Below are 45561 nucleotides of genomic sequence, written 5' to 3'. Positions count from 1 at the left end.
TGCTTGACGAACATCAGTGAAAGTACGTTTACCGTTATCCGTTAGACACTCAACGATAACCATACAGTTACCAGGACCAAAACCTTCATAACTTGCACGTTCATAATCTTCACCGCCAGCGCCAGCTGCTTTTTCGATAGCGCGGTCAATAACATGCGTTGGTACTTGGTCTTTTTTCGCTTTTTCAATGATTCGACGAAGACTTAAGTTGTTGTCAGGGTCACCACCACCCGTTTTTGCGCATACATAGATCTCTTTACCATATTTAGAGTAGATCTTAGTTTTCATGCCAGCTGTTTTAGCCATCGATAATTTACGGTTTTGGAACGCTCTGCCCATCTTAATTCACTCTCATTTTAAATTTGAAATAAATACTGGTCGATTTTAGCAGGATTAGCACCTATTTTTCCACAAAAGCGTAAATATCTTATCTTTCATCAACAAAATTAACCAAACCGACCTAGGAACTTAACCTATTATAGGCCGTCTTATAAATTGTCATTGTTATCGGTTAATAATATGTTCTACTATGTTAACTAGTTTACTTACGTTATTACCCCATAGGTCGCCAATTTTGTATCTCAAAAAAATAGTACGTTTAACCAAAACCGCATTATTTGTCGGCGCATTAGGTCTCATTAGCTCAGTTCAGGCGACCAACAAACTACCCGAGATTGGCACTGCGGGGGTTACCGCCTTATCTATCGCTCAAGAACGCCAATACGGCGAAGCATTTATTAAAGTCGCACGAGGCTCTTTTCCGATGGTCAGCGATCCGGTGCTACAAGAGTATATCGCCGAATTGGGGGCAAAACTGATTAGCCAAACCGATTCAGTCCGCTTTCCATTTCATTTTTTTCTGATTAAAAATGATGAAATTAATGCCGCTGCATTTCTGGGGGGCTATGTAAAAGTTCACACCGGGTTATTTTTATATGCAGATAGTGAATCAGAGTTTGCCTCGGTTATCGCCCATGAGATCTCACACATTACTCAGCGCCATCTTGCGCGTAGTTTAGAAGCACAGGCAGGTAATAGCCAACTTACCGTAGCGGGTTTAGTCGGGGCGGTCTTATTAGGCATTGCCAATCCAGTCGCTGGTATCGCCATGTTACAAACCACAGTAGCTATTAATGCCCAATCAGCAATTAACTATACCCGAGCCAACGAATTTGAAGCCGATCGTATTGGCATTCAAGTTATGGCGAACGCTGGTTTCGATCCAGCGGCAATGTCGACCTTCTTTGGTAAGCTATCAGAGCAATATCGTTTTAGCTCAGTCCCACCACAGATGTTGATTACTCACCCATTGCCAACAACCCGTATCACCGAAGCGCGTGACAGAGCGGCATCGTACCCAAATCGTTATTACCAACCTAGTCTCAACTACCAATTAGCCAAAGCCCGTATTCAAGTTCGCTATGGCACCTTAAAACCACAAGAAGCACTGCAATTTTTTCAACGTCAACTTAAAACTAAAAAATTCAAACTAAAAGATGCCGCGCTATACGGTCAAGCACTGGCATTAATACAATTAGACAAGAATGAACAAGCCAAGACGATTGTTGTCGAATTGGCGAAAACACAGCCTAATAACTTGTTTTACCTCGATACCCTTACCGACATCGATTTGGCACTAAAACACAATGACGAAGCGATCGCACGATTAAAAAAGGCCAACAACCGCTATTCGAATAACCCTGTTACGACAATAAATTTAACCGTGGCACTACAGCAAGCGAAAAAATATGACGAAGCCAAAAAGCTAATCCGTGATTATTTACGTGATAATGAAACCGATATGATTGCTTTGAGCATTTATATTGATTTACTTAAAAAAACCGACGATAAAGTAAAAATGTATGTGCAGCGAGCAAGCCTCGCACAGCTCATGGCAAATTATCCAAAAGCCCTGAATGAACTGCAATCGGCACGCACACTGGCAACAAGCTCGGCTGATATCGCCCGCATTGATGCACACATGGAACAAATTGAGTTAGAAAAGCAAGAAATGCAGGCATTGCAAAACTAGCCAAGGGACTGGAAAAAAGGCAAAATGGGGACTTAAGGATCCCCATTTGTTTTAATCTTTGTTTAAGATCTGTTTTAAGGAAAAGGCCGTCATGACTAGTGTCACTATTTATCACAATCCACGTTGCTCTAAAAGCCGTCAAACTCTTGCATTACTCGAAGAGCAAGGTGTAGAACCAAGCATCATAAAATACCTCGAAACACCACCATCAGCAGCACAATTACAAGAAATTCTGAACTTGCTAGCATTAGCGCCACGTCAATTAATGCGCATTAAAGAAGCTGAATATAAAGCCCTCGGTTTGGATAACGAAAACCTGTCTACTGATGAACTGATTGCCGCTATGATCGCAACACCGAAACTAATCGAACGTCCAATTGTGCTCGCAAACGGTAAAGCTGCGATTGGCCGACCACCAGAAAATGTTTTAGCCATACTATAACGAGCAAATAATGCAAACAATACAACAAACAACACAGAAGCGTATTACTCAGTATCGTTTACTGGGGCTGTTTGGCTACTTTGGTCTGATCATACTGATGTTTGTATGGCAGCTGTGGTTAACGCCAGAAAAATTACAAGAGCATACGCAATCACAAGCGCTTGCAGAACTTAACGCCATGGCTGAAGTCAATCCAGCACTTCTGCCACAGGTTGAAATTGAAAAGCAGAAATGGTTAGAGCGTCAAGCTGCACACCAGTCAAACCCATTAGCCAAAGCCTTCATTTGGATCTTGCCATTATTAATCCCAGCCTATGGATTAATCAAAGGTAAGCCTTATACCGCGGCGTGGAGTAATTTTGTGGTGATGATCTATTACATGCATTCATTAACCATCATGTATACCGATCCCGATGAACGTTACTTAGCTATATTAGAGTTTGCCTTAGCCAACTGTATGCTGTTTGGTAATGGCATTTATGCGCGTATGCAGGGCAAAGAGTTAGGCCTAGGTCTTGATAAGTTAAAAGTCGTAATGGCTGAAGAAAAAGAACGAGAAGAAGCATACAAAGCGCAACACAAAGATTAATTAACGGTTCGCTGAATAACAAAAAGGAAATAGTGTCATCAATACTATTTCCTTTTTTATGTGCGATGAAAAGGTTTTACTTTCCATTTATAGAAAGGTTGGCTTACAGAGAAAGTGTTTCTTTGACGAATGGAATAGTTAACCGACGTTGCGCACTAATTGACGCTTGATCTAATCGGTCTAAGGTAGAAATCAAGGTTTTCATATCACGTGATGAACGGTTTAACAGAAAACGGCCAACATCAACAGGTAGCTTTAATCCTCTAAACTCAGCACGTAACTGCAATGCTGCCAACTTGCCATCATCATCAAGCAACTGTAATTGATAACTTACGCCCCAATCTAATCGCGATAACAGATCCGGTAATTGAATACCTAAATGACGTGCCGCACTATTACCCGTCACAATCAATGAGCCGGGATTATCTTGATCATGGCTATCACGCCAGCGGTTATAAAAGTTGAATAAGGCCACTTCCCAGTCACGGATCCCTGCGATCATTTCAATATTATCAATGCAAACCATATCGAGATGTTCCATACCATCTAATACAGAAGGTGACATCATGGCAGACATTTCCATCGGTAAATAGGCCGCTGAACGATCGGAGTCTGTACACTCGGTACAAGTAGCGTGAAGTAAATGAGAGGTGCCCGAACTTCGGCTACCAAATAGATAAATAAATGGATCACCGTCGCCTACAGCAGCATTTTTTAATGCTGTTAGCAGCTGGACATTAGCACCGGGGTAAAAACTTGCGAAAGTTTCACCATCGGGTAATTGTACTGGTAAAGAAAGTTGTGCTGGAGTGTTCAATATCACCCTTTCATACAATCATAAGATTAGTGTGGCCATTGTAGCACCTCAATGGCCGATAGAGAACGGCTACCCAAAAAACACAATATAAAAATGCTTAATTTATCGCGTTCCACTGAAAGTTCATGTCATCAAACGCATTTTTACTACTTTTGATCCTTTGATCTAACGACAGTTCCGTTAAGAGATCTTGTTGGGTACCAAGTAATACCAATTTTAGTTGCATACGCGAACCTGCAACAGCTTCAAGCTCAACTTGTGCTACTGCCGATAATTCCGAGAACATCTCAATTAATTTTGCGTAATCAGTAATACCATTAACCGCATCAACATTTAAAAATACCACTTCATTATTGCCGGATGCTTTAACGCTATAACGCTCAGCTAAGTGATTAGCTAAGCTGTTCGTGAGTGCAGTGCCAATTTTAGCGAGTTGCCCTTGCCCTTCGCCATTTAGCCAAATCTCGAACGGTTGATTGCTATTACTACGGCCGTACATGCTCCAAGTCAGTTTGTAATCATCATTCTGCTTTATGATCTTAGCAATAATATAATTATCTGCCGCATAGCGTGTTGAAGCAAGTTCGACTGGATCGGTAAACTGACCCCACAGATCGCTGCTGCTCACTTGCAATTGATCATCGAGATCCATTACTGGAAATAAAACCGGGATCGCACGTTGATTGGCTTGTGTTTTAATAGCATCAATGAACTTAGCATAATCACCGTCAGTTTCCCCCCTGACACTGCGGTTAAAATCTTCATCAACCACTAGCCATACAATTTGCTGTGGGCGGTTTTGACCCCATACCCCAAATTCACTACTGCGTAATAAGCGGTTTATCTTTTTATCATTAAAGCTTGCTTGCAAATAACGCTCGCCATCAATACGTTCTTCCGCTTGTTTGACTAAGTATTCACGTGCATTGATTAGTGCTTTTCTAATTACCGGATCCGCCGCAATGTTGGCGTTACCAGAAACTTTAACCAGCACTTGTGCAAACGCAACTTTTTGTAGGTCACGGTTTGACTGATTACCAACCGCCATAATCGAGGCGGAATATAGCTGCTCAACCTCAACCGCGCGAGTGGTTAAAGGCAAAAGAGATAACAGTGATAATAAAATAGGGAATAGGCGCTTCATACGATCCTTTTAAGAGTAACGTGATAACTCAAATTTATGATTTGATAATAATAACCAAACCCTGCGCTATGTCCAAACATATTCCATCGCATTAACTAATTAGCGCGATAGAGAAACAGTGACCATACTAAAGTATCAAGGAGTTAGATTAAAATGAAGGGGAATATCTATGGATAACAAACAAATTAAAAATGACCACTACTTTAATATCGATAGAGAAGACATCGACGTGTTAAACATGCTGTTGCTGTGGGGCGGATATTTAGTGGGGAATCAAGTTGATTAAAGACACGAGCAAAGGCAAAAAGAAACAGACATCAACAGTAAATGTTGATGTCTGTGTTACTCAATTAAGCAAATTAATTGAGTCTATTATTACTGTACTTATTTAGTACCAAAGATCTTATCGCCTGCGTCACCAAGACCAGGAACGATATAACCTTTTTCATCTAGACGTTCGTCAATAGATGCAGTGTAAAGCTCGATATTTGGATGTGCTTCTTCTAATGCTTTTAGACCTTCAGGTGCAGCAACAAGTACCAGTACTTTAATGCGCTTACAACCTTTAGCTTTTAGCAGGTCTAACGTAGCAATCATAGAACCGCCCGTTGCTAACATAGGATCAACAACAATCGCTAAACGCTCATCAATACTGTGAACGATTTTTTCGAAGTAAGGTACCGCTTCTAGCGTTTCTTCATCACGGTAAATACCAACAACGCTTACACGTGCACTTGGCATATGCTCTAACACGCCATCCATCATACCTAAACCAGCACGTAGAATTGGCACTACAGTTACTTTTTTACCTTTGATTTGATCAACGGTAACATCGCCATTCCAACCAGCAATAGTCTTTTGTTCTAATTCTAAATCAGCCGTTGCTTCATAAGTAAGTAGGCTACCCACTTCTGTCGCTAGCTCACGAAAACGTTTAGTGCTGATATCAGCAGCGCGCATTAAACCCAATTTATGACGTACTAAAGGATGTTTAACTTCAACAACTTTCATGGAATCTCCTAATAAAATCAAAGTAACTACGATATAAAAACGCGCAATATTACCAATAATGGCACTATAATGATAGCTTATTCCAAGGAAAAGCTAGAGTTAAGAATAAAATCAATTAGCAGGTCAAACAAGCTATAATTTTGTTTCTATTATGTGGTTAAAGTTGTTAACATGGCGGCGATTTTTTAATCCAATTGATACGATTAGTTTGTGAGGGATCCAGTGAGCAACCAAAATACTTCTCTAAGTTATAAAGATGCAGGCGTTGATATCGACGCAGGTAATGCATTAGTAGAACGCATTAAAGGTGTAGCGAAAAAAACTAAACGCCCAGAAGTTATGGGTGGTCTAGGTGGCTTCGGCGCTCTTTGCCAATTACCTACTGGTTATAAAGAACCAGTGTTGGTCGCAGGAACAGACGGTGTAGGAACGAAACTACGCCTCGCTATCGATTTAGCTAAATATGATACGGTAGGTATCGATTTAGTTGCTATGTGTGTAAACGACCTTATTGTACAAGGTGCTGAACCACTATTCTTCTTAGATTACTATGCCACAGGCAAGCTAGATGTAGATGTAGCTACAGCTGTTGTTACCGGTATCGGCGAAGGTTGTTTATTATCTGGTTGTGCGTTAACAGGCGGTGAAACTGCTGAAATGCCAGGTATGTACGACGGTAAAGATTTTGACATTGCTGGCTTCTGTGTTGGCATTGTAGATAAAGAAAACATCATCGACGGCACTAAAGTTGCTGCGGGTGACAAACTGATTGCTTTAGGATCGAGTGGCCCTCACTCGAACGGCTATTCTTTAGTGCGTAAAATCCTTGAAGTTTCAAAAGAAGATCCAAGTCAAGCATTTGGTGATTCAACACTAGGTGATACCCTGCTAACGCCTACTAACATCTATGTTAAGTCTGTACTAGCAGTGCTGAAAGAGTGTGAAGTTCACGCTTTATCACACATTACCGGTGGTGGTTTCTGGGAAAATATCCCACGTGTATTACCAGCACTAACAAAAGCAGTTGTTGATGAAAGTAGCTGGCAGTGGCCTGAAATTTTCAACTGGTTACAAGAGAAAGGTAACGTTGAACGTACCGAAATGTATCGTACGTTTAACTGTGGTGTTGGTATGGTTATTGCGCTACCAGCATCTCAAGTTGAAAAAGCACTGGAAATATTCACTGAACACGGCGAAAATGCGTGGCTAATCGGTGAAATTGCAGACGCTGCAGAAAATGAAGAACAAGTAGAGATAAAATAATGTCTAAACAAGCATCTATCGTAGTATTAGTTTCTGGTAATGGCAGTAATTTACAAACCATTCTAGATCAGTGCGAACAAGGTTCTATTAACGGTAAAGTAACTGCCGTCTTTAGTAACAAAAGTACAGCTTATGGCTTAGAGCGAGCACAACAAGCAGGTGTGGATGCAATATCACTGGCTCAAGGTGATTTTGCTGATCGCGCTGCATTTGATGCCGAGCTAATGACACAAATAGATCAATATCAACCAGATCTGATTGTGTTAGCAGGCTATATGCGTATTTTGAGCGATAACGTTGTCCAGCATTATGCTGGCAAGATGCTTAATATACATCCTTCTCTATTACCTAAATATCCAGGTTTAGATACCCATCAACGTGCAATGGATAATGGTGATGAAGAACACGGAGCTTCAGTGCACTTTGTCACGCCAGAATTAGATTCAGGCCCGGTTATTTTACAAGCGAAAGTACCGGTATTTGCAGAAGATAACATCGAAGAATTAAGTTCACGAGTACATACTCAAGAACATATGATTTATCCGATGGTTGTGCAATGGTTCTGTGCTGGACGTCTTGCGATGACAAATGGCAAAGCGGTGCTTGATGGTGAAGAGTTAGCACAAAGCGGCTACGCTGCGGACTAAGTCAATTGTCTAATCCTAGATAATAAAAAGCCTTTATCGCATTACTGCATAAAGGCTTTTTTATGGCTATTTATTAATAGCATCTGCTAATAAACTACATATTTGTCAACATAACAGTACCACGACAAAATACACAGAATTCACCTGGCTGCATTTTGTGCCACACTTCGTTATCTGTCAGCGGTTGCGTGGCAATAATAGCAACAACATCAGAATCTGAAGTTTCAGTTTCAAAGTTAATTTCAATGTTTTCATCAATCAACTGGGCATGCCCAAACGGCGCCTCGCGAATAATATGATGTAAATTATTGGTACAGTAGGCAAATACAAAATCGCCATCTGTTAATAATAAATTAAACACGCCTAATGCTCTTAACTGATCGCATAAGCTAGCAATAAAACGGAATACCGCTTTCATATCATCAGGTTTGCTAGGAAATGTTTTCGCCACTTCCTGCAAAATCCAACAAAATGCTAACTCACTGTCCGTTTCACCAATCGGAGTATAAAAACCGGTAGCGAGACCTTGGTAGTCGGTCAACTGGCCATTATGCGCATAAGTCCAGTTCTTACCCCAGAACTCACGAGTAAAAGGGTGGGTATTTTCTAATGCCACACCGCCACGATTAGCTTGGCGAATATGCGAGATAACCGCTTGACTTTTAATCGGATAATTTTTTACTAATTGGGCGACTTTTGATTCACAGCTTGGCTTAGGATCACGAAAAGTTCGGCAACCCTTGCCTTCATAAAAAGTAATTCCCCAACCATCAGAATGTGGTCCAGTCTTACCCCCACGCTGCATCAGCCCAGAAAAACTAAAACAAATGTCGGTAGGTACATTTGCGCTCATACCTAATAATTCACACATATACTGATAACTTCACTTTTATGGTTTACAACAATAACCCTAAGGCTCAATTCATTTAATTATCTTTCATTCTACTTATTGCCAAGCAACTGTCTATGGTAAATAGCCATATCATACGTACAATTATGCAATATCATATAGCCAAAAACTTAGATTAATCAGCATAACCCATCATTTTCTCGACTAACTGAATCAGTAAATGGATCACTTTAATGTGGATCTCTTGAATACGATCAGCATAACCAAAATGTGGCACACGAATTTCGATATCAGCGATACCAGCCATTTTACCGCCATCTTTACCAGTTAATGCAATCGTCTTCATGCCTTTGGCTTTCGCAGCTGCAAACGCATTTAATACATTTTGTGAATTGCCACTGGTGCTTAATCCTAATAATACATCGCCTTGCTGGCCAATACCTTCAACATAACGTGAAAACACATATTCATAACCAAAGTCATTACTCACACAAGACATATGGCTCACATCAGAAATAGCAATTCCCGGCATTGCGGGACGATTTTCACGATAACGTCCTGATAACTCTTCTGCAAAATGCATCGCATCACAATGTGAACCACCATTACCACAAGATAATACTTTACCACCCGCTTTAAATGAATCCGTTAATAACGCTGCTGCCGCTTCAATATTTTCACCATTTTTCGGGTCAGCTAAAAAATCATTTAAAACTTGTGCTGCTTCGACTAATTCTTGTTGAATTAAGCCTTGATAATTTGTCATTTATTATCGCCTCTACGCCTAAAATATATTTGTATAATAGTACTATTGTTTCACAAAATAATGTACCTGTTTCACCCACATAAATAAAAGGTTAAGCACAATCAAAAATAAGCGAAAGGTATGAACAACTACTTAGTTAACACTCACTTAATACTCACTTCGGAGTAACAAAAAGGGCAAAACCTTGGCCGAACTGACCTAAAATAAAAGCAAAGCGGCAATTAAATTATCTGTTCCATTACGCTATTATTAGTGAACATTTGTAAACCAGATGGTTAAAAACAAGCGTTTAGTTACAGGTTCTACAAATACTATGTAAATTAGATGTAAAAAACTTGCTAATTTAATAATTTTCAACTAGAACTAATACTCAAACCAGTATTCTGGTCTGACCTCTGACTTTGCTATTTCGTTGCTTAATGAAAGGAGAAAATCATGGCAACCACAATCTCACTATTAGCCTTAGTGGCAATATTTGGTACGTTATCTTACCAACGAGCATCATTAGCTGCCTTTACTGGTGCATTTTTCATTGCACTTGCAGCCGTTTCATATTTCGGTGATGTGCCACTAGCTATTTGGATAATAACCGCTGTAATTGCGATACCATTAAATATCACCAGTATTCGTCAAGGCTATTTAACAGCGCCTATCTTAAAAGGCTTCCGTAAAATAATGCCGGAAATGTCTCAAACAGAGACTGAAGCATTAGAAGCTGGTACCACTTGGTGGGATGCTGACTTATTCAGCGGTAAGCCAAATTGGGAAAAATTGCACAATGTACCTGCGCCTGCACTAACTGCTGAAGAGCGTGCCTTTCTTGACGGTCCAGTAGAAGAAGCTTGTCGTATGGCTGACGAGTTTGATATCACCCACAAACGTGCTGATTTACCTCCAGAGCTATGGGAATTCCTTAAAACTAAGGGTTTCTTTGCTATGATCATCAAGAAAAAATACGGTGGTCTTGAATTCTCTGCATTAGCACAATCAATGGTACTGCAGAAATTAACTGGCTCAAGCGCAGTAATGGCAAGTACAGTTGGTGTACCTAACTCATTAGGTCCTGGTGAACTATTACAGCACTACGGCACTAAAGAACAACAAGATTACTACCTTCCTCGTTTAGCGATTGGTGACGAAATTCCATGTTTCGCACTAACTAGCCCTGAAGCTGGTTCAGATGCCGGCGCTATCCCAGATTTTGGTATCGTATGTAAAGGCGAGTTCGAAGGTAAAGAAGTTCTGGGTATGAAACTGACTTGGAACAAACGTTATATTACTTTAGCACCTGTTGCGACAGTACTTGGTCTAGCAATTAAACTGCGTGATCCAGATGGTCTATTGGGTGATAAAGAAGATATCGGTATTACTTGTGCGCTTATCCCAACAGATATCCCAGGTGTGGAAACGGGTCGTCGTCATTTCCCACTTAACTTACCATTCCAAAATGGTCCAACGATAGGTAACGAAGTATTCGTACCATTAGATTACATTATTGGTGGCCCAGAAATGGCTGGCCAGGGCTGGCGAATGCTGGTTGAATGCCTATCTGTAGGTCGTGGTATTACGCTACCTTCTTGTTCTGCTGGTGCAGTTAAACTCGCAGCCATAGGCATGGGTTCTTACACTGCTATCCGCCGTCAGTTTAAACTTGCGATTGGTAAAATGGAAGGTATCGAAGAGCCGCTTGCACGTATTGGTGGTAATGCTTACCTTATGGGTGCAGCGTCAAGCTTAACAACAAGTGCGATTGACTTAGGTGAGAAGCCATCAGTAATCACAGCTATTGTTAAAATGCATTTAACCGACCGCGCGCAGAAATGTTCGATTGATGCAATGGACATCTCAGGTGGTAAAGGTATCTGTCTTGGTCCAAACAACATGGCAGGCCGTGGCTACCAAGCCGCTCCAGTTGCGATTACGGTAGAGGGTGCAAACATTCTTACCCGTAACCTGATCATTTATGGTCAAGGTGCAATTCGTTGTCATCCGTTCGTATTACCAGAATTGACTGCTGCAGCACTTAGCGATCATAAAAAAGGCCTGCAAGATTTTGATGCCGCATTATTTGGTCATGTTGGTTTTGCAATGTCTAACTTCTTCCGTTCATTTGTAATGGGTATTACTAACGGTAAAGGTTCTGCCGCGCCGTTTAAAGATGAAACTACGCAGTATTACCAACAAATGAACCGTTTAAGCGCAAACTTAGCATTCCTATCTGATGTAGCGATGGGCGCACTAGGCGGTGATTTAAAACGTAAAGAACGTGTTTCAGCACGTCTTGGTGATATCTTAAGTCAACTGTACCTATCATCTGCAACGCTCAAACGTTTTGAAGATGAGGGTCGTCAAAAAGATGATCTACCATTGGTACATTGGGCAATGCAAGACTCGCTATATCAAGCAGAGCACGCGATTGATGAGTTACTACGTAACTTCCCTATTCGTGCAGTTGGTATCGCACTACGAGCTATGGTATTACCAGCTGGTAAGCGTCTATCACGTCCTACTGATAAGCTAGACCATGTTGTTGCCGGTTTACTACAAGTTCCTTCTGAAGCGCGTAGCCGACTAGCAACAGATATGTACCTAACCGAAGAAGAAGGTAACCCTATCGGTCTACAAGAGAAAGCCTTGAGAGACGTTATTGTTGCTGAACCGATCTTCATCCGTGTTTGTAAAGAAAATGGTGCTAAACAAGCATTTATCTATCTGGATAAATTTGCTGATACAGCACTTGCTAACAAGCAAATCACCGCTGATGAAGCGGAGCTACTGAAAGTTGCTGAAGAAGGCCGTCTACGTACGATTAACGTTGATGACTTTGATCCAATTGAGCTTGCTGCCGATAAGACATTAGTTAACCAACTAAATGCTGACTGGCGTGCACGTGCCAATGGCACTGCGAAACCAGCAAAAAAGGCAAAAGTAAAAACTGAAGCGGTTGCTTAAATAGCGCTAGCCTAACAAGTAGCGATTATTCGCTATCGACAAAAATGCCACTGTTATCATTGATGACAGTGGCATTTTTTATGCGTCACTTGTTTAAATCGTATAACTTAAACTCTATGACTTAAGCATCTAGCAACGTTTTAGCTAAAGTACGAATACCATGGCCTTTAGCGCCTGTTGCCCACAAATCATTAGCGGCTTTTTGATACGAACCAGCTAAATCTAAATGCAACCAACCTTCGCCATCCTCACGTACAAAGCGTGATAAGAATGCTGCAGCAGTTGACGCACCAGCACGGCCTTCACCAGCATGAATATTTGCCATATCGGCAAAGCTTGATGGTAATTGCTGTTGATGCCATTTTTCTAATGGTAGTTGCCAAGCAAACTCATTTTCTGCTTTGGCATTCGCCAATAATGAATTAACCAAGCCCTGATCAAAACCAAATACCGCATTATAATCACGACCCAGTGCCATCTTAGCTGCACCCGTCAGTGTCGCGGCATCAATCAAGCGTTGCGGCGAGTTCTCTTCAGCAGCAAGTAAACCGTCAGCTAATACTAAGCGGCCTTCAGCATCGGTATTAAGCACTTCGACCGTGATATCATTTTTGTATTTAATAATATCGCCAAGTTTAAAGGCATTGCTGCTGATCATGTTTTCTGCGCAGCATAAGAATAACTGTACGCGCTGGTTTAAACCTTGGCTAATTGCGAGTGCGAGTGCTCCTGTCAATGTCGCTGCGCCACCCATATCACTCTTCATGGCTGTCATTGGTTCAGATGGTTTAATACTGTAGCCGCCCGAGTCAAAGGTTATGCCCTTACCCACTAATGCAGTCGCTACTGGCGCATCGGCATCACCGCTTGGATTGAAATCGAGTTGTAACATCGCCGGAGGATGCTGACTACCACGACCGACTGTATGAATACCAGTAAAGCCATGAGTTAATAGATCTTCACCAGCAATAATTTTGTAGGTAATCGAATTAGGTGCCAGTTGTAACAGTAAATCAGCCGCACTTTGCGCTAATTTAACCGGATACATTTCTTCGGCATCAGTATTAATGGTTTTACGTACCCAATGACTGGCATGTTGAACGTCAGTGAACGCCTTTTTTTCAGTGCCGCTCACTTGGTCTAAACCGAAGCAGGCTTGTTGATTTTCTTTAGCGGTGTAATAACCTTGATCAAATGCAATGCGTAATTCTGTATTCCATAACTCACCTTGTAAGGTTACTTTTGCTATGCCTTGATTAGATAACTTACGCGCGGCACGTTGTACTTGTAATGGGTAATCAGTACTATCTTCACCAAGATGAATAGATGCAACATCAGCATTAAAACTCACTAATGCATTCTTGCCCCAAAAACTGTCAGCGGGAGCAACTGTTAGTTCAACGATCATGAAATCCTTCATTGGATATCCTTTATTTTTACGTGTAAGCAATACGTTATATATCGCCTGATTTTAGCTTTCATATTAACAAGTTAAAGCACAAAAAAAAGCCCATAGTCAACGTTATGCTAACTATGGGCTTATTCTATATTGAATATAAATAGTTAATATTCATCAATCCAGGCAAGCATGACAGCTTCGAGAACGCGTTCACCACAATGATTGGGATCATCAGTAAAATCGTCTAACTCTAAAATCATCTTGCGCAAATCGGTAAATCTGACTTGCTGCGGATCTTGATCTGGATATTGCTCGAAAAGTTCAATTGCAATATCTCTACTATCCGACCATGCTAATGCCATAAGACCTCTCTAAAAGTAACATTCAGTTATAACTAACATATTGTTACTTTCAGTTTAGTTGTCTTAAGCTATTTATGCGTTGCCTTTAAGCGCAAAATAATACAGCAAGCCAATTGCTGATTAATGGCTTTCAGAAACCATGTTCAGCGTATACTTAGGAATTTCAACAACCAGATCTTTGTCCGCGACAGCTGCTTGGCAACCTAAACGAGAATCCGGTTCTAGACCCCATGCTTTATCTAACATGTCATCTTCAAGCTCATCACTTTCTTCTAATGAATCAAAGCCTTCACGTACGATCACATGACACGTAGTACAAGCGCATGATTTCTCACACGCATGTTCAATGATAATTTTATTGCGAAGCGCAACATCAAGGATCGTTTCACCTTTCTCAACCTCTACAGAGAGACCTTCTGGGCATAATTCTTCATGAGGTAAAAATATAACTTTTGGCATTTCTTAGACCTTATCTACCGACTGACCCTGCAACGCTTTACGGATTGATGCATCCATACGACGAGCAGCAAAATCTTGTGTTAATTTATCGACTGTTTCAATTTCTTTTTCAATCGCATCTCTATCGCCACCTTGACGGATCTTATAAAGCGTTTGGATCGCGCTTTCAATGGCAGCTTGCTCAGCATCTGACAACAAGGCTTTACCATCTTGTTGTAAGGCTACAATGAGGCTCTCCATCACACGATCTGCTTCTAGCTGTTGTTCCGCTAGCATACGCGCAGTAACATCTTCTTGCGCATACTTCATTGAATCTTTGAGCATGTTAGCCACTTCGTCATCGCTTAAACCATACGATGGTTTAACCTGGATAGATGCAGATACGCCCGATGATTTTTCCATCGCAGAGACACTTAACAAACCATCAGCGTCAACTTGGAACGTCACACGAATATGTGCCGCACCAGCAGCCATTGGTGGGATGCCAGTTAGTGAAAAACGCGCTAATGAACGGCAATCAGCAACTAATTCACGTTCGCCTTGTAGCACGTGAATTGTCATTGCCGTTTGACCATCTTTAAAAGTGGTAAACTCTTGTGCACGTGCCACTGGAATTGTGGTGTTACGTGGGATCACTTTTTCAACTAAGTTACCCATGGTTTCAAGACCCAATGACAGCGGTGTTACGTCCAGTAATAACAACTCTGAATCAGGTTTGTTACCCACTAATACGTCAGCTTGAATAGCAGCACCAACCGCAACAACTTTATCAGGGTTAATGCTTGTAAGTGGTTCTTGGGAAAAAAACTCCCCCACTTTTTCACGCACAAACGGCACACGAGTAGAACCACCAACCATGACAACTTCAAGTACCTCGTCTTTGCTGATATCAGCATCTTTTAACGAACGACGGCAAGCTAATAAAGTACGTTTTACTAAAGGCTGGATAAGGTTTTCAAACATTGCTCGGCTTAATGCGCCCTGCCAATTAACACTCTCTAATGACAGCGTAATATCAACCGTATCACTATCTGTTAGTGCCTGTTTTGCTTGTTTAGCTTGGTTTAATAACAAACGTTGCATGGCTAACGATTGCTCACCGATAAGCCCCGCTTCAGCACTAATCCAGTCTGCGATCAAGTGATCAAAATCATCTCCTCCCAGTGCAGAATCACCACCCGTTGCAAGCACTTCGAACACGCCTTTATTGAGACGTAAAATAGAGATATCAAACGTACCGCCGCCAAGATCATAAACAGCAATAATGCCTTCTTGACCGGCATCTAAACCATATGCAATCGCAGCTGCAGTCGGTTCGTTTAATAAACGCAGAACTTTTAAGCCAGCAATACTCGCTGCATCTTTAGTACCTTGGCGTTGTGCATCGTCAAAATAAGCCGGTACGGTAATAACCACACCACTTAATTCGCCTGCTAACGTATCTGTCGCACGTTGCGCAAGCGTTTTTAAGATCTCAGCAGAAACTTGTACTGGGTTAATATCACCAGCGATGGTCTTAATTAACGGTTGACCGCTGGCAGAGGCAATTAAGGTATTTGGAATACGAGATGTATCAATATCTGCGAATGCTTTACCCAGCAAACGTTTTACCGACGAGATGGTATTCTCAGGATCCGTTACCGCTTGTTGTGCAGCGTCTTCGCCAACAACAATTGAATCTGTAGTATAACGAACCACTGAAGGCAAAATATCTCTACCCGTATTATCTACGAGGGGCTCTGCACTGCCGCTACGGACACTGGCCACTAATGAATTAGTCGTACCAAGATCGATACCGACTGCAAGTCTATGCTCATGAGGTGCTGCCGATTGACCCGGTTCAGCAATTTGAAGTAATGCCATGTTTTAGGTTCTTAAATTTAAATTATTTGATTAGTAATCAAGTAAACTATCTTCAAGTGTACTTAATTGTGTCTGCAGTTTATAAACAAATTTTAATTTACGCACTACATTCGCCGCGTCATTATAATGCTCAATACTGACCAATTCATTGAACTCTTGCAAATATTGCTTGATTGATAAGGTTAGCTCATCATCAAAGTCTGCAATTTGTTGTTCAGGATCGGAAGAATGGGAAATATCTTCAAGACGCTCGTGCTGTTCCATTTGCTGCATTAGAAACATGGGATCTTGCAATGTTTTTTGCTCACCACGAATATCTTCATGACAAACGGCAAGGATATATTCCGCACGTTGGATGGGCGACTTAAGAATTGAATAAGCATCATTAACTTGGGATGATTTTTGCACAGCTAACAAGCGTTCACGCTCACTGCCGTTAGCAAAATTATCGGGGTGTAGTGTGCGTTGTAAATCTCGATATGTCGTTGCTAAACCTGCACTATCTAGTTCAAAATTAACGGGTAAACCAAACAACTCAAAATGGTTCATCTGACGACCTTTAATGGATAGATTAAATAAACAAAACCCAAATAACGATGTTATTTGGGTATATCAATATTACACGCTGAAGCTTTCACCGCAGCCGCATTCGCCTTTCATGTTGGGATTATTAAATTCAAACCCTTCATTCAGACCTTCTTTAACGAAATCTAATTCGATTCCATCAAGATAAACGAGACTCTTTTTATCAATGATCACGGTAACGCCTTTCTCAACAAAAACTTCATCGTTCTCATCAATAGCGTCAACAAACTCAAGGATATAAGCCAAGCCAGAACAACCAGATGTTTTCACACCTAGACGTAGACCAGCCCCTTTACCACGTTTATCAAGGTAAGTAGCTACGCGCGTAGCAGCAGAGTCAGATAAGGTAACAGCCATGTTAACTCCTAAGACTCTTTTTTCTTTTTGTAATCGTCAATTGCCGCTTTAATTGCATCTTCAGCAAGAATTGAACAGTGAATTTTCACTGGTGGTAATTCAAGCTCTTCAGCAATTGTCGTGTTAGTAATTTCGCCCGCTTGCTCAATGCTCTTACCTTTTACCCATTCGGTAACTAAAGAGCTTGATGCGATAGCAGAACCACAACCGTAAGTTTTGAATTTAGCATCTTCAATAATGCCGTCAGCATTGATTTTAAGTTGTAACTTCATTACATCACCACAAGCTGGTGCGCCAACCATACCGGTTGCGATAGATGGATCATTTTTATCAAATGAACCTACGTTACGTGGGTTTTCATAATGGTCGATTACTTTTTCGCTATAAGCCATGATCTAACTCCTTCAAACTAAAATATAAATCTTCGTGAAATAAGGGGTACGATTAGTGGTGATCCCACTCGATTGAATTTAAATCGATACCATCTTTAAACATCTCCCATAAAGGTGACATTTCACGTAGTTTACTGATGTTTTCTTTAATGATGCTTGTTGCATAATCAACTTCTTCTTCAGTCGTAAAACGACCGAATGAGAAACGAATCGAGCTATGCGCCATTTCATCGTTTAGACCTAATGCACGTAATACATAAGAGGGTTCTAAACTTGCAGATGTACAAGCTGAGCCTGAAGAAACCGCAAGGTCTTTCAGTGCCATCATTAATGACTCACCTTCAACAAAGTTGAAGCTTACGTTCAGGTTACTGACGATACGTTGTTCTGCATGGCCATTAAGATATACTTCTTCGATATCGGCAATGCCAGCCCAGAAACGTTTACGCAATGCTTCAGCATGATCGGCATCTTGTTGCATTTCTTCTTTAGCAATACGGAATGCTTCACCCATACCCACGATTTGGTGAGTTGCTAATGTACCACTACGCATACCACGCTCATGACCGCCACCGTGCATCTGCGCTTCTAAACGGATACGTGGTTTACGTTGAACGTACAATGCACCAATACCTTTAGGGCCATAAATTTTATGTGCCGATACTGATAACATATCTACTTTTAGTTCAGAAAAGTCGATTGGTAATTTGCCCGCACTTTGCGCAGCATCTACATGGAATAAGACTTTCTTAGCACGACAAAGTTCACCCAGTGCCGCGATATCATTAATCGCACCAATTTCATTATTCACGTGCATGATACTAACAATGATTGTATCTTCACGGATTGCAGCTTCAAGGATCTCAACTGTAATTAGACCTTCTGAAGTCGGGTCTAAATACGTTACTTCATAACCTTCACGCTCAAGCTGGCGACAAGTATCAAGCACAGCTTTATGCTCAATTTTACTTGTGATTATGTGTTTGCCTTTCTTGTGATAAAAATGCGCTGCACCTTTAATCGCCAAGTTGTTTGATTCAGTTGCACCCGAGGTAATAACAACTTCACGTGGGTCTGCATTAACTAAATCTGCAATTTGATTACGAGCAATGTCTACAGCTTCTTCTGCCTGCCAGCCGAAACGGTGTGAACGAGACGCAGGGTTACCAAAGATGCCGTCCATAGTAAGACACTGCATCATTTTTTCTGCTACACGAGGGTCTACAGGCGTAGTCGCAGAATAATCCAAATAAATAGGTTTTTTCATCTAGTCATTGCTCCATACAACACGGTTAGACAACTAACGGTGTTCATATCTTATAATTATAATTTTGATTCGATTATGTTTTTTTAACCATTATCAAATGATATTTATATCAATCTTATTTAACATTTGACGGTCATTATCTTGCTCGTTAACGATCTGCTTTATCTCATTATTTGCCATCAAATCAGCAAGGGATATGTTATCAAGAAAATCACTAATCCGCTCACTTAAATCATCCCAAAGTGAATGCGTTAAGCAGCGTTTTCCATCATTACAGCCACCAGCAGAATCACACTTAGTCGCTTTTACATTTTCATCGACGGCATCAATGATCATGCCAACAGAAATAAGCCCAGGTAACATGCCTAATTTATAGCCGCCACCGGGTCCTCTTGCACTTGCAACTAGCTGCTTTCGACGTAATCGAGAGAATAGTTGTTCTAAATACGACAATGAAATACTTTGTCGCTCAGATATTTCAGCTAACGGCACAGGTTTAACGTCTGCATGCAATGCAAGATCAATCATAGCTGTAACGGCGTAACGCCCCTTCGATGTCAATCGCATAGCAACCTCTAAACTGTTATTTAAGGTTATGGTTACATACCCGACTTAAATGGTCAAGTATATACCCGACTAATTTACTCAGGTATTAAAATTAAACCAGCAACGGACGTTATTTAACAGCTATTATTTTTTCAGATTTCGCTGAATAGAAACTAATGCGCCACGTAAAATGTTGAGCTCAACCGCTTCAGGGCGAGCACGGGTGAAGAGTCGACGTAAACGATTCATCACGATGCCGGGGTGAGCTTTGTTAATAAAGCCTGTATCCCACAATGTCTCTTCGAGGTGAGTATGGAACATTTCTAGTTCCGCTTGTTTTGGATACGGGTTATCTTGTTCTGGATAAGCGTTCGTCGCAAGATAGGCCATACGTGTTTCGTACGTTAAGATCTGCACAGCCATCGCTAAGTTTAATGAACTGTATTCTGGATTTGCAGATACGCAGACATGATAAGTACATTTTTGTAGTTCATCATTAGTTAAACCGATACGCTCACGGCCAAATACTAATGCCACAGGATAATTCGGTACTTCTTCGATCAGCTTCAAGCCCGCTTCACGTGAATCAAGCATTGGCCATTGCAGCGTACGTGAGCGTGCACTCGTACCGATCACAAGACCACAATCAGCGACCGCTTCTTCTAAGGTATCGACGATGGTTGCATTTTCTAATACATCCGCAGCACCGGCAGCTAGTGCAACTGATTTCTCATCAATGTCACATAAAGGGGCAACTAACACCAATTGTGTTAAACCCATTGTTTTCATGGCGCGCGCTGCTGAACCAATATTACCAGGATGAGATGTACCGACTAATACAACTTTTACGTTTGCTAACATAATTAATACCTAAAAAGATGCATAATAGTCACACAAGCTATTTAAACCACACGTTTAAAGCAAGGATTAGACTATTATTGGAGTTGTTAATTTACTGGTCGCAAATTCTATCACAATTAACCCGTAGCAGATGCAATAAGCCGCTGCGAAAACGTAAAATATACTAAGAATTAAAACAAGGTGTAAAAAGTTATGAGAATTACTTTGGATATTTACGTTAAGTTGGGTATACTCCGCGCCCTAATTCCCGTTCTTTCAAAAATTTGGTGGTAATAGTATGCATCCGATGCTAACAATCGCGATCCGTGCTGCGCGTGACGCAGGCAGTGTAATCGTAAAAGCTTATGGTGATCCAAGCAAGACTAAGGTTGAGCAAAAAGGCACAAATGATTTTGTGACTAACGTAGAAAAAGAAGCTGAAGCAGCTATTATCGCTACAATTAAAAAAGCTTACCCAGAGCATACGATCATCGCAAAAGAAAGCGGTGCTACTACTGGTGCAGATACAGATTACCAATGGATCATTGATCCACTAAATGGTCATACTAACTTTATTAAAGGTATTCCACACTTCGCAGTATCTATCGCTTTACACGTTAAAGGTAAATCTGAAGTTGCTGTTATCTTTGATGCTATCGGCGATGAAATCTTCTCTGCTTGTCGTGGTAAAGGCGCTCAATTAAACGGTTTCCGTTTACGTGCTGGTTCTGCTAAAGATTTATCAGGTACTGTTTTAGCGACAGGCTTCCCACACAACATGAAGCATCAACAAGATACTTACATGAACATCTTTAGTTCATTATTTACTGAATGTGCTGATGTACGTGCTGCTGGTTGTCCTGCACTTAACCTTGCTTACCTAGCAGCTGGTCGTATCGACGGTTTCTGGAGCATGGGTCAAAAACCTTGGGAAACTGCAGCGGGTAACTTAATCGCAACGGAGTCAGGCGCTATCGTAACTGATTTCGCTGGCGGCCATGATTTCTTCAAATCTGGTAACTCAGTTGCTGCATCACCACGTGTACTTAAAGATATGCTTGCTAAGATCCGTCCTAACCTGACTGAATCTCTAGCTAAATAATATTAGCGTTAATACGCAGCATTATTTAATACAAAAAAATTAAAATATCGATAGCCCCGCACTTGATTCAAGTACGGGGCTTTTTTTAACTTCAATACTTCACATTATGCTCATTAGTATTATCACCAAGACAATCCCCCCTACTCTTCTGTTCACAATTTAGTGAACAATAGCTCGTAAAAATCGCTGTTTATCGCTTAATAACTTACCCCGAGCTTCACCTTGCTGTCACAATTTTGTTCAATACTAATTAGCGATAATTATTGTTATCAGCTAGGCACAGAAACATAACTACCAAATATTGGGATTTACTCTAGGCTTGTTTGTAGCACAGTTATAGCCATCACAATTAATAGGTGGTGGTTAAAACAAGCAAATATATCGAGGTTGCGATGATAAAAACAGCACTTGTTGTAGAAGGCGGTGGTATGCGTAGCGTGTTTACTGCTGGAGTGTTAGATACCTTTTTAGACCATGGTTATGATCCTTTTGATCTGTTTATTGGCAGTTCTGCGGGCACCTTAAATTTATCCGCATTTATTGCTGGGCAAAAAAAATACTCAGTACGCCTTATTAACCGTTTAGCTAAGTCAACGACCTTTGTCGATTGGACGCGTTTTATAAAGGGTGGTAATGCGATGGAGCTTACTGAGTTACATGATTTATTAGCACTGCATGATCCAATCGACCTAATTCAAGCAAAACGACGTTTAAACTCCCGTCCTTTTGTGATCACCAGTTGTGACAAATTAAAAGGCCAAGCCAGTTATCAGCATGCAGAACCGAGTCGCTGGTTTCAGCAGATAATAGCCTCATGCGCCTTGCCGATTGTATTTCGTCCTGGCATTAAGCTTGGTAATGATGTGCATATCGATGGTGGGCTAGTCGATCCGATACCAGTAAGAAAAGCAGTCGATTTAGGCGCTAATCATATTATTGTGATCAGAACGAGGAGTAGAGATTGGATAGAAAAACTGTCGGTTTTAGAGCGTGTGCTTACCTACTGGGTTAGACACGATACCGTACTCACCAAGTTGCTTGATAATTACAGCAAAGAATACAATAGTACCTGTGAATTCATGCGAAACCCACCAGCTGGTGTCAATATTATCGAAATAGCGCCTGATGAAGAACTGCAGACACCCACGTTAACACGTCAAGTTAACACTCTCGAAAGCGATTATAGTGCAGGTATTAAAGCAGCGAGGCTATTTTTACAACGTCATTAATCAGTAATAAAAATGGGCTAAACAATTTTCTAGCATGTTTAGCCCAGTAATGATTTAAATACATAGCCTTGGCGGTTAAGCCTCGTTACTATTCACCAGTAAGTAAAGGATGGTCAGCCGGTAGTTTTCTAGAGATCCAAATGGCTAATTTATGTTTAATATTTAAGGTGGTTTCTTGATCTTTAGGCAAAGGTTGCATCAGTTTATCAAACACTAACGCTTTATAAATATATTGCGCTTTAACATCTTCGGGATCTGTAATTGTAAATGTACTACCACGTTGCTGTAAGTACTGCGTACCTAATCCAATCGCAGCTTTAAATAATTTCTTTTCATTTTTCAGTTTTGCCATCATTTCCTCTTTACATCACAGACAGTTAATCTCGCTGAATACACACTGTTATAGCACGATTAAGAAAAAATAAATGTGACATTTAAATTATAAGTCAGGTTTTAATTGATTGGTATTTTTCAGAGTTGATGAGGTGATGGGCTTCCATCGCATAAATATCATTATATTCATGCTCAATGAGTAAACCAAAATTAACAGATAATAGACCTATATCTTGTAACGATAAATCTTCAAGCGACCAAACAGGCGTTGCATAGTCACAAATATAATACCCTTTTAATTGGGCATTGGGGTTCTCTACGATCATGAGGCGATCAATCGCATAGCATTCTTCAATTCCAGCAACGGATAAACAGGCTTTATCTGCGATGAGCAATACACTGAATACCACTTTAGAATCAGGTAGTTCTAATAAATAACACAGCTTTCTTGGCATCGTATCTCTCATCATAAATGTTAAATTTAAACTTAAAGACTAGAGTAAATATGCACAAAAGCACTAATATTCGCTTAAATAAGTGAAGTTTCCTTTGAGCAAAATAAGACTGCTACATACGTATTTAAATCACCAGCCTCCATAGAGAGTCTCAATATACTGTCTTCAATCAATGATCTTCAATAGACCATAGCCTTAGAGACTGGTGATTTACTTTGTTATTCGCTTACCGACTAAATCATAGCAGCTAACTCAGAGCCTTGTTTTATCGCTCTTTTGGCATCCAATTCAGCGGCCACATCAGCACCACCAATCAAATGCACTTGTTGTTCAGCCGCAATCAATTGCGCTTGCAGCTCACGTAATGGATCTTGCCCAGCACAGACAATAATATTATCAACATCCAATACCTGAGGTTTACCAGCGACCAGAAGGTGTAAACCTTGATCATCGATTTTTACATACTCAACACTGTTGATCATCGCCACGTTTTTACTTGCTAAACCAGCTCTATGTACCCAGCCTGAGGTTTTTCCAAGTCCAGCACCAACCTTGCTTGCTTTACGCTGTAATAAGTAAATCTCACGTGCAGCCGCTGATTTTTCTGCCGCGACTAAACCGCCACGATGCTGCATAGTTAAGTCAACGCCCCATTCGCGCATAAAGGTATTAATATCTTGGCTTGCAGCTGGTGCATTTGAGCAGTGATCATGAATAAGATATTCAGCCACATCAAAACCAATACCACCAGCACCAATAATCGCCACTTTAGTGCCTACCGATTTCTTATCCGCTAATACATCCAAATAAGATAATACTTTGCTATGTTCAATGCCCTCAATAGGAGGGGTACGAGGGGCGATCCCCGTTGCAAGAACCACATCATCAAAGCTATTGGCAATAAGTTCATCCGCTGAAACGCGTTTGTTCAATACGATCTCAACGCCAAGCTTTGCTGTCATCGTGGTAAAATAGCGCAAGGTTTCATAAAACTCTTCTTTGCCAGGTACTTGCTTAGCAACATTGAACTGACCTCCCACTTCTGACTTATCGTCAAAAATAGTCACCTTATGCCCACGTTGAGCAGCAACAGTCGCAAATGCTAGCCCCGCAGGACCAGCGCCAACGACAGCAATACGTTTACTCACGGGTGATTTAATATAATTGAGTTCGGTTTCATGACACGCGCGAGGGTTAACTAAACAAGAGGTTAATTTCATGCTAAATGTATGGTCTAAACAGGCTTGGTTACAACCAATACAGGTATTAATTTCATCACTTTTACCTGCCGCCGCTTTATTGACAAATTCAGGATCAGCTAAGAATGGACGTGCCATCGACACCATGTCTGCATGGCCTTGCTCTAATACAGATTCTGCGATCTCTGGGGTATTAATGCGGTTGGTGGTGACCAATGGGATCGAGACTTCACCTTTTAACTTTGCTGTTACTTTAGTAAATGCCGCTCTTGGCACTTTCGTCACAATCGTCGGCACGCGCGCTTCATGCCAACCGATACCTGTGTTAATAATGGTTGCACCGGCTTTCTCAATGGCTTTGGCTAACGTCACGACTTCTTGCCAAGTGCTGCCTTTTTCGATCAGATCCAACATCGACAAACGATAAATAATAATAAAGTCAGTGCCGACTTTCTCACGTACCTGTCTTACGATCTCAATAGGAAAACGCATACGGTTTTCGAAACTACCGCCCCATTCATCATCACGTTGATTGGTGTGCTCAACAATAAACTGGTTAATCAAATAACCTTCCGAGCCCATGATCTCAACACCATCGTAATTCGCCGATTGTGCCAGTCCCGCACACTTAACAAAGGCAGCCACTTGCTGATAGACCTCTTCTGTTGTTAACGCCCGGGGACGAGCAGGGTTGATCGGCGCTTGAATCGCGGATGGGGCAACAGGTTGTTTACTATAGGCATAACGCCCCGCATGTAAGATCTGCATGCAAATTTTCCCACCCGCTGCGTGAACTGCCGCTGTGACTTCTTTATGCGCTTCCGCTTCTGCGAGGGTATCCATTTTAGAACCACCTTGAAAAACAGCGCCTTCTGGATTTGGACCGATACCACCAGTGACAATAAGACCAACACCACCAGCAGCTCGCTCGGCGTAATAGGCAGCCATACGGGTAAAGCCATTACTGACTTCTTCCAGTCCAGTATGCATAGAGCCCATTAACACCCTATTTTTTAACTGGGTAAAGCCAAGATCAAGAGGGGTAAATAAGTTTGGATAATTATTGCTTGCTGACATAGGTCACTCCATTGCGGTGGCGATTAAAATCTTTATTATTTTTGTTAAAAGTAGCCTTAAAACACGGCACGCACAATTCCCATGATATACAATTAATTATCTTTAGTTTGCAATTGTTGGTTTGTATTTGTAATGATGGTTACAGAAATTTGATAATGCATACTCGCATTTGAGCAATAGAGACTCTTAATTACATCGTGAATAGTCTTAATTAAATAATGAATAATCTTAGTTAAATAATGGATATTAATAAGATGCCAAACGTAACGGATTCAAAAGTTAGCTTAGGTGATATTTCAGTCAACTTTTTACAGCAAATGAGCTTGACCAGCAATAAAATTGGCTATGATATTAACCCTATTTTAGCTAAATATAATGTGTCAATTGCGCAGCTGAGTGCCCATCACGGGCGTTTGTCCATCCCCAAATACATGCGCATTGGCTTTGAACTGATGCAACAGACTGGACGAGAAGATTTGGGTTTATTGATAGGTGAGAATGTTTGCTTTCAGCATTACGGCATGCTCGGATTTGCTTGTATGTCAGCGGGTGATATAAGCACGATGGCACGTGTGCTTGCACAATATGAAAGCTTATTAAGTCAAAATGTACGGGGTCATTCTCAGTTTATAAATGGAGCAGAACCAATACTTAGCTTTTATTCTATCGCGCCCTATAATCCTTATAATTATTTTGTCGTCGATTCAGTGTTAGCGAGTTGGTTCACTTTACTCACTTCACGTGCCCTGTATTTAACGCAGCCTGTCAATATTGTTAAAGCGGTACATATTGAATACCCAGAGCCAAAGAACAGGCAGCGCTATCAGGCATTTTTCCAATGCCCGGTTATTTTTAATTCCACATTTAATGGCTTAGTATTAAATAATCAGTATATCGATACGCCATTACCTGACGCCTGTATGAGCAGTTATCTACAAGCCCAACAGTTATGCCAAAATGAACTGCTACAGTTGCAACAAAATCAGGATTGGCAAAGTAAGGTTATCGAAAAAGTAAGTCATAACTTAGTCGGTAATATGCCCGATATTAACCAAGTCGCGGCATTACTGGGAACATCAGCTTGGACATTAAGACGCCGCTTGTACAAAGAAAATACCAACTACCAAGGTATCATGGACAACACGAGGAAAGGCCTAGCATTGAGTTATGTCCGCGATACCCAACTTACTTTCAGTGAAATATCGTATTTATTGGGGTTCGCTACACCTGCGGCATTTTATAAAGCCTTTCGACGTTGGACTGCGAGTACACCAAAGAATTATCGACAGGCGTTTATAAACAAGCGCGAATAAACGCTTTAAACGCTAATACCAATTGCTCAGCTTCCGATTCACGTTGCTGTAGACGTAGCAGTTCAATTGCACATTCAACGGTACTTAGGCCACCTTCGATTTGATTAGCTCGTAAAATAAATTCGGATGCTTGTCGTGCCGTTAACGTGACCTTAGGTAAGTCTTTTAAGTAATCACTTTGGCGATACATCTTACGTGCTTCTTGCCATGTACTATCAAGCAATACCACACTATCAAAATCACTGATCTCATGCTCACCATCGGCATCAGGGGCTAAAATAGCCACACGACCGGATTTGATCGCCGTTAACAATTTACTATCAGGTTCTTTGCGATGCCACGGCACGATACTGGTTTCATCAGGCAAGAACTGTTGCACTAATTTGCCGGTATTACTGCGGCGCGAGAACTCTCTCTCGTGGGTAACAAGGTATATATGCATGAATGATTAACTTCAGTCGATGAAACAAGATAAATATTTAAAAAGAGGTAAAGTAACCGTTATCATAATGCCTTACAGTAGGTCTTAACTAAGCCGTAAGTATGACGAGGATCTACTATGTTCGCATTTAGTAAACACATTTACAGTAAATTAAATTATATCTTATCATTGTTTTTTAGCCCTAACGAACCCGCTAAAACTAGTATGGTGTTTATGACGATATAATCATCAGCTAAGCTACACATTATGCTCACCGGTAAGATGCGTCTTACCAATTCATCAAGGGAATACATGTCTACGCTCCAACTTTATCAGCGTCTTGCCCAACAAGCTGACGCTTTAATGGCAGAAGAAACGCATCTAATTGCCAATTTAGCTAACCTTAGTGCGTTATTATTTATGGAACTTGAAGATGTTAACTGGGCCGGTTTTTATCTTTACGAAAATAACCAGCTAGTATTAGGCCCTTTCCAAGGTTTACCTGCGTGTATTCGCATTCCACTCGGCAGAGGCGTTTGTGGTACTGCCGCGAGTACATTACAGTCGCAACTCGTCACGAACGTACACGATTTCCCCGGACATATTGCCTGTTATGCAGCAAGTAATTCAGAGATCGTGGTACCGATCGTGGTAAATGATAAATTAATCGGAGTGCTGGATATTGATAGCCCCAGTATTGGCCGCTTTAATCAAGATGACTTAACTGGTAAAGAGTTACTGGTTAGCCAGCTGGTTAAACGTTTGCGGACTTAAGACGTTATTAATACTGCTCATCATAAAGCTTGTAAGTTAATACCACAGGCTTTAGCGATGCTCGCTACCCGACGCCCTAAGTATTTAGCGGTATCGAGATCACTGCGGTGAACCTCTCCTTCGGGGTTGTGGCCAACGGCACCTAATTGACACCCTAGGCGATTTAACCCAATACTGTTATAACCACCAGCAATATCTAATCCAACCCATAACATGCCATGCTGACTGGCTAATGTCGCCATATATTGCACTGTGTTCGCCTGATCGCCATTCAAGCAACTACCAACGGTAAAACCAGCGGCAAACTTATTACGCCATTGCTGGCTATCCCAACGCTCGCTCGAGGCATCGGCAAAGGCCTTAAATTGCGCTGATACGCCACCCATATAGGTTGGCGACCCAAAGATAATCGCATCGGTCTTATCCAGCAAGCACATTAATTCATCATTATCAAAACGACCTTCAAACATGTCCCAAGGCTGAATCTGACATTCCATGACCTTCACATCTTCAACAGTGCTAATACCACTGATCACTTCACGCGCCAGCGACTGAGTTGACCCAGACTCTGAGAAATACACAACTGCAACTATGGTCAACTAAAACCTCTCACACTATCCATATTGATTCATTCACATCCCTATTCACTGAGACACAAATAGTAGCAGTCTTTACATTAAAGTAGATACCTTAACGTAAAAAATATGCCTTAATCATCACTGAAACTATACTTTTACTAATTTATAAGTATAAAAAAAGGTCTGTAAAAACAGACCTTTCTATCAATAATAACCTAAGCTATTATTTTTTACTCTTGTAATGCGACATCATACGACGACGTTTTTTCTGTTGCGATAGTGACAAGTTATTTTTCTTATCTGCAAACGGGTTTTCGCTATCACGGAAATCAACTTTAATCGGCGTGCCCATAATTTTTAGTGAACGGCGGAAATAGTTAATCAAATAACGGCGATATGAATTCGCTAATTTTGTTACTTGGTTACCGTGTACAACGATTAATGGTGGATTGTAACCACCTGCATGCGCATAACGTAATTTAACACGACGACCAGCATGCATTGGCGGTTGGTGATCATCAACAGCCATACGTACGATTCGTGTTAGCATAGACGTTGATACACGTTTAGTCGATGAATCGAACGCTTCTGTAATCGATTCAAATAAGTTACCAACACCAGTACCGTGTAATGCTGAGATAAAGTGAATACGTGCGAAGTCAATAAAGCCTAGGCGACGATCTAATTCAGATTTAATGCGATCTTTCACATCGGTATCTAAACCATCCCACTTGTTCACTGCAATTACAATTGAACGACCAGAGTTAATCGCAAAACCTAACAATGTTAGATCCTGAGCGGTAACACCAACACGAGCATCAAATACCATCAATACTACGTTAGCATCATCAATTGCTTGTAGCGCTTTAACAATCGAGAATTTCTCAACCGCTTCATTGATATTTTTACGACGGCGTACACCGGCAGTATCGATAAGCATGTAGTTACGACCATCACGCTCCATCGGAATGTAGATACTGTCACGCGTAGTACCAGGCATGTCATAAACAACAACACGCTCTTCACCTAGGATACGGTTAACAAGCGTTGATTTACCTACGTTAGGGCAACCAATCATCGCAAGTTTAATTGGCAAACTTGAATAATCTTCGTCACGTTGCTCTTCTTCCTCTTCAGGTAATAACTCACCATCAATGAAAGGGTCAGCGTCAGAGAATTCTTCCTCTTCTTCAGGATTAACAACTTCAACGTGCGCTAATGCTTCTTCAATCAGAATATTAGTACCGCGACCTTGCGATGCAGCGATTTGGTAAATGTCACCAAGTGCAAGCGCATAGAATTCAGCAACAGCAACATCGCCATCTAGGCCATCTGTTTTATTTGCAACAAGAAATACTTTCTTTTCTTGTTTACGTAAATGTTCAGCAATTGCTTGGTCAGAAACAGTTAAGCCTGCTCGTGCATCCACTAAAAATAATACGGCATCAGCTTCTTCAATCGCAAGTAACGATTGATCAGCCATTTTTGCATCAATCCCTTCTTCATCACCGTTAATACCGCCGGTATCAACAACGATGAACTCACGACCAGCTAAGTTAGCTTGTCCATATTTACGGTCACGAGTTAACCCAGGGAAATCGGCAACAAGTGCGTCCCGGGTACGAGTTAAGCGGTTGAACAATGTTGATTTACCAACATTCGGGCGTCCAACCAATGCAATTACAGGGGTCATAGTTAACCTCAGCCTCAATACGGCTCTAGTAAAATAAACGTCACTTATTTAAAAGGACAAAATGCGCCTCTCGGCGCAATAAATTAGGTTGATGGTATTCTATCTAGCTGGTTAAATTGGTTTCTTTACAGCAACCAAGTCACCACTACGACTTTGAACATAGAGGTATTCCCCTGAGTTCAAGGCTTTAGAAAATAGTCCATCACTATCAATTAATTGTTGTGCAACCAACTTACCGGTTTTACGGTCAAGCCAGTGCAGGTAACCTTCTTTATCACCGACAACAATATTATCGCCAGAGACAATTGGTGCAGTTACACCACGTAATGCTAATCGATTCTGCGACCATAGGGTCAAGCCATTACGACGGTCGATAGCATGGATCCGACCTTCGGTATCTGTTAAAAACAGCTCAAAGCCCGCAACCGTAAGATCTTTTACCGATGCATAAGCACGTTTCCAAAGCACCTTACCAGAACGTAGTTCAATCGCCATTAATTCGCCGTTAAACGCAGAAGTATAAACCTCTGTGCCACGAGCCACTGCTTGGCCATTAACATCAACTAAACGGTCAATATCATTGGCGCCTTTTGGCTTAGCAACATTAACTTCCCAGATCAATCGACCACTAGCAAGAAAGACTGCGGCTAGTTTACCATCACTGCGGCCATAAATCGCTGCTCCATTGGTAGTGATTGGCGAATTATTACCACGTAAAGTCAAAGCAGGTAATTCTGAGCTTTGGATCCAGCGCTGTTCGCCAGTCTGAACGTCAAAACCAATCAAGCTACCACTGCCAGTCTGGACGATAACAAGACCTTCATCAACGACCGGACTTGCGATCACTTCACCATCAGTTTCAACTTGCCAAACAACGTCGCCCGTTTCATCATTTAATGCAAATAATACTGCATTTTCACTACCGACAAATACCATGCCATAACCAGCAGCTAGGCCACCAGAAAGCAGTGCATTATCACTGTCATCAAAACGGTTGAACACATCTTCTTTAGAGAGGTCTTGAGCCCAAATTTCATTACCCGAAATAGGGTCTAAGGCCTTAACTATACCAGCACGACTGGCGGCAAAAAGATGCTCATTGGCAAGTAAAGTTCGAGTCTGTGAGTAGTACTCACCAACACCAGAACCGATGCTCTTACGCCATTCAACTTCAGGAGTAAATTCAGCTTGGATGACCGGTAGTGGTGCATACACCTCCTCATCATCGCTAAATAAAGAGCAGCCTTGTAAAAAAACTGAAAGAACCGCAGCTGCTGTCAGTGTTCTCAGCTTATTGGTCATTCAACTCTCCTGCAATCGCAGCATCAAGATCATCAGCAACATCGGCAATAGCAAGATCATCAAGTTTCAGTTGTAGTAACTGAGTATTAGCACCCACACCAGCCAGTGCTGCTTGATAGGCACTACGCGCAGCGTTTACATCGCCTTGCTGTACATAGATATCACCTTTAATCTCTGCCGTTTTACTCGCAAAAGTATCTAATGTCACTTGCGCTAATGTCGCGAGTGCAGCATCAAAGTTTTGTAATTGCGCTTGTACACGTGCTAAACGAAGATTAGCAATCGGTAAAATAGCCGCTTGATTGCTGTTTTTCACAACCCAGCTAAGTTGTGTTTCAGCTTCAGCAAAATCTTGCTTTTTAACCGCTTCAGCAGCAAGCTGTAATGCTGTTAATGTTGCATACACGTTACCGCTGTTTGCATCAATAAACGTTTGAGTTGTCGCTTTCGCTGCAAGTCCATTTTCAGATAATTCAGTTACAACAGTATCATAAGCGGCTGATAGTTCTTCTTGTGCTGTTAACTGGTTATCGTTGTAATAACGAAAACCGACTAAACCAGCGAGGCCTAGTACAGTACCAAAAATAACCGCATTACCATTAGATTTCCACCATGATTTCAGCGCTTCAACTTGTTGTTCTTCAGTAGCGTAACCTTCCACGTCTCACCCTTAATTTTTTTAAACACCATTAAACAGCATTAATTCGTTGTTGCTTTTTATTATTTACTTGTTTAATAGCGTAGTTAATTGATTTACTAACTCAGTTACTGCGATAGTTTGCTGCTGTGTTTTACCAGTCAGATCTTTCACCGTAACTTGTTTGTTTTCGATTTCGTCACTACCCAGAATAAGTGCTATTTTAGCACCATTTTGGTCAGCACGTTTAAGTTGTTTCTTAAAGTTACCACCGCCGTTATGCATCATTACTTTTGCAGTTGGCATTTGGTCGCGTAACTGTTCTGCTAATAACATACCGTGTACATCAGCACCTTCGCCTAATGCCGCGATATAAACATCAACTGCGCCAGCGATATCCGCCGTCAACTCTAATGTTTCTAATAATAATACTAAGCGTTCAATGCCCAGCGCAAAACCAACCGCAGGTGTTGCCTTGCCGCCCAGTTGTTCAACTAAGCCATCATAACGACCACCACCACAAACAGTACCTTGTGCGCCTAGGCTCTCGGTTACCCATTCAAATACAGTGTAGTTATAATAATCAAGGCCGCGAACTAAACGATCATTGATTTGGTATTTAACGCCTGCAATGTCTAACATTTTACATAGACCGCTAAAGTGCGCTTTAGTTTCTTCACCGTAATAATCCGCTAAGCTTGGCGCATCAGTCAGTAATGCTTGCACGTTAGGATTTTTACTGTCGAGCACACGCAATGGATTGGTGTACATACGACGTTGGCTTTCTTCATCAAGTTCTTCTTTAAAACCTTCTAAAAAGCTAATCAGTGCTTCTTTATGGGCAATACGCTCTGCTGAAGAACCCAAAGAATTAAGTTGTAATGTAACATGTTGCTCGATACCAAGTAACTTCCACAGACGCGCCGTTAATAAAATAACTTCCGCATCCGTATCCGCGCCTTGCAGACCGAAAATTTCAACACCAAATTGGTGGAATTGACGGTAACGACCTTTTTGTGGGCGCTCGTGACGGAACATAGGTCCGATATACCACATACGACGCTCTTGGTTGTACAACAAACCATTTTGAATACCAGCACGCACCGTTGATGCAGTACCTTCAGGGCGTAGTGTAAGGCTGTCACCATTACGATCATCAAACGTGTACATTTCTTTTTCAACAACGTCAGTTACTTCACCAATCGCACGTTTAAATAAATTCGTAGACTCAACGATCGGCATACGAATTTCAGAGTAGCCATAGGCTGCAACAGTATCGCGTAATACTGATTCTACTTTTTGCCATACCGGCGTTTGTTCTGGTAAGCAATCATTCATGCCACGAATTGCTTGGATTGGTTTAGCCACGGTCACTCTCGAAAATTAAAAAAGACATATAACCCCAGATTATAAGGAGTTTCTACGTCGAGGTAAAATATTCAAAGGTGTTAGTAGGATATTTATCCTAATTCCAACACCTTTGCTGGTAAAATTATGCTTTAGCGTCAGTTACAATGATATTTTCAGGAGCCATCATCGCTGCTTTTGCACGAATTTTAGCCTCAAGCTGATCAATCATATCGTTATTATCAAAGCGTTCTTTCTGACGTTTGCCATCAAGGTAGTAACCACTCTTATTACTACCACCGGTCACACCGATTTGTGACGCTTCCGCTTCACCCGGACCGTTTACCACACAACCAATGATAGACACATCCATCGGCGTAATAATGTCTTCTAGACGCTCTTCTAATGCATTTACCGTACTGATCACATCAAACTCTTGACGTGAGCACGTAGGGCAAGCAATAAAATTAATACCTCGGCTACGGATACGTAATGATTTTAGAATATCAAAACCAACACGAATTTCTTCAACGGGATCTGCGGCCAGTGAAATACGCAATGTATCACCAATACCTTCCGCCAATAACATACCAAGGCCAACCGATGATTTAACCGCGCCACTCCTGAAACCGCCCGCTTCGGTAATACCGAGATGTAATGGTTGATCTATCTGTTTCGCCAATTGACGGTAAGATTCAACAGCCAGAAATACATCAGATGCTTTTACGCTGACTTTAAATTGATCAAAGTTCAAACGGTCGAGGATATCCACGTGACGCATTGCTGATTCAACCAGCGCAGCAGGTGTCGGTTCACCGTACTTCTCTTGAATTTCACGCTCTAACGAACCACCGTTAACACCAATTCGAATTGGAATGTTCATATCTTTGGCGCAATCAACCACAGAGCGAATACGACTTTCATTGCCAATATTGCCAGGGTTGATACGTAAACAATCCACACCGTATTCAGCGACTTTAAGGGCAATACGATAATCAAAATGAATATCAGCAACCAGCGGCACATCGACTTGCTGTTTAATCAGTTTAAATGCTTCTGCCGCATCCATTGTTGGTACGGATACACGAACAATATCAGCACCAACCGCTTCTAATGCTTGAATCTGAGCAACGGTTGCTGCCACATCCGTCGTTAAGGTATTTGTCATTGACTGTACTGTAATCGGTGCATTGCCACCAACTGGTACCTTACCAACCATGATCTGTTTTGACTGGCGGCGAATAATTGGGCTTTCCTGATGCATATATATAACTCGCTAATTAAGCTTCAAAAGGTAATTTAAATTTAGCAAGCCGACCTTGTCTAAAGGTTGATAAATCGACAGCTTCACCAGCATAACTCATGGTGACTTGCTCTGGTGCACCGAGTTTGATTGATAATGGTGCTAAACCTTGTAATTCAATTGTCTGACCCATGTGCTTAACACCCGTCGACAGTGTTTTGCCATTACGGTCTTTAATCTGTACCCAACAATCTCCCGCAAACGTTAATACTAACGACTGAGAGGCTATCGCGGGTTTATTATCAACGACATTGGTGACAGTTGGCGTGCTAACAGCTGGTTGCCCTACGGCTACCGGCAATGTCAAGGTCGCCGTCGGAACGACAGCTGATGGCGCTAGTGTATTATCAAACTCACCACGTTCAGCAACAATCGAAGGGCTATCAGGCTCAATCAGCGTCTCCGCGTCTGGTGATTCAAGCGGATCGCTAGCTTGTGTTGTGATAGCTTCAGGCACAGGCACAACAACGTCCACGTCATCGCCGCGTAAACCCCAAATTAAAAATGCGATAAGCATAAAGCCAATAATACCGTAGCTAACCAGCATTAAACGGTTATCGTGTGCTTCTAATTTGGTTCGACGGGAAAAACTCTGTAATTCAGCTTGTTGCTCACATGCCACATTTTGACAATCGTAAGCAGTAATCACTTCATCTTCAGATATTTTAAGATAACGAGCATAGCAGCGAATATAACCACGCATGAATGTAGGTGAGATACCCTTATCACACACACTTTGTTCAATATTGTTGATAACGGATAGCTTAAGGTGAATATTATTACTAACCTCTTGTATGCTGATACCTGATGCAATTCGCGCATCTTGTAATATTTGGCCAGCAGTCACCACTTCGATATTGTCCTGCAACTCAGCAGGGTGATCGGGATCTTTTAAGGTTTCTAAATCAATAGTCATTTGTAATATATTTTTGTGTTTGGAACGCTAAGGGAAATTGAGCTAATAATTGGCGACTATACACTTCGGCAACAGCCGATTCTTTCTGCTTGTCAGCAATATTAAAACCCAACCAAAGACTACGAGCGGTTACCTTACTTAGAGACTCATATTTATTTAGTTGCTGTTTAGCTACCGTGTATTCAGCCAATTTAAAGTGTAATTCAGCAATAGATAACCGTACGTCTAGATTTTGTGGTGCATATGCGAGAGATGACTGTAAATATGCGAGTGCTTGCAATTCATCGCCTTGCTCTAACGCACAGTGACCCGCATTTTCATAACTATTCGCAATTTCATTATAATTCGGTGACGCAATCGCCGCTAAAAACTCAGTTTCAGCTTCATCGTATCGCGCTATTCCACATAGGAACACACCAAAGTTATTATGTATATTACCATCATTGGGAGCAAGGTCTAGCGCATGAAAGTAAGCTTTTTCGGCTTGTTCATGCTCTTGTACCTTCTGATAGTAATAAGCATAGGCCAGATGAATATCGGCATTATCAGGAGTATAACTAACAGCTCTATCCAGATTTATTTTCGCTTCTTGATAGTTTTCGATTTCAATATACTTTAACGCAAGGGTTAAACGGCTTCGAGCCGCTGACATCTTATCAACCGAATTGTCACTTAAACCAGCGCTGGTTTCAATGTAACTTTGTGAGCTACAGCCAGCCAGCGCTACTACCATCAATCCTACTACAGCGTAGCGTTTCATGCCTAAATCCATCTAGTCAAAAGTATCAGTCGCTCATTTTGACTGAAATCTCTTCACCTTGCATCCGTTTTTTTAATGTTCTCTTCGTTCTGTCGATCACATCACCCGCTAATTGCCCACAAGCAGCGTCAATATCGTCACCACGTGTTTTACGGATCGTCACGGTATTTTCGTAAGTCATCAGTACTTTGTTGAAGCGATCAATACGGCTATTACTTGGCTTACCATAGTCGCTACCAGGGAATGGGTTGAATGGGATCAAGTTAATTTTACACGGCGTATCTTTTAATAACTGCGCTAATTCGTGTGCTTGGTCTGTCGAATCATTCACGTGGTCAAGTAACACATATTCAATGGTTACTTTCTGACGATTGGCATTTGATTTACTAATGTAAGTCTTAACAGATGATAATAACGTTTCAATGTTGTACTTCTTATTGATTGGTACTAGCTCGTTACGTAGTTCATCATTTGGCGCGTGTAGTGATACCGCTAATGCGACATCGATTAAATCACCTAATTTATCTAGCGCAGGAACAACACCAGAAGTAGATACCGTTACACGACGTTTTGATAAACCAAAGCCATAATCATCTAACATCAAGTTTAATGCAGGTACGAGGTTAGTCATGTTAAGCAGTGGCTCGCCCATCCCCATCATAACTACATTAGTAATTGCACGTTTCTTATTATTAAAACCAATAACTTGTGTTGCACGCCATACTTGACCAATAATTTCAGAAACACGTAGATTACGGTTAAAGCCTTGCTGAGCTGTCGAGCAGAATGTACATTCTAGTGCACAACCTACTTGTGACGATACACACAGTGTCGCACGGTCGCCATCTGGAATATAAACCGTTTCATATTCTTGGCCATCCACTTTTAATGCCCATTTAATGGTGCCATCTTCACTGCGTTGCTCTTGGCTAATTTGCGGCGCTTCAATAACTGTTTCACGTAATAATTTTTCACGTAACTTTTTATTCAAGTTAGTCATTTCATTAATGTCATCACAACCTTCATGATAAATCCATTTCATTACTTGATCAGCACGGAATGGTTTTTCACCAATGTCAGAAAAATATTGGCGCATAGCGTTGCGATCAAAGTCTAATAGATTTATTTTTTTATTACTCATGAAGTGAGCCTCTATAATGTATTTTATTCGGTTTGAAACAATTTAAGACTCAATTTTAAACAATATTTTAAGAATACTGGGATAAAAAAGACGATGCTAAAATTGAGGTTTCAGGGCGCGGGATTGTACAAAGTTTAACGCCTAGACGCTAGCGCATTGGCCGAATTAAACAAAATAATTTATTCACTGTTAGTTTAAATAACAAATAATCGGAAGAGATAACAAATAATTAAGGCTAAATAACAGCTATAAAGGCGATGAGGATAATCTGAAAGGTAGGAGAAGTGAAAGCGGAAGTCATAAAATCGGGCCGTAAATCACTCGCATATCGCTACGCAACTGCTTTACAACCCGTTTCGCTAGTTAATTAGCGAGCGCATACTTCATTTTCGGTAAAGAAGTAAGCGATTTCACGTGCTGCAGATTCTTCACTATCAGAACCATGTACCGCATTAAAACGCATGCTTTCGGCATAATCACCACGTAAGGTACCTGCTGCTGCAGTTTCAGGATTGGTGGTACCCATTAATTCACGATAGAAAGTGATCGCATTTTCACCTTCTAATACTTGTACCATGATAGGACCAGAGGTCATAAACTCCATCAACGGTTCGAAGAATACTTTACCTTCATGTTCGGCATAAAAACCTTCCGCTTGTTCACGGGTAAGGTGGAGCATTTTTGCAGCCATAATATGTAAACCAGAAGCTTCCATACGAGAGTAAATAGCACCAATTAAATTTTTTCTTACTGCATCAGGCTTAACAATAGAAAAAGTGCGTTGAATCGCCATAATTTTTAACCTTAATTTGAGAAGTTGACTATTTAAATCTGACTATCTAATCTGAAAGCCAGCCAGATAACCTTAGAAAATACAGGCTATCTTATTAACATCGACTTTAATTGCATTACAATTTTTAAACAAGTGTTAATCGTGAAAGGTCGATTAAATACTGGGTAATGCGAATCTTATCTAGCACAAATTCACGGCATCGCTTAATTGATTAAATATCAAGCTATTTATCCAGTGAATTCAGATCCAAATCTGTCATCGTGCTCAGCTCATCAGTAGACGCTGCTGGCTTTGATGATGTTATATCACTGTCTATTTGCTCTGATATCACTTTTTCAAATTTACGTTTTTGCCAAAATTTAATACTAAACAAGGCCGCAACCGCTAAAATAAGTAACGAGACTAGACCACCAATAACCCACAACAATAAATTCCAGTCTCTCTCGCTATCCTCGAAAATACCCATTGCAGGGTCGGTCATTTCAGCTTGGGAGGCTATTGCCACGGGGAGTAGCGCACTATCAATGAAAATAGGTTTTGGTATCACGAAGGCTTCTGAAGGCATATTAATGGTAATTTCACGCCCTGCTATTGTGGTCGCAAACAACTTTAGCTCTATGGTATAACTACCAAACTCTGCGGGTCGTGCAAACGTATGGATCTGTTCCGCCATCCCGGCTTCAGCATAAATAACAAAATCACTACTTTTACCGCTATTAACTGACTCAAGACGGCCTTTAATCACAATGCTCTCGGGCTTTAATTCATCAATATCATAAGTCAGTTTTAACTGCGGATCGGCATTGGCCGGTAGCGGCAACATCTGTGTTTTTATCGGTTTCGGAAACAGGATCACGTCTTGATTGAAACTACGCGTGAAAGCATGATTTTTTACCGCAACTTCAAACTTATATTTACCTGTGGCTAAATCAAGTTGCAAGTATGTAGTGAATAACCCATCTTCAGGTAACTCATCAAAAAAAACGCCTTTATCATTAAATCTAGCGAGTTCTTGAGACATAAAATTAAAATTTTCATCTTCGCTGCGATTATAACCATAAGCGGTCATAATCAATTCAACGTCGCGTAAATAACTTTTATTCAGACGCTGTTCCAAATGCAATAATTCACCGCTCACTTTCAGACGCTCGCCACTATATAGCTGAATAGGCAAACGGTTGACTTGCAATTGCACATCAGACAATAACTGAATGCGATTGTCACCTTGAATTTTACCTATTGCCTGCCAAGGGCCTGGCATCGGGTTTTCAACGGTGATAATGTCATGTTCTTCGCCTTCAATCCAATGCACACTATCTGATTTATCCCAAATGTAGACTTTACTGCCATCAGGGCGAACTAGAATAACCGCTTTAGAAAAACGTTCACGCGCAATAATAAAAGTGATCTGCTTAATACCATAATCAACACGAAAGCGGTTATCTAACAGCGCAATATCACTGGTTTGATAAACCCCTTGAGCGCCAGCAAACACACTAATGCTAATAGCACCAATAAATGCACATAATAACCAAGTATTACGCATGATTTTCCTTATCCTAATGTACTTGCCACAGCGCATCACCAACGATACCAAGTCGTTCATCATGGGCTTTCAATTCATCATCTGTTGCTTGCACCACTTTCAATGGCGCGCGGGTTGCTGCAAGTCGACGAATACCACTACCACCTTGCGAATTAGCACTATCTTGCGATAAATTCAATTTAGTTTGGCCACCTGTCATGAACAGGTATACATCCGCCAAAATCTCCGCATCGAGTAACGCGCCATGCAGGGTACGATGCGAGTTATCGATACCATAACGATTACAAAGTGCGTCTAAGTTATTTCGCTTACCCGGAAAAAGTTTCTTAGCAATAGCTAATGTATCGGTAACCTTACAAATTTCTTTAGTTTCAGGCAGACCTTTATTGAGTAATCTAAATTCGTGATCGAGGAAGTTAATATCAAACGAAGCGTTATGTGCCACTAACTCAGCACCATCAATAAAAGCGATGAACTCCGCAGCGATGGTAGAGAAGCTTGGTTTATCTTGTAAAAATTCATCGGTAATACCATGTACCGCGATCGCTTCAGGGTCAACTAAACGATCTGGTTTGATATAAACATGATAAGTGCGCCCTGTTGGACGGCGATTAATTAATTCAATACAACCAATTTCAATCACACGATGACCAATATGGACGCCACCCACGCCTTCATTCATACCGGTTGTTTCAGTATCAAATACGATGATACGACCAGCGCCTTGCATTAACTCTACATTGTCCAACGACATAAATATCACCACTTCAATTAAACTGCCGCTATTCTAGTATGAATTAGCCTACGATTCACCTGCTAACATCGCTAAATCGCCGTGGGCAAAATTAAGACGGTTTATGTGGTAACTTTTGAGTCGCCCCCGTTGTTATAAAACGACGTTTGGCATGGCTGACTTGCCACCAATTTTTGACTGGTGATATCGGCGCGCGGCGTTTACGTGCAACAATAAAATAGACTGATGAAAAAGAAGGGAAATGCATTTGGCCAATACTTTCTGACCACCATGTTAATGGCTTCTTACCAAGAAACGAGGTAAATCCAAAACGGTCATCTTGAATAATTTCGAAACCGAGTAATTCTAGCCAATCTTTAATACGCGCAGGTGTAAACATTCTTCCCGACCAAGGTGGGTGATTACGCTTAACCCCAAGTAACTTGACTAAGCCACATAATGACAGTGGATTATAACCGCTTAAGATCAGGTAGCCGTCACCTGTTAATACCCGCTCGACCTCTCGTAATACTTGGTGGGGGTCCGCAGAAAAATCCAATGATTGGGTCAGAATGCAGGCATCGATACAGTTTTCCTGAAAAGGCAGATGAGCGGGATCAACAAACAGTCCTCCCATACCTAACTCAGATGTTGCCGTGACCTGATGTTGTATACTGCTGCCAAAACAATTAAGCTCACCACTTAACGAACCCAATTTTAGTAAATGATAACCAAATATTTTTGGGCACCAGACATCAAGGCGCGCCTGAATCTGGCTAGCCAACCATTCCCCCATAGGAAGATCATTCCAAGAATGAGGGTTTGTAATCTTATGCTTATGATGTGCAGGTTTTATTAACACGACAATATCCGCTAAAATTTTGTTTTATATATAATTAAAGATAATCCCATAAAGAGAGCGATGCAATGCTTGAAGTCATATCTATACCAACATTTAGCGACAATTATGTTTGGTTGATCAAAAACACTGAAAATAATCACTGTTGTATCGTTGATCCCGGCCAAGCCGAAGCCGTATTACAAGTGGTCAATCAGCAAAATTTAATTCTCGATGCGATTTTAATTACCCATCACCACTATGATCATATCGATGGTATTAGTGATATCCTTGCGGCAACATCGCATCCAGTGCAAGTCTATTCATCAATAGATATCAACGTCGCCGCCCCCGTTACTCTCGTTACAGAAAATAGCCAGCTAAGTTTACTTGAGCATAGCTTAGCATTAACCGTCATGGCGACTCCCGGACATAAACGTGAGCATGTTGTTTACTATAATAAAACCATGTTGTTCTCTGGTGATACTTTATTCTCGGGAGGATGTGGTCGTATTCTTGATGGTAGCGCGTCAGAGCTGTTTGCATCGTTACAACGCATTAAAGCCTTAGATGAAAATATATTAGTGTACCCAGCTCACGAATATACCCAAACAAACTTAATGTTTTGCTATGCCGTAGAGCCACAAAACAACGCGCTAAAAAAACACATTGAGCATACCGCAAAATTGCGTCAACGCGGGCTACCAACGGTGCCGAATAGCCTTAAAAATGAAAAGGAAATCAATGTTTTCTTACGTACTAACGAAGCAACCGTCAGTATGGCAATGGAGCATAAACTGCTTGATATCCTCACCAGCGAAAAAGCGGTATTCACTGCATTAAGAACTTGGAAAGACCATTTTTAAGGAAATAATTACGCTAAACGCCAGCAATGATAAGCTTGCTTTGTCTTTCGTTGGCGATTAGCATATCCCTGTTTTTCACTAATATAAGATGTATATGAAATTTAAATTATCCATTCCGGTATTGATATTACTGAGCGGGTGTCAAATGACGCCAGAAGATCACAGTAACGATGTGCAAACAACTCTAACGCCTGTCGTTGCCCCATCTCCAAAAGCCAGCAATAAAGACAGCGGTTTAGATAGTGCAACAGAAGACAATATTGCCAAACTTATTGTAGCTGAAGACGTAACCGTCGAGCCGATTGATAATGTTTGGGTTCGAATTGCTGAGCAAATGACGATCCCCATTCCAGATAATGCCCGCATTGCCAAACACCGTAAGTGGTTTTTAGATCACCCTCAGCATTTAAAAACCGTATCAGAACGTGCCGAACCATTTTTATATCTTATTGTTGAAGAACTTGAACGTCGTAACTTACCGCTTGAACTAGCCCTGCTCCCCGTAGTAGAAAGTGCCTTCGACCCATTTGCTTATTCACACGGCAGTGCATCAGGTATGTGGCAGTTTGTACCCGGTACTGCAACACAATACGGTCTAGAGCAAAACTGGTGGTACGATGGTCGTCGTGACGTATTAGCATCAACAAGTGCAGCACTGACCTATATGGAATACCTAAGCCGTCGCTTTGATGGAGATTGGTTACATGCCCTTGCTTCGTATAATTCAGGTCAAGGTCGCGTCGGTCGTTCTATTCAGCGTAATAAAAAAGCTGGCTTAGCCACAGACTTCTGGTCGTTATCACTACCAAAAGAAACAGAAGCATACGTACCGAAATTATTAGCCCTTGCTGATATCTTACAAAACGCTGAAAAGTATAACTTAACGTTACCTGTGATTGATAACGAACCTGCGATTCAACAAGTTGATGTTGACAGTCAAATTGATTTAGCTCTGGCTGCCGACTTAGCAGGCATGGACGTCGCTCAACTACAACGTCTTAATCCGGGATTTAACCAATGGGCAACAGCGCCTGATGGGCCACATACATTATTAATCCCGAACGAGAATGTCGAAAAGTTTGAAGCTGCATTAACAAAAACTGATGCTAAAGGCCGTTTAAACTGGGTGCGTTATAAAGTTAAATCAGGCGATAGCCTAGGTGAGATTGCCCAGAACTATAACACTTCTAGCAAGATCATTGCTTCGGTTAACAACCTAGACAGCAGCATGATCAAGATCGGCCAAGCGCTATTGATCCCAATGGCTGCTAAAGATCTCGATTATTATAAATTTAGCGAATCATCACGCATCGCTCGTCGCCAAGACAAACCAGCAGGTCGCTTTAAAGTTATCCATAAAGTGCAGTCCGGTGATAACTTATGGGATATTTCACGGGCCTATAAAGTTGACCACAATAGTTTAGCGAAGTGGAACAATATCGCACCAAAAGATACTTTAAAAATCAATCAAAAATTAGTCGTTTGGCAAGGTAAAAAACAAAGTAGTGCTCACGGTAAAGGCATTATGCGTAATATTACCTACAAGGTTCGCCAAGGTGATTCCCTTGCCCGTATTGCCGATAAATTTAATGTTAAAGTTAAAGATGTTGTACGCTGGAACGGGTTGGCCAATCAGAAATACATTCAACCAGGTCAGTCACTACGCCTTTATGTTGATGTAACTAAAGTAAGCACTTAAAACAGCAATCGCTTATCGATAACTGACAATTGGTTATACGTTCCATAAAAAATGGCTTACGCTAAGAAATAATCTTATCCGTAAGCCATTTTTATTGCTCTTCTATTTTTTATTCATCATAAGCTGCGTAATAATATTGCGACAACGCTAATTATAAACCCAGCATATCGTCTTTAAGATCATCATCTGCTGGCTCATCACCTAGCCAAATAGCTAATACCGCCTGACGAAAAACCTCGTTATCAATTGTTGATAACTTTTCATTATTTTTATACGTCATTAAACCTTTACCAGGTAAGCTCACTAGCGTAAATTGATCGCCTTTCACTATTTCTTCACTAAACACACCAATAAATTCTGCAATTTCAGCTGCAATAGGCGCAATATTACCCGCCGTCGCACCGTCAAAACCTTCATTAATCGCACTCACCATTTTTTCAGAGGTAATCAAACCTGAGATAATATTCAGACGAATTGCACTGACATCTTGGCTGTTTATGACATCTTTATTCACTGTTTGTGTAAATAGCGAACCTACATATAGATCAATAAAGAACTTACTACGAACACCCGCACCTTGATAATTAAGTGATGCGCCTTCAACAGATACATTATCCGGAACAGCAACGCCTGACACTTCCTGTGCCGCATTTACAGAGAAGCTTAATAGCATTGCCGAAGCGAGAGTGGCTAATTTATTCATGACTTGATCCTATGTGAGTCAATATTAAAGCGCTAATTTAACCACAAAGAAGATAGAGCTAAAACTCTAAGGCTAAGGATTAAGTAAATTTAATACAATTTAATTACGGCTAAATTAATACTCAATAAAAAAGCCACTCATTACTAAAATGAGTGGCTTTTTCTAATTTTAAAATACTAATTTAGAGCGAGATAAAACGCTATTTTTTCAGTTTAGCATT

47 protein-coding genes are annotated in these 45561 nt (G+C 41.1%); 13 read left to right on the top strand and 34 right to left on the bottom strand.

The annotated features are described in order from the left end of the window. Positions 1-339 (bottom strand): YebC/PmpR family DNA-binding transcriptional regulator (locus QNK26_RS17225; RefSeq protein ID WP_319225235.1); only part of this gene is annotated, 339 nt, incomplete at its 3' end. A 235-nt stretch (positions 340-574) separates the two neighbouring features. Here QNK26_RS17225 and QNK26_RS17220 point away from each other — a divergent pair. The 3 genes from QNK26_RS17220 (at position 575) to QNK26_RS17210 (ending at position 3063) form a co-directional block, all read left to right on the top strand. Next, on the top strand, positions 575-2032 hold the full coding sequence (locus QNK26_RS17220) for a M48 family metalloprotease (protein WP_319225233.1): 1458 nt from the start codon (positions 575-577) through the stop codon (positions 2030-2032). Between the two features lie 91 nt (positions 2033-2123). Then, on the top strand, positions 2124-2474 hold the full coding sequence (gene arsC / locus QNK26_RS17215) for an arsenate reductase (glutaredoxin) (RefSeq protein ID WP_319225231.1): 351 nt from the start codon (positions 2124-2126) through the stop codon (positions 2472-2474). Positions 2475-2484: 10 nt separating this feature from the next. After that, positions 2485-3063 (top strand): DUF2069 domain-containing protein, encoded by a 579-nt coding sequence (locus tag QNK26_RS17210; RefSeq protein ID WP_319225230.1) that lies wholly within the window; start codon positions 2485-2487, stop codon positions 3061-3063. A gap of 103 nt (positions 3064-3166) precedes the next feature. Here the strand turns inward: QNK26_RS17210 and hda are convergent, their stop codons facing one another. After that, entirely contained in the window at positions 3167-3880 is a 714-nt protein-coding gene (hda, locus tag QNK26_RS17205) for a DnaA inactivator Hda (RefSeq protein ID WP_319225228.1), read from the bottom strand. A gap of 97 nt (positions 3881-3977) precedes the next feature. Further along, complete coding sequence (locus QNK26_RS17200) at positions 3978-5024, bottom strand: DUF2066 domain-containing protein (protein ID WP_319225227.1); 1047 nt, start codon at positions 5022-5024, stop codon at positions 3978-3980. A gap of 169 nt (positions 5025-5193) precedes the next feature. Here QNK26_RS17200 and QNK26_RS17195 point away from each other — a divergent pair, with 169 nt between their 5' ends. Further along, positions 5194-5310: a uracil phosphoribosyltransferase gene (locus QNK26_RS17195; RefSeq protein ID WP_319225226.1), complete on the top strand. Its 117-nt coding sequence runs from the start codon at positions 5194-5196 to the stop codon at positions 5308-5310. A 98-nt stretch (positions 5311-5408) separates the two neighbouring features. Here QNK26_RS17195 and upp read toward each other — a convergent pair whose 3' ends face one another. Next, positions 5409-6035, bottom strand: coding sequence for a uracil phosphoribosyltransferase (gene upp / locus QNK26_RS17190; RefSeq protein ID WP_319225224.1), 627 nt, complete (start codon positions 6033-6035; stop codon positions 5409-5411). Between the two features lie 222 nt (positions 6036-6257). Between upp and purM the strand changes: the two genes are divergently transcribed. Together purM and purN are read left to right on the top strand one after the other, a co-directional pair. Next, positions 6258-7298, top strand: coding sequence for a phosphoribosylformylglycinamidine cyclo-ligase (gene purM / locus QNK26_RS17185; RefSeq protein WP_017221956.1), 1041 nt, complete (start codon positions 6258-6260; stop codon positions 7296-7298). Beyond that, positions 7298-7945 carry a phosphoribosylglycinamide formyltransferase gene (purN, locus tag QNK26_RS17180; protein ID WP_319225222.1) on the top strand — a complete coding sequence of 216 codons (648 nt, stop codon included), beginning with the start codon at positions 7298-7300 and terminating at the stop codon, positions 7943-7945. Before purM ends, purN begins: the two co-directional genes overlap by 1 nt. 94 nt (positions 7946-8039) lie before the next feature. Here purN and QNK26_RS17175 read toward each other — a convergent pair whose 3' ends face one another. Continuing rightward, a complete protein-coding gene (locus tag QNK26_RS17175; protein ID WP_319225221.1) occupies positions 8040-8816 on the bottom strand; it encodes a class II glutamine amidotransferase in 777 nt (258 codons plus the stop codon). A gap of 154 nt (positions 8817-8970) precedes the next feature. Beyond that, positions 8971-9561, bottom strand: coding sequence for a D-sedoheptulose 7-phosphate isomerase (lpcA, locus tag QNK26_RS17170; protein ID WP_319225219.1), 591 nt, complete (start codon positions 9559-9561; stop codon positions 8971-8973). Positions 9562-9996: 435 nt separating this feature from the next. Between lpcA and fadE the strand changes: the two genes are divergently transcribed. After that, the gene (gene fadE, locus QNK26_RS17165) at positions 9997-12513 is read left to right on the top strand and encodes an acyl-CoA dehydrogenase FadE (RefSeq protein ID WP_319225217.1); all 2517 of its coding nucleotides are present in this window, start codon (positions 9997-9999) and stop codon (positions 12511-12513) included. 121 nt (positions 12514-12634) lie between these two features. Here the strand turns inward: fadE and pepB are convergent, their stop codons facing one another. From pepB to trmJ, 10 genes are all read right to left on the bottom strand, one after another. Continuing rightward, complete coding sequence (pepB, locus tag QNK26_RS17160; protein ID WP_319225215.1) at positions 12635-13933, bottom strand: aminopeptidase PepB; 1299 nt, start codon at positions 13931-13933, stop codon at positions 12635-12637. Positions 13934-14076: 143 nt separating this feature from the next. After that, entirely contained in the window at positions 14077-14274 is a 198-nt protein-coding gene (iscX, locus tag QNK26_RS17155; RefSeq protein ID WP_319225214.1) for a Fe-S cluster assembly protein IscX, read from the bottom strand. Between the two features lie 120 nt (positions 14275-14394). Continuing rightward, a complete protein-coding gene (gene fdx / locus QNK26_RS17150) occupies positions 14395-14733 on the bottom strand; it encodes an ISC system 2Fe-2S type ferredoxin (RefSeq protein ID WP_319225212.1) in 339 nt (112 codons plus the stop codon). A gap of 3 nt (positions 14734-14736) precedes the next feature. Beyond that, positions 14737-16596 carry a Fe-S protein assembly chaperone HscA gene (hscA, locus tag QNK26_RS17145; protein ID WP_319225210.1) on the bottom strand — a complete coding sequence of 620 codons (1860 nt, stop codon included), beginning with the start codon at positions 16594-16596 and terminating at the stop codon, positions 14737-14739. A gap of 30 nt (positions 16597-16626) precedes the next feature. Then, entirely contained in the window at positions 16627-17145 is a 519-nt protein-coding gene (gene hscB / locus QNK26_RS17140; RefSeq protein WP_319225209.1) for a co-chaperone HscB, read from the bottom strand. Positions 17146-17214: 69 nt separating this feature from the next. Then, positions 17215-17538, bottom strand: a complete 324-nt coding sequence (iscA, locus tag QNK26_RS17135; protein ID WP_319225208.1) for an iron-sulfur cluster assembly protein IscA — start codon at positions 17536-17538, stop codon at positions 17215-17217. A gap of 8 nt (positions 17539-17546) precedes the next feature. Next, positions 17547-17930, bottom strand: a complete 384-nt coding sequence (gene iscU, locus QNK26_RS17130) for a Fe-S cluster assembly scaffold IscU (protein ID WP_319225206.1) — start codon at positions 17928-17930, stop codon at positions 17547-17549. Between the two features lie 52 nt (positions 17931-17982). After that, on the bottom strand, positions 17983-19197 hold the full coding sequence (locus QNK26_RS17125) for an IscS subfamily cysteine desulfurase (protein ID WP_319225205.1): 1215 nt from the start codon (positions 19195-19197) through the stop codon (positions 17983-17985). 93 nt (positions 19198-19290) lie between these two features. After that, positions 19291-19764 (bottom strand): Rrf2 family transcriptional regulator, encoded by a 474-nt coding sequence (locus QNK26_RS17120; RefSeq protein WP_319225203.1) that lies wholly within the window; start codon positions 19762-19764, stop codon positions 19291-19293. 123 nt (positions 19765-19887) lie between these two features. Further along, positions 19888-20604: a tRNA (cytosine(32)/uridine(32)-2'-O)-methyltransferase TrmJ gene (trmJ, locus tag QNK26_RS17115; protein ID WP_319225202.1), complete on the bottom strand. Its 717-nt coding sequence runs from the start codon at positions 20602-20604 to the stop codon at positions 19888-19890. A 277-nt stretch (positions 20605-20881) separates the two neighbouring features. Between trmJ and suhB the strand changes: the two genes are divergently transcribed. Both suhB and QNK26_RS17105 read left to right on the top strand, forming a co-directional pair. Further along, positions 20882-21685 carry an inositol-1-monophosphatase gene (gene suhB / locus QNK26_RS17110; RefSeq protein WP_319225201.1) on the top strand — a complete coding sequence of 268 codons (804 nt, stop codon included), beginning with the start codon at positions 20882-20884 and terminating at the stop codon, positions 21683-21685. Between the two features lie 392 nt (positions 21686-22077). Continuing rightward, the gene (locus QNK26_RS17105; protein ID WP_319225200.1) at positions 22078-22914 is read left to right on the top strand and encodes a patatin family protein; all 837 of its coding nucleotides are present in this window, start codon (positions 22078-22080) and stop codon (positions 22912-22914) included. Between the two features lie 88 nt (positions 22915-23002). Here the strand turns inward: QNK26_RS17105 and QNK26_RS17100 are convergent, their stop codons facing one another. From QNK26_RS17100 to QNK26_RS17090, 3 genes are all read right to left on the bottom strand, one after another. Then, positions 23003-23269, bottom strand: coding sequence for a DUF5062 family protein (locus QNK26_RS17100; RefSeq protein WP_319225198.1), 267 nt, complete (start codon positions 23267-23269; stop codon positions 23003-23005). Positions 23270-23360: 91 nt separating this feature from the next. After that, complete coding sequence (locus QNK26_RS17095; RefSeq protein WP_319225197.1) at positions 23361-23702, bottom strand: hypothetical protein; 342 nt, start codon at positions 23700-23702, stop codon at positions 23361-23363. Between the two features lie 233 nt (positions 23703-23935). After that, a complete protein-coding gene (locus QNK26_RS17090) occupies positions 23936-25978 on the bottom strand; it encodes an NADPH-dependent 2,4-dienoyl-CoA reductase (RefSeq protein ID WP_319225195.1) in 2043 nt (680 codons plus the stop codon). A gap of 254 nt (positions 25979-26232) precedes the next feature. Here QNK26_RS17090 and QNK26_RS17085 point away from each other — a divergent pair, with 254 nt between their 5' ends. Continuing rightward, positions 26233-27291, top strand: a complete 1059-nt coding sequence (locus QNK26_RS17085) for an AraC family transcriptional regulator (protein ID WP_319225193.1) — start codon at positions 26233-26235, stop codon at positions 27289-27291. Here QNK26_RS17085 and QNK26_RS17080 read toward each other — a convergent pair. Then, positions 27272-27733, bottom strand: coding sequence for a tRNA-uridine aminocarboxypropyltransferase (locus QNK26_RS17080; protein WP_319225191.1), 462 nt, complete (start codon positions 27731-27733; stop codon positions 27272-27274). The two genes, QNK26_RS17085 and QNK26_RS17080, sit on opposite strands and share 20 nt — an antisense overlap. Before the next feature lie 291 nt (positions 27734-28024). On the opposite strand from QNK26_RS17080, the gene QNK26_RS17075 reads away from it, so the two are divergent. Further along, positions 28025-28486 carry a GAF domain-containing protein gene (locus QNK26_RS17075; protein ID WP_319225189.1) on the top strand — a complete coding sequence of 154 codons (462 nt, stop codon included), beginning with the start codon at positions 28025-28027 and terminating at the stop codon, positions 28484-28486. Positions 28487-28506: 20 nt separating this feature from the next. Here QNK26_RS17075 and QNK26_RS17070 read toward each other — a convergent pair whose 3' ends face one another. From QNK26_RS17070 to QNK26_RS17010, 13 genes are all read right to left on the bottom strand, one after another. Beyond that, positions 28507-29085 carry a flavodoxin family protein gene (locus QNK26_RS17070; RefSeq protein ID WP_319225188.1) on the bottom strand — a complete coding sequence of 193 codons (579 nt, stop codon included), beginning with the start codon at positions 29083-29085 and terminating at the stop codon, positions 28507-28509. Positions 29086-29287: 202 nt separating this feature from the next. Further along, positions 29288-30757 (bottom strand): ribosome biogenesis GTPase Der, encoded by a 1470-nt coding sequence (der, locus tag QNK26_RS17065; protein ID WP_319225187.1) that lies wholly within the window; start codon positions 30755-30757, stop codon positions 29288-29290. Positions 30758-30868: 111 nt separating this feature from the next. Next, positions 30869-32059: an outer membrane protein assembly factor BamB gene (gene bamB / locus QNK26_RS17060; protein ID WP_319225185.1), complete on the bottom strand. Its 1191-nt coding sequence runs from the start codon at positions 32057-32059 to the stop codon at positions 30869-30871. Further along, positions 32049-32720: a YfgM family protein gene (locus QNK26_RS17055; protein WP_319225184.1), complete on the bottom strand. Its 672-nt coding sequence runs from the start codon at positions 32718-32720 to the stop codon at positions 32049-32051. The genes bamB and QNK26_RS17055 overlap by 11 nt, the downstream gene beginning before the upstream one ends. A 63-nt stretch (positions 32721-32783) precedes the next feature. Beyond that, positions 32784-34064 carry a histidine--tRNA ligase gene (gene hisS, locus QNK26_RS17050; RefSeq protein ID WP_319225182.1) on the bottom strand — a complete coding sequence of 427 codons (1281 nt, stop codon included), beginning with the start codon at positions 34062-34064 and terminating at the stop codon, positions 32784-32786. A gap of 124 nt (positions 34065-34188) precedes the next feature. Next, positions 34189-35307 carry a flavodoxin-dependent (E)-4-hydroxy-3-methylbut-2-enyl-diphosphate synthase gene (ispG, locus tag QNK26_RS17045; protein ID WP_319225180.1) on the bottom strand — a complete coding sequence of 373 codons (1119 nt, stop codon included), beginning with the start codon at positions 35305-35307 and terminating at the stop codon, positions 34189-34191. Between the two features lie 16 nt (positions 35308-35323). Beyond that, the gene (locus tag QNK26_RS17040) at positions 35324-36262 is read right to left on the bottom strand and encodes a RodZ domain-containing protein (protein ID WP_319225179.1); all 939 of its coding nucleotides are present in this window, start codon (positions 36260-36262) and stop codon (positions 35324-35326) included. Continuing rightward, positions 36252-37022, bottom strand: coding sequence for a type IV pilus biogenesis/stability protein PilW (gene pilW / locus QNK26_RS17035; RefSeq protein WP_319225177.1), 771 nt, complete (start codon positions 37020-37022; stop codon positions 36252-36254). Before pilW ends, QNK26_RS17040 begins: the two co-directional genes overlap by 11 nt. Positions 37023-37047: 25 nt before the next feature. Continuing rightward, the gene (locus tag QNK26_RS17030; RefSeq protein ID WP_319225176.1) at positions 37048-38163 is read right to left on the bottom strand and encodes a bifunctional tRNA (adenosine(37)-C2)-methyltransferase TrmG/ribosomal RNA large subunit methyltransferase RlmN; all 1116 of its coding nucleotides are present in this window, start codon (positions 38161-38163) and stop codon (positions 37048-37050) included. A 367-nt stretch (positions 38164-38530) separates the two neighbouring features. Then, positions 38531-38956: a nucleoside-diphosphate kinase gene (ndk, locus tag QNK26_RS17025; protein ID WP_319225175.1), complete on the bottom strand. Its 426-nt coding sequence runs from the start codon at positions 38954-38956 to the stop codon at positions 38531-38533. A 223-nt stretch (positions 38957-39179) separates the two neighbouring features. Continuing rightward, on the bottom strand, positions 39180-40502 hold the full coding sequence (locus tag QNK26_RS17020; RefSeq protein WP_319225174.1) for a TIGR03503 family protein: 1323 nt from the start codon (positions 40500-40502) through the stop codon (positions 39180-39182). Between the two features lie 13 nt (positions 40503-40515). Next, a complete protein-coding gene (gene dnaQ, locus QNK26_RS17015; protein ID WP_319225173.1) occupies positions 40516-41256 on the bottom strand; it encodes a DNA polymerase III subunit epsilon in 741 nt (246 codons plus the stop codon). Positions 41257-41347: 91 nt separating this feature from the next. After that, positions 41348-42031 (bottom strand): class I SAM-dependent methyltransferase, encoded by a 684-nt coding sequence (locus tag QNK26_RS17010; protein ID WP_319225172.1) that lies wholly within the window; start codon positions 42029-42031, stop codon positions 41348-41350. Between the two features lie 131 nt (positions 42032-42162). On the opposite strand from QNK26_RS17010, the gene gloB reads away from it, so the two are divergent. Next, on the top strand, positions 42163-42939 hold the full coding sequence (gene gloB, locus QNK26_RS17005; RefSeq protein ID WP_319225170.1) for a hydroxyacylglutathione hydrolase: 777 nt from the start codon (positions 42163-42165) through the stop codon (positions 42937-42939). A gap of 94 nt (positions 42940-43033) precedes the next feature. Then, positions 43034-44638, top strand: coding sequence for a LysM peptidoglycan-binding domain-containing protein (locus tag QNK26_RS17000; protein WP_319225168.1), 1605 nt, complete (start codon positions 43034-43036; stop codon positions 44636-44638). 151 nt (positions 44639-44789) lie between these two features. Here QNK26_RS17000 and QNK26_RS16995 read toward each other — a convergent pair whose 3' ends face one another. Continuing rightward, a complete protein-coding gene (locus tag QNK26_RS16995; RefSeq protein ID WP_319225166.1) occupies positions 44790-45341 on the bottom strand; it encodes a chalcone isomerase family protein in 552 nt (183 codons plus the stop codon). Between the last annotated feature and the right edge of the window lie 220 nt (positions 45342-45561).

The organism is Moritella sp., from assembly GCF_033791185.1.
GTDB lineage: Bacteria > Pseudomonadota > Gammaproteobacteria > Enterobacterales > Moritellaceae > Moritella.
Note: the sequence above shows the minus strand (reverse complement) of the source record. Positions and strands in the feature narration are given on the sequence as shown.

Excerpts from the sequence above, each read along its gene's own strand:
- QNK26_RS17080 (WP_319225191.1), bottom strand. The coding sequence starts at position 27,733 with ATGCATATATACCTTGTTACCCACGAGAGAGAGTTCTCGCGCCGCAGT.
- QNK26_RS17120 (WP_319225203.1), bottom strand. The coding sequence starts at position 19,764 with ATGCGATTGACATCGAAGGGGCGTTACGCCGTTACAGCTATGATTGAT.
- der (WP_319225187.1), bottom strand. The coding sequence starts at position 30,757 with ATGACCCCTGTAATTGCATTGGTTGGACGCCCGAATGTTGGTAAATCA.
- ispG (WP_319225180.1), bottom strand. The coding sequence starts at position 35,307 with ATGCATCAGGAAAGCCCAATTATTCGCCGCCAGTCAAAACAGATCATG.
- ndk (WP_319225175.1), bottom strand. The coding sequence starts at position 38,956 with ATGGCGATTCAACGCACTTTTTCTATTGTTAAGCCTGATGCAGTAAGA.
- QNK26_RS17000 (WP_319225168.1), top strand. The coding sequence starts at position 43,034 with ATGAAATTTAAATTATCCATTCCGGTATTGATATTACTGAGCGGGTGT.
- QNK26_RS17095 (WP_319225197.1), bottom strand. The coding sequence starts at position 23,702 with ATGCCAAGAAAGCTGTGTTATTTATTAGAACTACCTGATTCTAAAGTG.
- bamB (WP_319225185.1), bottom strand. The coding sequence starts at position 32,059 with ATGACCAATAAGCTGAGAACACTGACAGCAGCTGCGGTTCTTTCAGTT.
- pepB (WP_319225215.1), bottom strand. The coding sequence starts at position 13,933 with ATGAAGGATTTCATGATCGTTGAACTAACAGTTGCTCCCGCTGACAGT.
- QNK26_RS17085 (WP_319225193.1), top strand. The coding sequence starts at position 26,233 with ATGCCAAACGTAACGGATTCAAAAGTTAGCTTAGGTGATATTTCAGTC.
- iscU (WP_319225206.1), bottom strand. The coding sequence starts at position 17,930 with ATGGCTTATAGCGAAAAAGTAATCGACCATTATGAAAACCCACGTAAC.
- iscX (WP_319225214.1), bottom strand. The coding sequence starts at position 14,274 with ATGGCATTAGCATGGTCGGATAGTAGAGATATTGCAATTGAACTTTTC.
- QNK26_RS17040 (WP_319225179.1), bottom strand. The coding sequence starts at position 36,262 with ATGACTATTGATTTAGAAACCTTAAAAGATCCCGATCACCCTGCTGAG.
- gloB (WP_319225170.1), top strand. The coding sequence starts at position 42,163 with ATGCTTGAAGTCATATCTATACCAACATTTAGCGACAATTATGTTTGG.
- QNK26_RS16995 (WP_319225166.1), bottom strand. The coding sequence starts at position 45,341 with ATGAATAAATTAGCCACTCTCGCTTCGGCAATGCTATTAAGCTTCTCT.
- QNK26_RS17175 (WP_319225221.1), bottom strand. The coding sequence starts at position 8,816 with ATGTGTGAATTATTAGGTATGAGCGCAAATGTACCTACCGACATTTGT.
- trmJ (WP_319225202.1), bottom strand. The coding sequence starts at position 20,604 with ATGTTAGCAAACGTAAAAGTTGTATTAGTCGGTACATCTCATCCTGGT.
- fdx (WP_319225212.1), bottom strand. The coding sequence starts at position 14,733 with ATGCCAAAAGTTATATTTTTACCTCATGAAGAATTATGCCCAGAAGGT.
- pilW (WP_319225177.1), bottom strand. The coding sequence starts at position 37,022 with ATGAAACGCTACGCTGTAGTAGGATTGATGGTAGTAGCGCTGGCTGGC.
- QNK26_RS17210 (WP_319225230.1), top strand. The coding sequence starts at position 2,485 with ATGCAAACAATACAACAAACAACACAGAAGCGTATTACTCAGTATCGT.
- QNK26_RS17020 (WP_319225174.1), bottom strand. The coding sequence starts at position 40,502 with ATGCGTAATACTTGGTTATTATGTGCATTTATTGGTGCTATTAGCATT.
- QNK26_RS17010 (WP_319225172.1), bottom strand. The coding sequence starts at position 42,031 with ATGGGGGAATGGTTGGCTAGCCAGATTCAGGCGCGCCTTGATGTCTGG.
- QNK26_RS17075 (WP_319225189.1), top strand. The coding sequence starts at position 28,025 with ATGTCTACGCTCCAACTTTATCAGCGTCTTGCCCAACAAGCTGACGCT.
- upp (WP_319225224.1), bottom strand. The coding sequence starts at position 6,035 with ATGAAAGTTGTTGAAGTTAAACATCCTTTAGTACGTCATAAATTGGGT.
- QNK26_RS17125 (WP_319225205.1), bottom strand. The coding sequence starts at position 19,197 with ATGAAAAAACCTATTTATTTGGATTATTCTGCGACTACGCCTGTAGAC.
- QNK26_RS17100 (WP_319225198.1), bottom strand. The coding sequence starts at position 23,269 with ATGATGGCAAAACTGAAAAATGAAAAGAAATTATTTAAAGCTGCGATT.
- QNK26_RS17105 (WP_319225200.1), top strand. The coding sequence starts at position 22,078 with ATGATAAAAACAGCACTTGTTGTAGAAGGCGGTGGTATGCGTAGCGTG.
- hscA (WP_319225210.1), bottom strand. The coding sequence starts at position 16,596 with ATGGCATTACTTCAAATTGCTGAACCGGGTCAATCGGCAGCACCTCAT.
- dnaQ (WP_319225173.1), bottom strand. The coding sequence starts at position 41,256 with ATGTCGTTGGACAATGTAGAGTTAATGCAAGGCGCTGGTCGTATCATC.
- QNK26_RS17030 (WP_319225176.1), bottom strand. The coding sequence starts at position 38,163 with ATGAGTAATAAAAAAATAAATCTATTAGACTTTGATCGCAACGCTATG.
- QNK26_RS17090 (WP_319225195.1), bottom strand. The coding sequence starts at position 25,978 with ATGTCAGCAAGCAATAATTATCCAAACTTATTTACCCCTCTTGATCTT.
- hscB (WP_319225209.1), bottom strand. The coding sequence starts at position 17,145 with ATGAACCATTTTGAGTTGTTTGGTTTACCCGTTAATTTTGAACTAGAT.
- suhB (WP_319225201.1), top strand. The coding sequence starts at position 20,882 with ATGCATCCGATGCTAACAATCGCGATCCGTGCTGCGCGTGACGCAGGC.
- QNK26_RS17195 (WP_319225226.1), top strand. The coding sequence starts at position 5,194 with ATGGATAACAAACAAATTAAAAATGACCACTACTTTAATATCGATAGA.
- purN (WP_319225222.1), top strand. The coding sequence starts at position 7,298 with ATGTCTAAACAAGCATCTATCGTAGTATTAGTTTCTGGTAATGGCAGT.
- fadE (WP_319225217.1), top strand. The coding sequence starts at position 9,997 with ATGGCAACCACAATCTCACTATTAGCCTTAGTGGCAATATTTGGTACG.
- QNK26_RS17200 (WP_319225227.1), bottom strand. The coding sequence starts at position 5,024 with ATGAAGCGCCTATTCCCTATTTTATTATCACTGTTATCTCTTTTGCCT.
- lpcA (WP_319225219.1), bottom strand. The coding sequence starts at position 9,561 with ATGACAAATTATCAAGGCTTAATTCAACAAGAATTAGTCGAAGCAGCA.
- arsC (WP_319225231.1), top strand. The coding sequence starts at position 2,124 with ATGACTAGTGTCACTATTTATCACAATCCACGTTGCTCTAAAAGCCGT.
- iscA (WP_319225208.1), bottom strand. The coding sequence starts at position 17,538 with ATGGCTGTTACCTTATCTGACTCTGCTGCTACGCGCGTAGCTACTTAC.